Annotated in this window: 60 protein-coding genes, 1 tRNA gene and 1 pseudogene (1 of these 62 only partly in view); 18 read left to right on the forward strand and 44 right to left on the reverse strand. The window is 66.7% G+C overall.

The window, feature by feature from the left end:
- Positions 1-11 precede the first annotated feature (11 nt).
- Positions 12-3,185, reverse strand: a complete 3,174-nt coding sequence (locus tag NS334_RS18155; protein ID WP_153002644.1) for an NACHT domain-containing protein — start codon at positions 3,183-3,185, stop codon at positions 12-14.
- A gap of 126 nt (positions 3,186-3,311) precedes the next feature.
- A pseudogene (locus NS334_RS17665) lies at positions 3,312-3,434 on the reverse strand (S-adenosylmethionine:tRNA ribosyltransferase-isomerase); the annotation flags it as partial.
- Positions 3,435-3,850: 416 nt separating this feature from the next.
- Between NS334_RS17665 and NS334_RS08355 the strand changes: the two are divergent.
- Positions 3,851-4,606 (forward strand): helix-turn-helix domain-containing protein, encoded by a 756-nt coding sequence (locus NS334_RS08355; RefSeq protein WP_083500341.1) that lies wholly within the window; start codon positions 3,851-3,853, stop codon positions 4,604-4,606.
- A gap of 220 nt (positions 4,607-4,826) precedes the next feature.
- Here the strand turns inward: NS334_RS08355 and NS334_RS08360 are convergent, their stop codons facing one another.
- Positions 4,827-6,059 (reverse strand): tyrosine-type recombinase/integrase, encoded by a 1,233-nt coding sequence (locus tag NS334_RS08360; protein WP_058755517.1) that lies wholly within the window; start codon positions 6,057-6,059, stop codon positions 4,827-4,829.
- 100 nt (positions 6,060-6,159) lie between these two features.
- Between NS334_RS08360 and NS334_RS18160 the strand changes: the two genes are divergently transcribed.
- Complete coding sequence (locus NS334_RS18160; protein ID WP_153002645.1) at positions 6,160-7,110, forward strand: hypothetical protein; 951 nt, start codon at positions 6,160-6,162, stop codon at positions 7,108-7,110.
- Positions 7,111-7,267: 157 nt separating this feature from the next.
- On the opposite strand, the gene NS334_RS19420 is transcribed toward NS334_RS18160, so the two are convergent.
- From NS334_RS19420 to NS334_RS08375, 3 genes are all read right to left on the reverse strand, one after another.
- Complete coding sequence (locus NS334_RS19420; RefSeq protein ID WP_428835045.1) at positions 7,268-8,239, reverse strand: DNA cytosine methyltransferase; 972 nt, start codon at positions 8,237-8,239, stop codon at positions 7,268-7,270.
- A gap of 81 nt (positions 8,240-8,320) precedes the next feature.
- Positions 8,321-9,118 carry a DNA adenine methylase gene (locus NS334_RS08370; RefSeq protein WP_058755519.1) on the reverse strand — a complete coding sequence of 266 codons (798 nt, stop codon included), beginning with the start codon at positions 9,116-9,118 and terminating at the stop codon, positions 8,321-8,323.
- 125 nt (positions 9,119-9,243) lie between these two features.
- Positions 9,244-9,639, reverse strand: a complete 396-nt coding sequence (locus NS334_RS08375; RefSeq protein ID WP_058755520.1) for a hypothetical protein — start codon at positions 9,637-9,639, stop codon at positions 9,244-9,246.
- Between the two features lie 142 nt (positions 9,640-9,781).
- Here NS334_RS08375 and NS334_RS08380 point away from each other — a divergent pair, with 142 nt between their 5' ends.
- Both NS334_RS08380 and NS334_RS08385 read left to right on the forward strand, forming a co-directional pair.
- Positions 9,782-10,081: a type II toxin-antitoxin system RelE/ParE family toxin gene (locus NS334_RS08380; RefSeq protein ID WP_058755521.1), complete on the forward strand. Its 300-nt coding sequence runs from the start codon at positions 9,782-9,784 to the stop codon at positions 10,079-10,081.
- Between the two features lie 107 nt (positions 10,082-10,188).
- Positions 10,189-10,551, forward strand: a complete 363-nt coding sequence (locus tag NS334_RS08385) for a helix-turn-helix transcriptional regulator (RefSeq protein WP_058755522.1) — start codon at positions 10,189-10,191, stop codon at positions 10,549-10,551.
- Positions 10,552-10,752: 201 nt separating this feature from the next.
- Here NS334_RS08385 and NS334_RS08390 read toward each other — a convergent pair whose 3' ends face one another.
- From NS334_RS08390 to NS334_RS08525, 29 genes are all read right to left on the reverse strand, one after another.
- Positions 10,753-11,043, reverse strand: a complete 291-nt coding sequence (locus tag NS334_RS08390) for a hypothetical protein (RefSeq protein WP_058755523.1) — start codon at positions 11,041-11,043, stop codon at positions 10,753-10,755.
- A gap of 65 nt (positions 11,044-11,108) precedes the next feature.
- Positions 11,109-12,521 (reverse strand): SGNH/GDSL hydrolase family protein, encoded by a 1,413-nt coding sequence (locus tag NS334_RS08395; protein WP_083500344.1) that lies wholly within the window; start codon positions 12,519-12,521, stop codon positions 11,109-11,111.
- 133 nt (positions 12,522-12,654) lie between these two features.
- On the reverse strand, positions 12,655-13,119 hold the full coding sequence (locus NS334_RS08400; protein ID WP_058755525.1) for a hypothetical protein: 465 nt from the start codon (positions 13,117-13,119) through the stop codon (positions 12,655-12,657).
- Positions 13,116-13,883 carry a lysozyme gene (locus NS334_RS08405; RefSeq protein ID WP_058755526.1) on the reverse strand — a complete coding sequence of 256 codons (768 nt, stop codon included), beginning with the start codon at positions 13,881-13,883 and terminating at the stop codon, positions 13,116-13,118. Before NS334_RS08405 ends, NS334_RS08400 begins: the two co-directional genes overlap by 4 nt.
- 66 nt (positions 13,884-13,949) lie before the next feature.
- Positions 13,950-14,207 (reverse strand): hypothetical protein, encoded by a 258-nt coding sequence (locus NS334_RS08410; protein WP_058755527.1) that lies wholly within the window; start codon positions 14,205-14,207, stop codon positions 13,950-13,952.
- 25 nt (positions 14,208-14,232) lie between these two features.
- Positions 14,233-14,529 carry a hypothetical protein gene (locus tag NS334_RS08415; protein ID WP_058755528.1) on the reverse strand — a complete coding sequence of 99 codons (297 nt, stop codon included), beginning with the start codon at positions 14,527-14,529 and terminating at the stop codon, positions 14,233-14,235.
- A complete protein-coding gene (locus tag NS334_RS08420) occupies positions 14,513-15,070 on the reverse strand; it encodes a DUF4376 domain-containing protein (protein WP_058755529.1) in 558 nt (185 codons plus the stop codon). The genes NS334_RS08415 and NS334_RS08420 overlap by 17 nt, the downstream gene beginning before the upstream one ends.
- Before the next feature lies 1 nt (position 15,071).
- Complete coding sequence (locus NS334_RS08425; protein ID WP_058755530.1) at positions 15,072-18,611, reverse strand: phage tail protein; 3,540 nt, start codon at positions 18,609-18,611, stop codon at positions 15,072-15,074.
- Positions 18,611-19,021 carry a DUF6950 family protein gene (locus NS334_RS18605; protein WP_193753035.1) on the reverse strand — a complete coding sequence of 137 codons (411 nt, stop codon included), beginning with the start codon at positions 19,019-19,021 and terminating at the stop codon, positions 18,611-18,613. The genes NS334_RS08425 and NS334_RS18605 overlap by 1 nt, the downstream gene beginning before the upstream one ends.
- 11 nt (positions 19,022-19,032) lie before the next feature.
- On the reverse strand, positions 19,033-19,689 hold the full coding sequence (locus NS334_RS08435) for a hypothetical protein (protein WP_058755532.1): 657 nt from the start codon (positions 19,687-19,689) through the stop codon (positions 19,033-19,035).
- Positions 19,686-20,297: a hypothetical protein gene (locus NS334_RS08440; protein ID WP_058755533.1), complete on the reverse strand. Its 612-nt coding sequence runs from the start codon at positions 20,295-20,297 to the stop codon at positions 19,686-19,688. Before NS334_RS08440 ends, NS334_RS08435 begins: the two co-directional genes overlap by 4 nt.
- 10 nt (positions 20,298-20,307) lie before the next feature.
- Complete coding sequence (locus NS334_RS08445) at positions 20,308-23,709, reverse strand: phage tail length tape measure family protein (RefSeq protein ID WP_058755534.1); 3,402 nt, start codon at positions 23,707-23,709, stop codon at positions 20,308-20,310.
- 12 nt (positions 23,710-23,721) lie between these two features.
- The gene (locus NS334_RS17675) at positions 23,722-23,853 is read right to left on the reverse strand and encodes a phage tail assembly chaperone (protein ID WP_083500346.1); all 132 of its coding nucleotides are present in this window, start codon (positions 23,851-23,853) and stop codon (positions 23,722-23,724) included.
- Positions 23,853-24,278 (reverse strand): hypothetical protein, encoded by a 426-nt coding sequence (locus NS334_RS08450; RefSeq protein ID WP_058755535.1) that lies wholly within the window; start codon positions 24,276-24,278, stop codon positions 23,853-23,855. Before NS334_RS08450 ends, NS334_RS17675 begins: the two co-directional genes overlap by 1 nt.
- Positions 24,275-24,574, reverse strand: coding sequence for a hypothetical protein (locus NS334_RS08455; RefSeq protein WP_153002647.1), 300 nt, complete (start codon positions 24,572-24,574; stop codon positions 24,275-24,277). Before NS334_RS08455 ends, NS334_RS08450 begins: the two co-directional genes overlap by 4 nt.
- A gap of 13 nt (positions 24,575-24,587) precedes the next feature.
- On the reverse strand, positions 24,588-25,013 hold the full coding sequence (locus NS334_RS08460) for a hypothetical protein (protein WP_058755537.1): 426 nt from the start codon (positions 25,011-25,013) through the stop codon (positions 24,588-24,590).
- A gap of 63 nt (positions 25,014-25,076) precedes the next feature.
- Positions 25,077-25,466, reverse strand: coding sequence for a tail completion protein gp17 (gene gp17 / locus NS334_RS08465; RefSeq protein WP_058755538.1), 390 nt, complete (start codon positions 25,464-25,466; stop codon positions 25,077-25,079).
- Positions 25,456-26,031, reverse strand: coding sequence for a hypothetical protein (locus NS334_RS08470; RefSeq protein WP_058755539.1), 576 nt, complete (start codon positions 26,029-26,031; stop codon positions 25,456-25,458). Before NS334_RS08470 ends, gp17 begins: the two co-directional genes overlap by 11 nt.
- Positions 26,028-26,372, reverse strand: a complete 345-nt coding sequence (locus tag NS334_RS08475; protein WP_058755540.1) for a head-tail adaptor protein — start codon at positions 26,370-26,372, stop codon at positions 26,028-26,030. Before NS334_RS08475 ends, NS334_RS08470 begins: the two co-directional genes overlap by 4 nt.
- A complete protein-coding gene (locus NS334_RS08480; RefSeq protein WP_058755541.1) occupies positions 26,369-26,908 on the reverse strand; it encodes a head-tail connector protein in 540 nt (179 codons plus the stop codon). Before NS334_RS08480 ends, NS334_RS08475 begins: the two co-directional genes overlap by 4 nt.
- A gap of 1 nt (position 26,909) precedes the next feature.
- Positions 26,910-27,143 carry a hypothetical protein gene (locus NS334_RS08485; RefSeq protein ID WP_058755542.1) on the reverse strand — a complete coding sequence of 78 codons (234 nt, stop codon included), beginning with the start codon at positions 27,141-27,143 and terminating at the stop codon, positions 26,910-26,912.
- Between the two features lie 52 nt (positions 27,144-27,195).
- Positions 27,196-28,488: a phage major capsid protein gene (locus NS334_RS08490; protein ID WP_058755543.1), complete on the reverse strand. Its 1,293-nt coding sequence runs from the start codon at positions 28,486-28,488 to the stop codon at positions 27,196-27,198.
- A gap of 66 nt (positions 28,489-28,554) precedes the next feature.
- Entirely contained in the window at positions 28,555-29,163 is a 609-nt protein-coding gene (locus tag NS334_RS08495) for an HK97 family phage prohead protease (RefSeq protein ID WP_058755544.1), read from the reverse strand.
- Entirely contained in the window at positions 29,144-30,442 is a 1,299-nt protein-coding gene (locus NS334_RS08500) for a phage portal protein (protein ID WP_058755545.1), read from the reverse strand. Before NS334_RS08500 ends, NS334_RS08495 begins: the two co-directional genes overlap by 20 nt.
- Positions 30,439-32,217, reverse strand: coding sequence for a terminase large subunit (locus NS334_RS08505; RefSeq protein ID WP_058755546.1), 1,779 nt, complete (start codon positions 32,215-32,217; stop codon positions 30,439-30,441). Before NS334_RS08505 ends, NS334_RS08500 begins: the two co-directional genes overlap by 4 nt.
- A gap of 3 nt (positions 32,218-32,220) precedes the next feature.
- Positions 32,221-32,652, reverse strand: a complete 432-nt coding sequence (locus tag NS334_RS08510) for a P27 family phage terminase small subunit (RefSeq protein ID WP_241491868.1) — start codon at positions 32,650-32,652, stop codon at positions 32,221-32,223.
- 195 nt (positions 32,653-32,847) lie between these two features.
- Positions 32,848-33,168, reverse strand: a complete 321-nt coding sequence (locus tag NS334_RS08515; RefSeq protein ID WP_058755548.1) for an HNH endonuclease — start codon at positions 33,166-33,168, stop codon at positions 32,848-32,850.
- Positions 33,168-33,806, reverse strand: a complete 639-nt coding sequence (locus NS334_RS08520) for a DUF3164 family protein (protein WP_058755549.1) — start codon at positions 33,804-33,806, stop codon at positions 33,168-33,170. The genes NS334_RS08515 and NS334_RS08520 overlap by 1 nt, the downstream gene beginning before the upstream one ends.
- A complete protein-coding gene (locus NS334_RS08525; RefSeq protein WP_058755550.1) occupies positions 33,803-33,988 on the reverse strand; it encodes a hypothetical protein in 186 nt (61 codons plus the stop codon). The genes NS334_RS08520 and NS334_RS08525 overlap by 4 nt, the downstream gene beginning before the upstream one ends.
- A gap of 106 nt (positions 33,989-34,094) precedes the next feature.
- On the opposite strand from NS334_RS08525, the gene NS334_RS08530 reads away from it, so the two are divergent.
- The gene (locus tag NS334_RS08530) at positions 34,095-34,328 is read left to right on the forward strand and encodes a hypothetical protein (protein WP_153002650.1); all 234 of its coding nucleotides are present in this window, start codon (positions 34,095-34,097) and stop codon (positions 34,326-34,328) included.
- A 107-nt stretch (positions 34,329-34,435) separates the two neighbouring features.
- Here NS334_RS08530 and NS334_RS08535 read toward each other — a convergent pair whose 3' ends face one another.
- From NS334_RS08535 to NS334_RS08550, 5 genes are all read right to left on the reverse strand, one after another.
- The gene (locus tag NS334_RS08535) at positions 34,436-35,086 is read right to left on the reverse strand and encodes a hypothetical protein (RefSeq protein ID WP_058755552.1); all 651 of its coding nucleotides are present in this window, start codon (positions 35,084-35,086) and stop codon (positions 34,436-34,438) included.
- A gap of 12 nt (positions 35,087-35,098) precedes the next feature.
- Positions 35,099-35,476 carry a hypothetical protein gene (locus NS334_RS08540; protein WP_153002651.1) on the reverse strand — a complete coding sequence of 126 codons (378 nt, stop codon included), beginning with the start codon at positions 35,474-35,476 and terminating at the stop codon, positions 35,099-35,101.
- A gap of 89 nt (positions 35,477-35,565) precedes the next feature.
- Positions 35,566-36,627: a hypothetical protein gene (locus NS334_RS18170; protein WP_193753036.1), complete on the reverse strand. Its 1,062-nt coding sequence runs from the start codon at positions 36,625-36,627 to the stop codon at positions 35,566-35,568.
- Positions 36,628-36,918: 291 nt separating this feature from the next.
- Positions 36,919-37,221: a HigA family addiction module antitoxin gene (locus NS334_RS08545; RefSeq protein WP_058755554.1), complete on the reverse strand. Its 303-nt coding sequence runs from the start codon at positions 37,219-37,221 to the stop codon at positions 36,919-36,921.
- Positions 37,221-37,508 (reverse strand): type II toxin-antitoxin system RelE/ParE family toxin, encoded by a 288-nt coding sequence (locus NS334_RS08550; protein ID WP_058755555.1) that lies wholly within the window; start codon positions 37,506-37,508, stop codon positions 37,221-37,223. Before NS334_RS08550 ends, NS334_RS08545 begins: the two co-directional genes overlap by 1 nt.
- A 488-nt stretch (positions 37,509-37,996) precedes the next feature.
- On the opposite strand from NS334_RS08550, the gene NS334_RS08555 reads away from it, so the two are divergent.
- The 10 genes from NS334_RS08555 (at position 37,997) to NS334_RS08595 (ending at position 44,316) form a co-directional block, all read left to right on the forward strand.
- Positions 37,997-38,242 (forward strand): hypothetical protein, encoded by a 246-nt coding sequence (locus tag NS334_RS08555; RefSeq protein ID WP_058755556.1) that lies wholly within the window; start codon positions 37,997-37,999, stop codon positions 38,240-38,242.
- A 334-nt stretch (positions 38,243-38,576) separates the two neighbouring features.
- Positions 38,577-39,056 (forward strand): hypothetical protein, encoded by a 480-nt coding sequence (locus tag NS334_RS08560; RefSeq protein ID WP_153002653.1) that lies wholly within the window; start codon positions 38,577-38,579, stop codon positions 39,054-39,056.
- Between the two features lie 121 nt (positions 39,057-39,177).
- Positions 39,178-39,519 (forward strand): hypothetical protein, encoded by a 342-nt coding sequence (locus tag NS334_RS08565; protein ID WP_058755558.1) that lies wholly within the window; start codon positions 39,178-39,180, stop codon positions 39,517-39,519.
- Positions 39,516-39,692 (forward strand): hypothetical protein, encoded by a 177-nt coding sequence (locus NS334_RS18610; RefSeq protein WP_193753037.1) that lies wholly within the window; start codon positions 39,516-39,518, stop codon positions 39,690-39,692. The genes NS334_RS08565 and NS334_RS18610 overlap by 4 nt, the downstream gene beginning before the upstream one ends.
- Positions 39,692-39,919 (forward strand): hypothetical protein, encoded by a 228-nt coding sequence (locus NS334_RS08570; RefSeq protein WP_153002654.1) that lies wholly within the window; start codon positions 39,692-39,694, stop codon positions 39,917-39,919. Before NS334_RS18610 ends, NS334_RS08570 begins: the two co-directional genes overlap by 1 nt.
- Positions 39,919-40,173, forward strand: a complete 255-nt coding sequence (locus tag NS334_RS08575; RefSeq protein WP_058755560.1) for an NUMOD4 domain-containing protein — start codon at positions 39,919-39,921, stop codon at positions 40,171-40,173. Before NS334_RS08570 ends, NS334_RS08575 begins: the two co-directional genes overlap by 1 nt.
- Positions 40,173-40,670, forward strand: a complete 498-nt coding sequence (locus tag NS334_RS18175; protein ID WP_058755561.1) for a hypothetical protein — start codon at positions 40,173-40,175, stop codon at positions 40,668-40,670. The genes NS334_RS08575 and NS334_RS18175 overlap by 1 nt, the downstream gene beginning before the upstream one ends.
- Positions 40,663-42,504 (forward strand): ParB/RepB/Spo0J family partition protein, encoded by a 1,842-nt coding sequence (locus NS334_RS08585; RefSeq protein WP_058755562.1) that lies wholly within the window; start codon positions 40,663-40,665, stop codon positions 42,502-42,504. The genes NS334_RS18175 and NS334_RS08585 overlap by 8 nt, the downstream gene beginning before the upstream one ends.
- Positions 42,501-42,818: a hypothetical protein gene (locus tag NS334_RS08590; RefSeq protein ID WP_058755563.1), complete on the forward strand. Its 318-nt coding sequence runs from the start codon at positions 42,501-42,503 to the stop codon at positions 42,816-42,818. The genes NS334_RS08585 and NS334_RS08590 overlap by 4 nt, the downstream gene beginning before the upstream one ends.
- 160 nt (positions 42,819-42,978) lie before the next feature.
- The gene (locus NS334_RS08595) at positions 42,979-44,316 is read left to right on the forward strand and encodes a hypothetical protein (RefSeq protein WP_058755564.1); all 1,338 of its coding nucleotides are present in this window, start codon (positions 42,979-42,981) and stop codon (positions 44,314-44,316) included.
- Between the two features lie 13 nt (positions 44,317-44,329).
- On the opposite strand, the gene NS334_RS08600 is transcribed toward NS334_RS08595, so the two are convergent.
- Positions 44,330-44,405: transfer RNA gene (locus NS334_RS08600), tRNA-Thr, on the reverse strand.
- A gap of 158 nt (positions 44,406-44,563) precedes the next feature.
- Here NS334_RS08600 and NS334_RS08605 point away from each other — a divergent pair.
- The 3 genes from NS334_RS08605 (at position 44,564) to NS334_RS08615 (ending at position 51,736) form a co-directional block, all read left to right on the forward strand.
- Positions 44,564-45,802, forward strand: coding sequence for a hypothetical protein (locus NS334_RS08605; RefSeq protein WP_058755565.1), 1,239 nt, complete (start codon positions 44,564-44,566; stop codon positions 45,800-45,802).
- Positions 45,803-45,866: 64 nt separating this feature from the next.
- On the forward strand, positions 45,867-50,495 hold the full coding sequence (locus NS334_RS08610; protein WP_058755566.1) for an NAD-glutamate dehydrogenase: 4,629 nt from the start codon (positions 45,867-45,869) through the stop codon (positions 50,493-50,495).
- 386 nt (positions 50,496-50,881) lie between these two features.
- Entirely contained in the window at positions 50,882-51,736 is an 855-nt protein-coding gene (locus NS334_RS08615; protein WP_058755567.1) for a manganese catalase family protein, read from the forward strand.
- Positions 51,737-51,758: 22 nt separating this feature from the next.
- Here NS334_RS08615 and NS334_RS08620 read toward each other — a convergent pair whose 3' ends face one another.
- The 3 genes in view from NS334_RS08620 to NS334_RS08630 are tightly spaced (at most 58 nt apart) and all read right to left on the reverse strand, a layout consistent with a single transcriptional unit that may run on beyond the window.
- Entirely contained in the window at positions 51,759-52,442 is a 684-nt protein-coding gene (locus NS334_RS08620; RefSeq protein WP_058755568.1) for a Fe2+-dependent dioxygenase, read from the reverse strand.
- An 18-nt stretch (positions 52,443-52,460) separates the two neighbouring features.
- Positions 52,461-54,866, reverse strand: a complete 2,406-nt coding sequence (locus NS334_RS08625; RefSeq protein WP_058755569.1) for a TonB-dependent receptor — start codon at positions 54,864-54,866, stop codon at positions 52,461-52,463.
- A gap of 58 nt (positions 54,867-54,924) precedes the next feature.
- Positions 54,925-55,188, reverse strand: partial view of a ribbon-helix-helix domain-containing protein gene (locus NS334_RS08630; protein ID WP_058755570.1) — the 3' portion only. 12 nt of this gene lie beyond the right edge of the window; 264 of the gene's 276 nt are visible here — the last part of the coding sequence; the start codon falls outside the window, past its right edge; the stop codon is at positions 54,925-54,927.

Below are 55,188 nucleotides of genomic sequence, written 5' to 3' on the forward strand. Positions count from 1 at the left end.
AGAAACGGGGGTCACGTCACCCGCTCCACACCCTTCCGGAGCGATCGAATTACGCCGCCTGGTGCCCATGAGAGAAGCAAAGTTAAAACCCAGACTTTCTCATCAGTTGTACTCGACCTACTTAAAGCGTCTCGCCACCATGACACACTTGGACGAAGCCTAGCGTGCCGAGCCCGCTCAACTAACGGCTGATTTACGTCTAGAACGTCATCGAACCCAGCGGCTCGTACCTCTTTCGACTTGATGCCGGCTCCGACCGCGGCAATGCAGATCATACGTGGCCTATCGCCCCAGGTCCTTCGAAGACTCTCTACAAAGTCAGACCACGGTTCTAACGAACTACGCCACTGCGGAACCTCAAGCCGAGAACTGCGACTCGCTGCCGAAAGTATATCATGCAGGCCCGGCTCACTCGACTCTGAAAGATTGTCGTGATGCAGTCGGTTGATGGCAACGTTATAGCGACTGATCACCTCTTCAAAGGTGAATGCAGAGGACTTTTCGTAATTTAGATACCGATACATATTGGGATCGAGCATCGCATAGGCACGGTAGAGATCACCGTCCGTGATTGATGCCCTCCCGTCACGCGCAAGCCCTTCGACAGACAAACCCGTTCCAGCGTATGCCTTTAGCGCATGCACCCTATCCTGCTGAGATAGATCTTCCCATTGTCCCGAAGCGATAGCAACGATGCGGGCACGGTCGCCGTATAGGTCAAATAGCTGGGCAAGCTCAGCCGGTCCGCCATCGTGAAAAAGGCCAAGCGCGGACGCTTCGAAAAGACCGTCCATACCGGCCTGACGCGAATGCTCCCATATCGTCCAACGATCTCTGTAGGTCGCGTTACGACGAAGTACAAAGCCTAAGCGACTTTGATAGGCGCGATCATCTGTCTCTTCAAAGGCCCGCGTGACAGAGTTAGCAAACTCCCTACGACCAGCCTTTTCAGGAAACGTTAGCCTGTCTTCATCCCAAGAGCTCCTACTAGATACGACTAGCTTTAAATTTTCCCCTTCCGTTAAGAAGGATACAACGTCACGAACTGTCCGCGGCTCTTGAGAAAAAACCCAGTCGTTTACAAATAACGTTGCCAACTGCAGCACATGACTTTTTGTCGCCAAATCAGCGCCTTCAGCGAGGTACCTAAGGCCAGCAACCAGTGAGGATAGCTCACCTGAGTTATAGCAACCAGCGTAGAACCTTGTAACATTCAGCCAATACGGCCGCCTTGCTATGGCGTCGAATCGTTGCGGTCGCGTACCCCCTTTCTCCGCCCCAGGCGGGGAGTACGGCGCAGTTTCATAGAGGAACCGTCCGGTGAAATATTCACGTAGCGGCTGCACCTCAAATTCAAGCATTCCTTGAACGCGGGAGACGAGCGCACCTACTCGCTCCACTGCGCCAGTGAACAGCTTTAAAACATCACCCTCATGTTCTCTTTCGACAAGAAAATTCCGCACCAAAGCCTCTAAATCGCTCTGGCTAATTGAGCCAGAACCACCCGGCTTTTCGGCATCTAGCTGAAGAGTCCATGCGACATACTGGTGTATTTGCATGAGAACATCTCTATTCTCACGAACTGTCTCGTCCTTCTCTGCCTCTCGACCAAAAAAGAGATCCATATAGCTGTCATATAGCGCCGTTCGCTTGTCAGGGAGCGAACGACCTTTTGTGCTTATCAGGGACAGCAGAATGGCCAATTGCATTGGGTTCTGAGCAAGGCTTCGAATGTGCGAGCGAGACACACGGTCGGTCAAAAGCTCTTTGAATTCTCGCCCCTCGATTAAGGGAAAATTCCGCGCCTTAATCCACTTATCTGTGTACTCGGAAATTTGCGGCATCCTCATCGGGAGCAGCGAAAGATGCAACCACTCACGCTCTGGGAAACCCGGCGAAAGGATAAAGGCAGCAGGTCTGCTTGTGACTATGACTTGCATCGAAATGCAGTCATTCTCCAGCCTATCACTAGCATCCCTAATCTGCTCTATTAGGTTTTGCCTAGTCAGCTTATCGGCAACTTCGTCAAAACCATCTAGAAATAAGAGACAATGGCTATCCGTGAGCGTGGCAGTTAGATCATCAACTGTAAATTCACGGCCACCCGACAATCTAAATACTTGATGACTCAAAAAGGATTCCAGGGTGTCTATGCCACTCACCGGTCGAGCAACATCCTTCTCGGCGGCAAATGGATCCTTCCCGTTCAACCATGTTGCATAATCCCGAAGATCGACACGCAAGGGAATACGAACGACATTATCCAGATGCTTGGATAGAACCTTTTCTATATCTGACTGCCGCCGCAGAGCACGCATCCGATGAAGTTGCGCGATGTACTGAGTGACAGTTGATTTTCCTTGGCCCGGAGCGCCCTCTAAGACGATCCTTTGAACACCGGACATTGGTGCCGCCGCTAGCAGCCAGTTTGCAGCCAAACTTTCATCACCAGCCTCAATGCCGTACCGATAGTGCTGCATTGATGCGGAGAGTCTGCTTATTAATTTGTCACCAACATTACACACTTCCGGCGCGGGGATCTTTTCACGGGCAATTCCAAGAGGGGTGTCGGTAAATAAATCAAGCAGGCTATTTTGGATCTGTACCTGCTGAAACCGAACTTCGGAGTCCTTCGTATATTGGTGCGCCACACAGGCCCTGAACGTTGACGCCTTGGTTCGCGCGAGAGGTAAGGCCCGATTTCCGGCTAGCATCTCAAGAAAATCTGAGCCGCGAAATATTTCCGGATACCGCCAGATTAGTCCGTTTGCTCCTTCAATGCGACGCTCTATGTCATCCCTCCACCAGCAGTGACTGGGAATCCCGAAAGCTTCGGTAAGGCGTGCATTTATGATATCGACAGATCCGGCATCAAGGTGAGCCGTGCCGGAAACGTTTGTCAGCAGGTAAAAGGCTTTTGCTCCAAGACCAATCAGGCGATCGACTTTTGCCTTCTCAGATTTTATCACATCCTCAATAGCCAGCCTCTCGCTTTTCGACGACGGATCCCTCGAATACTTGACTTGAAATACTAAAAAGCCCTTCTTCTCCCTAAGGAATGCGTCCCGGCCGCCATCTGGCTGCCCGACAGGCAAACATTGCACGTTTGGAAAGCTGGACACGAGCAAGGACTGGCAAAGCTTCTGGAAGCGCTCGTCGCCTAACGTCTCGAGGTTATAGTCCACTGAGCCCTCCGGTTATGAGCCACGATGTTGGTGGCCCATTCACGGGGTGTCAACGACGCTCCCATCACCTACCCAAGCGAGGCACCCTAAATCGCGAGGCCCTGCTGCGCGACAACCGTCCTACGTTTACGGCAGAAGCAGGCTTGCACCTCCGTAGGAGTAGAAACGGTAGTCATTCTCGATGGCATAAGCGTAAGCCGCTTTCATCCGGTCGAGCCCCATCAAGGCCGATACAAGCATGAACAGCGTCAGTAGCTCGACGGTACTCGGCTCATCGCGATCAAGCCAAAGCTGTTCCCACAAGGAACCCACGACGCACCCACGCCAAAGCGCGTTCGCCTTGGCCGCCGCCGTCTAGCTTGTGAAAGGGGTGGTGCCGCTTACAGGACTCGAACCTGTGACCCCCGCATTACGAAGGATGTACTTAGCCCGGTTTTCTGCGGATTAGGCGCATCTCGGAGGCATCCCCTCCACCCGTAAAAGCCTCGGAAATCCGTCCCGCGCTCCGGCCAACACCGGAGATGCACCGGACCCGGGATTAGCGGCCCGAACCACCGACATCCGCGCCTTCACGGCGCGACCGTCCTCGAAAGCGCGCGGCCGAGCAGCACGTTTGGCCGGCGCTTTCCTGCACCCAATCGACTCCGCATCCGGGAGCCGACACGATGTCGCTTACCCTCGCCGCTGCTGCCGCCAGCGCGACCAATTCCATTGCCGGATCCTTTCGCCCCAGGCGGGCGCGCTCCGGATCAACGCACCGCACCGGCGCGCCCGTGCGCCGTAACAGCCTTGAGGAGGGCTCTTTCGAGGACGACTTCTTCCTGGTGCCAGCCAAGGGCGAGACCGATCGCCTATTGCGCCTGGCGCGGCATGCGCTTGATGCCGGCCGCCGGCTGAAGCGCGAGGCGCGCAAGGCCGGGCGCGGCCTGTCGGCCCGCGAACGCACGATTGCCGCGATCACCGCCGCGACGGTACGGGTCTACGAGGAACTGCTGACCTTGGCCCGGCTCAATCGCGGGCGCGTATATCCGTCCTACGACTGGCTGGCAGAGGCGACGGCGCTCGGCCGGGACACCATCTCGCGGGCGTTGAACGCGCTGGAGAAGGCAGGCTTCCTTGTCCGTCAGCGTCGCTTCCGACGACGACCTACAAAAGACGGCGGGCCGCGCTGGGAGCAGACGTCGAACGCCTACCGCCCGTTGGTGCCGGACGCGATCATGTCACTGCTGCCGCGTTGGTTGCGGCCGGCGCCGGTCCCGGTCGACGTCCTCCAGCAGCAGCAGGATCGCGCCGAAGACCAGCAGGTCATGCTGGCCAGCCTCAGCAGCAGCGAGCGCGTGCGCGCGATGGGCGACAGCCCGCTGCTGAAGGCACTGGCCCGCCTCGGCAAGGCCGTCGATCTCGCAGAGTGCGAGTCATAGAATGAGCCTGAACCGCTACCGGAGTCAGTCTGAATAGGTCGAGCGGAACGCCTTCGGCGTGCGCATGTTCGCCCCCCTTGTGGCCGAGAGGCTCCACCCCTTTCCATCGATCGCCAAGGCCCGGCGGTCGAGCGTGGCGGCTTGCGCCGCCCCGAGGCTGCCTGGGGGGCGAGAGCACGAACCGGGCCAACCGCCTCCGGCCGGATCGCTCGCGGCACGGTCAGGCGGTGAGGATCGCCGCCCACTCGTCGAGGATCGCCCGGCGCGCGTCGACCAGCTCCGATCGGTTGTACGCGCCTTCGACCTTGGCGACCTTGCCGTCCTCGTCCTTCAGCGCGTGACCGAGCGTCCGGTCGATGGTCTGGCGCGCCTCCGGGCGGCGCTCGTTCATCACCGTCGAGAAGGTGGCGCGCCAACCGTGCGGAACGTGACGATCGCCAAAGCCGGCGCGGTCGTACAGCGCCCCGATCGCGCCCTCCGCGATCGGCGATCGACGATCGCGGCCGGGGAAGATCAGCGCGTCGGGATCGTGCAAATCTGCATTGTCGCCGCCCAGCTCCGCCCGCGCAGCGCGCAACACCGCAACCGCGGCCGGGGCGAGCGGGACGAGATGGTCGTTCGCCGCATCGGCCTTCTTCGCGACCTTCAGCTTCATCCGCGCCGCCGGCACGCGCCAGAGCGGCGCGGCGCCATCGAGATCCTCGATCTCGCACCATCGCGCGCCGCGCACCGCCGCCAGGCGCACCGTGGTGAGCGCGAGAAAGCGCGACGCCAGCTTGGTCGCCGCGCCGCCGGTCGCGCGCTCGGCCGCGGCCAGCAGCGCGTGCGCGTCGTCGATCGTTCGCAGCGCGCGGTGGTGCCGCACCGCCGGCGCCGGCGCGAGCGCGCGCCCGACGATCGCGGCCGGGTCCGCCTTCGCCCACCCCTCGCTTACCGCCAGGGCGAAGACGTCGGAAATCCGTTGGCGCACGCGCTTCGCCGTGGCGATCGCGCCGGGCCTGTCGCTGGCGTCCGGCGCCTCGATTGCACGGATCACGCGCAGGACGGCCGGCGCGTCGATATCGTCCAGCTCGTCGGCGCCGATCGCGGGGAAGACGTGCCGCTCGAGGCTGGCCATCACGTCGGCCGCGTGCACCTCGGTCCATCCTGAGCGCCGCCCCGCATGCCACTGCCGGGCCGCGCGCTCGAAGGTCATGGTCATGGGCGCGGTGCGCGGATCGACCCCGCGCGCGATCATCGCACGCGCTGCCTCCGCGCGAAGTCGCGCGGCATCGAGCGACAGCTCCGGCCACTGGCCGAGCGTCAGCGACTGCTCGCGCCCCTCCCACCTGAACTTCAAGCGGAAGGATTTGCAGCCGACGCGGGTGATGACGAGGTGCAGGCCGCGCTCGTCATAGATCTTGTACAGGGACGCGCGCGTGCGCGCCGCCTTGACGGCAGCGTTACTAAGCATAACGAATTCCTGAAGCGGCCAGACGTGAGAACCCGGGATGAGAATAGGTAAGCAAGCATCGATATCGCTGGCGAGATCGCCCCTGCATCTTTGGGCGGGCGTGGTCATGTTTCATTGCATGACGTTCGGCTGCTCGCAGGCCAAAGCCGCCGTCTTCGTCGAACATTTCGACCAGAAGATTGCGCCGGTGAGACGGGATTTTCGGGACAGAGGTTGCTACCAAGATCGCAGTGCCGAGACTTCAGCACTGTGCGCTCAGTGGCGTTCGGCGGTAGCAGGTGAGAACGCGGTTACGGAGGCTCGCCGGGCCACGCAGGTAGCCCAGTGGGGCGCGCTGTTCAGTCTTCTGGGATTCGTCGGCCTAGTCGCCACGCTATGGCAGACTCGAAGGTCGCTCAAGATCGCAAAGACGGCAAATCGTCTTGCAATGAAAGAGAGCGCGCGCGCCACTCGGCAAGCCATCGCCGCTTCAGCAGAAACTAGTGAAGCGTTGCTAATCGCTAGACGTAATGCAGATGCCGCCGAAACAAGGATTAGGCAGGCAGGTGATGAAGCTTACCTGAGGCTAAGGCCATATCTCTTCGTGGGCGACACGAGCTGGTATCAAGTACCCGACGGCATGCCCAACGAGCGAGCCTATATCGGGAAGCTAAAATTCCACAATTACGGACAAACACCAGCTGAGAAGACCGGCGTCATGGTCTCCCATCGGGTTTTGCCGTCAACGTCATCACCGGACATTGCGGAAGCACTTCTATCTCTGAAATATTTACCGATTGATAGGGGGCGGTCGGTTGTTCATAATCGATCAGTCATCGGGACGGCAGGTCCGATCGGCTTAGCCGATATTCTCGATTATATCGCCGGGCGCAAGCAAATACTCATTGTGGCGAGAGCAAACTACCGTGACCCAATACGAGGTGAACTGCACGAGATGCGAGATTGTTTTTGGCTGCACCTTGTCCCCCAAGGTCCTTTAATCGCGGGTGAGCCGATGCCGCCACTTGCTCCGAATCTGATCCATATCCCCGAATTTTTTATCGGCAGTTGAGTCGTCCGTTCGTGTCTTCGGGCGGAAAAGGCATCGATTGAGGCGGAGGAATGCTCCGCCTCGCTCGTCACCGAAGACGCGCAAATCCGCGCGTTTGGATACGGCCCGGCGGGGGGCGCTACCCCGGCCGATGCCCCATCAAATCCGCCCCTCGTCGTCAGGCGTCCAGTCGGTGAGCAGTCTTGAGAACTGCCCACGCGCACGCCGCAGCCAGGCTGCATACGCCGTTACCGGCGCCCCGGGTGCGCTCCATCCGATCGGCCAACCCATCGCCAGCTCGTAAAATCGCGGGTTGGGTATCAGGGTGCTCATCAAGGAGCCTTTGCCAAGCGTGAAGCTCACCCGGGCCGGGGGCAAACAGGGGGACGTCGCCGCCACCGCTCTCCACCCCATCCCGCGCAGCGTCAGCCACAAGGCGGTCCAGGTCCTCGTCGCGTTGGACATCGAGAACTGCCCACCGCTCTCGCGCGCGACGTCGATCGGCTTCACCACCCGCGCCGTGCCGTTCTCGATGATCAGGTCCGGCATGTACCCCGCGTCCGACGCCGTCGGCGTGGGCCAGGAGGAAGAGCCGTCGCCGGCGATGACGAGCGCCGACTTCTCGCGCCGTGAACAGGCCCGCTTTTGTGCGATAGCCCAGTCGGCGAAGGTCGCCGGCGACGTCGGCACATCCCAGCGACAGGTGACCTTCGACGTTTTCGCACCAGACCCACTCGGGCCGGGCCTCGCCGACGATGCGGGCGACGTCGGGCCAGAGATGACGCGGATCCGCGTCGCCACCTCGCCGACCGGCGTAGCTGAAGGGCTGGCAGGGATAACCGGCAGAGACGATATGAATTCGGCCGCGGAACGGTCGCGCGTCGAAGGTTCGCAGGTCGTCCCAGACAGGAGCCTGACCCAGGGCCGCGTCCGCCATCCGGGCCACGAGAGTGGCCGCTGCGTGGCTGTCCCTTTCGACGAAAGCCACAGTCCGATAACTGGGTTCGGCGATGTGCAGGCCGAGGTCGAGGCCTCCATATCCGGCGCAGAGAGAGATGCCCCGGAAGTCGTCGGGTTCGGGGGAGTATTCGGTACGTAGGTCCACAAGGAAATCCGCTCCACAGGATCGCCAAGGGCGATCGCGGTGCACGTCGGCTACGCGCGCGGGGTGAGCACCCGTCAGGATCGACGGGCGGGCCGACGCGCGTAGGAGCGGATGGTTAAGCGGCGATTAGCGTGCCGGGCTGCGGACGATCAGCTCGGTCACCTTCATCGCGCGCGAGGTAGCGGCCGAGGACACGGTCCAGGTGGTCTGCACCTCGTCGATCCGGAAGCGCGCGAAGGTCGATCGGATGAACGGCGTGTCGTTGATCGACATGATGAACTGCCCGCCGATCGCCGCCAACTGCTCGGCCATCGCGGTGTAATGCGCCTCGCCGAAGTCGATCCCGTACCCCTCGGTCTGGTGGTAGGGCGGATCGAGGAAGAACAGCGAGCGAGGGCCGTCATAGCGGCGGATGACGTCGGCATAGTCGAGGTGCTCGATCGTGACCGACGCGAGGCGATCGCGCAGCGCCTTCAGATCGGCGCGCAGCCGCGCGAGGTGAAAGCGGCTGTCCTGGTCGCGCCGGACGCCGAACGTCCGACCCGCCACCTTGCCGCCGAAGGCGAGGCGCTGGAGGTACAGGAAGCGCACGGCACGCTCGATATCGGTCAGCAGGCGCGGGTCGAGCGCGCGCTGCCGCTCGAATTCCTCGCGCCCGGCGATCAGCCAGCGCAGCTCGTCGACGAACGGCTCATAGTGGCGGCGGATGACGCGAAACAGATTCGCGACGTCGCCCGAGAAGTCGTTGATCACCTCGACCGGCGCTGGCGTCGATCGGCGCAGGAAGACACCGCCCATGCCGATGAAGGGCTCGATGTAGGCGCGGTGCGGCGTCGCCTCGATCAGCGCGCAGAGGCGGCGCGCCAGGTTGCGCTTGCCGCCGAGATAGGGCGCGGGCGGCTTGGCGGTGATGGTCGCGGTCATGCGATGCTCGGTCCTTGCTGGAAGAGCGCTCGGCTACGCGCGCGGGGATGCCGATCGGCGCGATCGGCGCGGCCTGCCTGGGGGACAGGATCGGGAGGCGGGGCCGTGGCGGCCCCGCCGGAAGGTCAGGCGGCGATGGCCCGGGCGGCCATGACCATGTCGACGAAGCGGCAGCGGCCGATCATCACGCCCTTGCCGGTCGTCAGGTGGCGGCGCTGCCCCGGGGTGAAGACTTCCGCCATCTCCGCCTCGCCGTAGCGCATCACATATTCGATGCCGCCCGGCTCGGTGACCATCAGGTAGTGGACGCCGTTGATCCGCGAGGCGGCGTCGGTCAGCACCGGCGCCGGGCACTGCACCATTTCGATCAGGCGCGTCCCGTACCCTGCCTTCATCTTCAGCCTGCCCGTCGTCTCCAGCTCGGTCCGCTGCGCGGTGGTGAACCAGTTGACCATCTCGGCGGGGGTGAATTCCTCGGTGGTGGTGTTGCCGTCAGGGCTGGTGATCTTCAGCAGGATCATCGTTCGTCTCCGTTTCCGCTGCCCAATATGTAGAGCGCCACTCTACATCATGCAAGCGAGAAATGTAGAGCGATACTCTACATTTCTGTTGACGGCGCGGCCCGGAAGTGTAGAGTATCACTCATCAGCAACGGAGGACGCAATGAAGATCGTTTCGGTTCGGGACAAGCGGATCAAGGCTCTGGTCGAGGACCCCAATCGCACGTCGGTGAAGGGACTCGATGCGCTGGAAACCCGCAAGATCGCGGAGATGATTACCGCCATCACGGTCATGACCAACCCGCTCCAGCTGCTCGCGGTGCCCTCGTGGAAGGCCCACGAACTGAACCCCGGTCAGCCCGGCAAGTGGAGCCTTACGGTGACCCGCAACTATCGCCTGACCTTCATGGTCGATCTGGCGGCGCAGACCGTCTCGGTCCTCGACTACGAAGATTATCACTAAGGCGCGGCGGGGGGCGGAAGCCCCCCAAGCTGTAGAGACTCACTCTACGATTTCCGTTGCAAAGTGTAGAGTGTCGCTCTATATCTTCTAGTGAGGAGAAGCGACAGATGGCGAAGCGCGACGACGCCCAATACAAGATTGCGAAGGCATCCGAGATGATCGTGAGCGCGGTGCCGCCCGTCGACCGGCATCCGGGCACCTTCATCAAGGAGGTGCTGCTGCCGGAATACAGCCTCTCGGTCGCGGAGACGGCCCGCCGGATCGGCGTCGATCGTGCCGGGTTCAACGGCGTTCTGACCGGGAAATATGATGTGTCGCGCGATCTGGCGTACAAGCTGGGTGCGCTCACCCGTGACGAGGTGGCCGACCTGTTGATCGCCTATCAGCACGCGTTCGACCTTGCCAAGGAGCGCGACAAGCGGGAGGCATACAAGGCGACGATCGAGCGGCTGGCGGCCCCTCCGGTCTGAGGATTGCTACGCGGCCAACCGCCCGAACCGGGTGGTTAGCCGCGTAGAACCAGGGAACCACGCCCCGCGTATTCCCCCGAAGGGTCTTGTATTAGCGGGCCACCCGGCGAACCGGTGACCCTGATTTCCGCGCGCGCGGGCTGGACCTCACGGCTACGATCGGACCAGCGCTGCGGCTATGCCATCGCGGCACGCCGTTGCCTAGCCGCGCAGACGACGGACCAGCTCCTTCCACTCGCGATCGTCGCGCGGGCCAAAGTCGGTCGTCGGCTTCTGCGATGTGAGGCGGATTCGCGGCTGCCGCGCGCGGCACCTGGTGCAGCGCAGGTGATCGCCGGCCATGTGCAGGCGGGTGTCCCACGCGTGGGCGAGGAAGTACCGCCACAGCTTCTTCCCGTCGATGACCCCGGCGTGTCCGCATCGACAGACGACGGCGGCGTTACCTCGCCCTGAAAGGTCCATGAGCGTTTCGAGGCGGAAATTCGCGCTCATGGATGCGGTTCGGTCGTGGTCATGACCATGGTTGCAAATTGTTGGATCGGTTGCGCAATCCGAATTTACATCCGCCCGATCGCGAGGCGCAGCGCGGTGACCAGGCGCAGGGTGTAGATCATGTGGCCCAGGTCGCTGGGGTGCGAGCCATCGGCCGCGATCGCCACGTCCGAGTTGCCGCTCCCGTTGGTCGCGCCGACATAACCGGTGCCGAAGGTCCAGGGCGACACGTCGGAGGCGACGGGGACGAACACGCTGCGCGGATCCGCCCACTGCGCGAACGCCGACTGGACGGCCCCATCGATCGCCAGCGTCTGCGCGTCGGGCCCGCGCGCGCCGGCATGCGACCCCATCACGAAGATGATCGCGTTCGGACAGGCCGCCCGGATCGTCTGGAAGGTCAGCAGCGCCTCGGGCTGGACCAGCGCCGGCGTGGAGACATAGTCGTTGTAGCCGCCGGCGATGACGACGACGTCGACGTCGGCGCCGGTCAGGTCCGAGTTGACCGTGAACCAGCTCGCGACCTGCTGCCGGATCGTCGAGCGCGTCCCGCCCCCGGTCGACAGGTAGCCGGTTTGCCCGACCGCCACCTGACGGGTGTCGTACCAGCCCAGATATCGACCGGTGGCTTTCGGCCACGCGTACAGGCCCGGGTAGGTCGCGCCGGTCCCCTCGGCATAGCTGTCGCCGGTGACGAAGGCGGTGATCCGGTCCTGCGGCCCCGCCATCCGCCAGATCGAGGACGTCGGCGCGACCGCGACCGACACGATCTGGTCGTTCTGCATCCCCTCGATCCGGATCGAGCGCGGTTTGCGCGCGCCGAAGTCGATCGTCAGGTAATTGCCGCTGCTGTTCGCGGCGAAGGCGAGCGGGGTCTTGCTGACGTAGCGCCCGTCGACCAGCACGCGGACGGCGTGGCTGGTGAAACCGGCCATGCGGATCTGCACCCGCGTCGCCTCGGTCCCGAATTCGTTCTCCCAGCCCCATGCTTGATAGGACGGGGTGGCCGGCAGCAGCGACGCGACGTTGCCGTTCGTCGCGGGCGCGGCCGACGCGACGGGGAGGACGAAGCGATTCGTGGCGTCGAGCGTGACGCGTCCGCCGCTGAAGCGCGACACGCTGGTCAGCGTCATCGCCGTCAGCGCGTTGCCGCCCGCCACGCCCGAATAGATGCGGGTCAGCGACGCATCGGCGCTGGTCGCCATCGTCAGCGTGGCGTCGCTATTCTCGGGCGCGTCCTCGGGGTTGAGCGCGGCCGCGCGCGCCGCCGCGCGCTTCAGCCGCTGCTGCACCGTATTGGTGAGCTGCGCGACGGTCGCGGCCTTCTTCTGGCCGTTCTGCCGCACATCGACCAGCTCGCCGCCGGTCGGCGCCGACGCGGCCGACAGGCCGGTGATCGTGGGATCGATCTGCGCGGCCGCCGGCAGCGCGATCAGGGCGAGCGCGATCGCGCCCACCCAGCGGGTGAACCTCTTCATTCTGGTCTCCTCGTGCAGATGGGTGGCCGGTCAGCGCGGCCAGGCGTCGAGCAGCAGGCGACGCTTGTCGTCGCAGCGGCTCAGGTCGATCCGGCCGTCGCGGATCGTGGCGTCGTCGTCGGCCGCCGTCGCGCTACCGTCCGGCTGGCGGTGCTGCGGAGTCGGGGAGCACGGCGTCAGCGCCGCGCGGGGCGGCGGCGGTATCCTCACCGGCGAGGGCGGCATCGAGCGCATCGATGGCGCGCACGCGGTCAGCGCCGCGACACACGACGCGGCCAGCAGCAGTCTCAGCATATTCTCTCACCGTGTCGCGGGAGTGGACGATGATCGGCTCGCGCGCGGCCAGCCGGTCGGCGAAGGTCGACGTCGCGCCGGCGAGCTGCTGCGCGAAGCCGCGTTCCTGATCGGCGCGCTGGCGATCGGCGCGTTCGCGATCGGCCGAACGCCCCGCCTGCTCGGCCTTCAGCGCTTGGCTCGACACGTCCGCCCGTGCGCGGGCGACGTCGCGCTGGCTCAGCACGAAGAAGAAGCCGGCCGCGAACAGCGCGGCGATCGCCAGCTTCCACTCACGACCGAGCAGCGCCAGCACGCCGGTCACGCGGCGACCTTGCCGAAGGTCAGCGCCTTCAGCTCGACGAAATTGCCGAGGTACAGCGCCGCCTCGGCGCGCCGCCGGCGCATCAGCCCGCTCGACACCGCGCCCCTGACCTTGTTCCAGAGCAGGAATGCGGCCGACGCACCGACGGCATCGCCGGCGCGGTGACGACGCGCCACCGTCGACCAGGCGAACCTGAAGGTGCCGATATTGTACGCCAGCGCCACCATCGCGCCGAACTGCGCCGGCGTCGTCGCGGCCGCGCCGATCGCCTTGCGTACCGCCGGCACGAAGTCGCGCTCCAGGAGGATGACGAACATCGCGTCCGCCTCCGCCTGCGTGATGCGGTCGCCCGCCTTCACCTTCCGGCCGTCCGGATAGTAGGTCATCCCCCAGCCGATCGTCCATTTCCCGGCCGGGCAGCGGTACGCGACGAGCGCGCAGCGCTCGAAATGGTGCATCAGCGCGATCGCCAGCGGGCCGACCTCGATGCGCGCGGCAACCGCGCTCATCAGGCCCAGCCGGGGCGGGATCACCGCGCGCCGCACGGCGCCGAACAGCCAGACCGCGCTGAGCAGCGCCAGCGAGATCCACGATGCGATCTTCGCCGGGATCAGCGCGCGCAGCTCGCCGGGCATGGTCAGCCAGCCGGCCTGCAACGCGCCCGGGTCGATCGCCATCAGCGCGCCGGTGATCGCGGCCAGAGTGGCAGCCGCGTGGCTGTAGCGGGCGCGCACGAAGGCGCGCGCCCGGTCGAGGAGCGTCATCAGCTTTCCTTTCGGTATGGTCAGATCAGGAGGGCGGCGAACAGTCCGCCGGCGCTGGGGACGCGATCAGGGGTGGGCGGTGGTCCGCTCGATCAGCATGGTCAGCTTGCCGTCGACGCGTTCGACCTTGCCGTCGATACGCTCGGCCAGACGCACGAACTCGACCGCGCGCTCATCATTGCGATCTGCGCGTTCTTCGAGCTTCTCCACTTGGCGCGCCGTCTCCTGCTGCCGGCTGGTCGATTGGCCACTCGCGTAGACCACACCCAGCGCGGTGACCGCATGCGGGATCCAGTCGCGAAGTCGTGGGATGAGGTCGGTCATATCGGATCTCCGCGCTCGGCCAGCGCTACGGGGTCGGGGGAAGCGAGAGGAAGGCAGTTTCGACGTTGCGGCGACAGTGGCCCGGCGCTTCACCCAGGAGCACGAACAGCGCGTCGATGATCGCGGCAGCCGGGCGCGCCCAGCATGCGCCGCGCATTTGGCCGCGACCGACATAGCTGCTGATCGTCTCATCGGCGGAGGGGCAGACGCGGGTCAGCCCGACGACATATAGGACGCCGACCAGCACGACCTGCGCGAACTGGTCGATCGAGACGAGAAGCTGACGCGCCACCGCGCGCAGCCGTTCAAGCGGGCCAGCCATCGTCCACCTCCACAGCGGCGATCGCCGCCTCGTCCTGCGCTGCCTCGATCGCCGCGCGGCGCGTGAGTGCGACCTCATGACAGGCGGCGATATGCTGGCCGACAGCCAGCCCCATCGCGATCATCTGGACCGCGTCATGAATGACGTTGCCGTTGTCCTGCATCGTCCAGTCGATCGCGAACGGCTGTCCCGCCGCCTGGGCGACCATGGCCATCTGGACCGCTCCCGCAATCTTGAGCTGGCTCGCCGGATCCGTGTCCACGCGGCCGAGCGGCGAAGCGCATCCTGCCTCCTGCGCCTGCTCCCGCGCTGCCCGCACCGCCTTCCATCGCGCCGCGCGCAGCACCGCCAGATCGGCGACCCACGTTCCGGCCACGAACACGCTCCCTTCCGGCGGGCGGGCCGTCAGTCGCCACGCGCGCATGGTGGCCGCGTCCCACGGAAAGCCGCCCGCCTTGGGCGACACGCTTTCGTCGGCGGTGATGACGACGGGTGCGATGACCGCCGATCCGTCGAGACTGGTGATGGTCCACATCTGCATGTCAGACGCTCACGTTGATGATGCCGCCATAGATGCGGGTCACGGTGGTGCTGCCGGCGGTGACGCGACCGATGAAGCGGAACTCGTAATTGGCATCCTTCGTCAGGCCACCGATCTGACCTTCAATCACGATGTCACCAGGGTCCGGCCCGTCATTGGGATAATAGGAGGCCCGCGTCCCCGCGACCGGACCTGACGCGTCCGACCAGGACGACGAACCGCTGGAGCGGATCTGCACCTTCCCCTCGATATCGATGTAGCGATACTGATTGCCGCTCGTGGCCGCCGCATAGGAACCGCTGGCGGCAAATTTGATCGTGCCGCTGGCTGATGCGGTCAGGACCGCCGCCTCCGGACTGGCGTTGGCGTCCTCATACACCGTGCTGCCTACCCGCGCGCCGAAAGAGCGCGATACCCCCGTGATGTTGCTGGGCGGCGGCTGGTCGCTGTTCTTCATGATCGGGATGCGCTTGCTCGGCAACGCCACGCCTCCGATCGACATCGACATGAGCACGAAGCCGCCGTCGCCTCCGATCGCCTCCAGCTGGAAGCGTCCGCCGGCGGCGTCGATCGTGCCGACGGTGACACCCGACGAACTGGACTGAGTGCCGAACGACACCGACGACGTGACGTCGGTCGTTCCGCGCAGAACCTTGACCGTGAACGGGATCGGCAGTGCTCCGTCCTTTGGCTGGCCCAGATAGTCGCAGCTGACCGACAGCGAGGCGACCGACACCTCTACGGTGAAGCCGTCCGCGCCGTTCTCACCATCCTTCGCGGAGACGCGCTGGGGGGCGGACCAGTCCTTCTGCTGGACGCCGGCCTTGAAGGTCGACTTCGACATCCAGATGAAGTCGGTGCCGTTGCCGGGGCTGTCAGACCAGCCGGGGGGCGGATCACCGCCGTCCCGCGCCGGCGTCGCCGGTACGACCGCAGAACGCAGGAAGATGATCGATTCGGTGCTGCCATCGGCCCCGATCGTGCCGTTCTCGCCGACGCCGCGAACCGCCGGTCCCCACGTCGCTCGGTTGTCGTTCGATTGGCGGAAATATGCGTCGGCCCCGAAATAATTGTCGTGCCAGCCATCGACGCCGTTGATCGACCATTGCGTCAGGACCAGCGGTGCGCTCGCCCCCGGCGACCCAACGGCACCACCCCCGGAAAAGGTGATGCCCCGGATGCTGTTGCCCACCGGCGCGACTGCGAAAACGCCGTAGAGCTGCTCGTCGCGGGCATTTACCGGGTGCGAGCAGACCGTGCCGTAACCGTCGATGATGTACCGGACGACCTTGCCGTCGCTGACTACCTGGCCCCGTCGCGGCCCTGCGCCAGCAGCGCCCTCCCAAAACGGAATGCCGTTGCGATCCGCGTAATAGGAGCCGTTGCTCGAATAGTGCAGGCCATAGTCGATGGTGTCGTAAGACGCGTTGGCGGTTGGATCGGTGGTCAGCCCGATGAAGCAGCCGGGATCCATGGTCCCGGCAACGGAGGCGGCCCCGTTGTAGAACTCGCCGGTGCGCGCCTTTCCGGTCCAGTCATCGCCGCCCCCATTCTTGTAGACCTCGTTCGGCTTGGGGAAATTGGTCCAGGCGACGTCGACCAGCGTGAACGCCGACGCGCCGTCGGCCCCGCGTTCGCCCTTCCGCCCGGTAATCGCCGCCGCGAACGCCTCGATCTGCTGGCGCGTCGCGATCCAGCGCTGATTGAGCGCGGCGCCATCGACGTTCGTATCCAGCGTCGTATCATCCCACGCGGGGTTCATCCCGGCCAGCACCGCCGCAAGCGCCTGATAGCCGTCGTGCGCGTCAGTACGCGCGCCGTACAGGTCTGCCGGAGATCCCAGCACCTGGTAGCGCGCATCAAGCGCGAGGAACTGCGCCTCCAACCCGCGCCACTCCCGCGCGAAATCGCGCTTCTCGCGGCCGGAGGTGATCACATTGTCGTTGAAGACAAGGCCTAGCCGCGCATCTACGTCCGCGATCCCGGCGATGATCGGCCAGAGCATGGGATCGTAGGACGTCGGAGCCACGCCGGTAACCGGCGCGGCATCGCTGGCGTCCCAGGCGTAAATTGCTGCATTCTCCTCGCGCAGCATCATCGGCACTTTACCGTCGACCTGCGTTGCCATGTCGGCAATCCGGAAGAGCTTCTGATACCAACCCAGCGGCGCGAAGCTGAACCGCACCACATCGCCCTTCTGGAACTTCCAAGCGGTGCTCTGGAACGTGGCGGTGAACGTGCCGCCGTACAGCATCCGCTGCAGCCGCTGCTTCGACAGCCGCTGAGCCTGGCTGGCGGATTGCACGAGCGGATAATTGACGGTCTGCGACCGCTCGATCCCGTCGCGGCTGGCGATCGCCACCTCGGGATAGTCGGGTTGCTGGTACAGCGATGCCGGCGACGGATCGACGAAGCTGCCGCGGATCACGCTGACGCTGTCGTCGAGCGGAAGCGTCTGCTGCCAGGTGAAGGCCCCCAGGACATCGGCCGTGCCCAGCTCGCCGATCGGCGCGGCCAGATCGTTATGCAGCACGGTGACGCGAAGCCGGCCGTCGACGTCGTCGAGGACGGCGTTCATCGTCGACTTCAGATTGTCGAGCACCGCTTCGGTGGCATCACCCTCGCTCAGCACGCCGTCGCAGCGGTAGCGGGGCTCGGTGCCGCCGCTGGCCTTGGCCACCGGCTCATCGCAGAGGTTCGCTGCGTCGATAAAGCTGGTTAGATTGATGCGTGCGGGCGGCAGGCCCTTGCCGACCGCCAGCCGCCCGTTGATCCGCCATCCGAGCAGGTAGAACAGCATCGCCAGCGCGGGATTGCGCCCGGCGCTTTCATTCCATTCCCAGGTCGACTGGTCATTCGCCCGCTGCGGCCCCGACCCGCCGGGGACCGTGCTGTCGCGGCGGGGATCGTACACGGGCGCGCCGTCGCCGATGATCGTGACGCGGCTCGGGATCGACTGCGCGAAGGGGCTGTCGACCTTCTTCGCGTTCCGCCCGATCTGGTAACGCAGGTGGACGTAGGCGCAGCCGGTGTAGCGGCGGGATAATCCCATACGCGGACCGATGTTGATCGCGTTTGCCGGCGAACCTTCCAAGACCGTTGCAACCTGCAGCCACTTCGCCATGTCGCCCAGGACGCCGCCGGCTGCGGTCCACACCAGCTTGTCGTCAAACCAGATCTCGCGAATGGCCTGGACGCGGTGCGAGGCGGTGACGATGAAGCGATGCAGAAACTTCTGGTCTGACGACCATTCCTGATCGCGCAGGTCGGTCGCCATCGCGGTCGATCCCAGCACGATCTTGCGCGGCTCGCGGACATTGATCGATACGGTAAGACGGTCGCCTGACGACGCCAGCGTCGCCGGCGCCTTCGGTTTCGGCTCCAGCAGCGACGCGCCCGCCGCCACGACCTGCATCGCCGCGACCACGGGACCGCCGACCGCGACCGCCACGAAATTGAGGGTGCCGCGCAGCAGCCCCTTCGGGCCATCGATGATCAGGCCACCGATCGGGCCGTAGACATGGCGCAGTGCTTTCGCCATCAGCCGACGCTCCAGGCGTTGACCCAGCTCGCGCGCTCGACCGTCACCCAGCCGGGCGTACCGTCGACCTCTCCGACGAAGATTGCGCGCGGGCCAAGGCACACGCCGGCGATGCCGTCCGACATGACGACGTCCCCACGCCTCGCGAACGCCGGCGCGACCGCTGGCAGTGCCGCGGCGATCGTCGCCTCCAGCGTGCCTGCCCCGAGGCGCCGCAACGCACGGACGCTGCCGCGCGCCGTCGTGTAGCGGCCGCGATAGGCGGCGGCGAGATCGACGCCGGTCTGCGCCAGCACGGCGCCGGCGGCGAACAACGCGCAGTCCAGCTCGCCCCATCGAAAGGATGAGCCTTCCAGGGACGCGACATAGTCGTGCAGCCGCTGCTCCCAGTCGGGCAGACGCTCGATCATCGGCATCGCTTTCAGAAAAGAGAACGGATCGCGTGGGCGCTCATGGCGCGCGGGCTGTCGAAGCTGACCCTGGTGTTATCGATCAGGGGGCTGCCGCTGTTGCCGTTCGCGATAGCGATCGCCGCGCGCGCCGACAGGTCGCCCGGGTCGAACAACTCCTGGTCCTGGTAGGACCGGTTGGAGGCCTGGCTATAGGCGGCGAGATACGCCTCGATCGTCAGATTGATCGTCTGGCCGCCGACCGGATCGCCGGTGATCGACAATGCGGTCATCCAGCCGGTGTAGTAAGACTGGATCGCACCGCGCTGGACGCCGTCCTCGTCGCGGATCATGCGCCACAGGCGCGCGGTGCGCCCCTGCCACGTCGCGCCGTCCCCGATCAGCGCGAGCAGACCCGCGTCGAGCGTCAGGATGCCCGACAGCTTGGCCGTCACCGCCTCCGAGCCGCCGTCCTTGGCGCGGACGGGGCCGATATCGACCACGGTCGGATCGATCCCGTCGAAGGTGAAGCCGTCGAGCTCGGAGTCACCCGTGCCCTGCACGACGAGCGACCGTCCGGCGGTGCAGGCGCGCAGCGGGTCGCCCAGGATGTCGAGGTAAGCGAAGAAGACCGGGCGGATGACCTGAAGGTCGAGCGCGGCCGATGCCGCGGCGTCGGGGCGGCTCATCGCGCCTCCTCGATGGCGAGCGGGAAGGTGTACGTCTGACCGACGTCGACGTCCCAGCCCGGCGGCTCGCTCGTCTGCCGCACCAAGGCGAAGGGCTCGCCGATCTCGACCAGCGCATCCGCCGCCGGGGCCTCGCCCAGCTCGGGACCGAAAGCGGCGATCGCGGTACCCGCGCCGTCGCTGACGAGATCGCGGGTGAGGCAGACGAGCCGCTGATGCCCGCTCGGCAGCGGCACGGTCATGAGCTCACCGCACAGCAGCACCGCGGTCGACGCCGGCAGGCCCTTCAGCGGCAACGTGTCGCCACCCGTCGCCCCGCTGGCGACGCGCGGATTGGCGATCGTCGTCTGGCGCTGGCGCTCGATCGCGACCAGCGGGAAGACGTGGCGCTGACCGCGCAGCGCGGTGAAGAAACCGCGCCAGCGGAGCGCCGCCCGCTCCCCGATAATAGTCACAAAGGTGCCGGTCGCGCTCCACAGCCCCGCGCCGGGCAGGCCGACCAGCTTGCTGGTGTTGGTCCAGCCGGAGCGATTGACGGTCGCGGGCTCCGCGCACCGCCATTTGATGCCGCGCAGCGGGAGCCGCGCGGGTGGTTGGATAATGGCCATGCTGGATCTCTCAGATGCGCGGGCGGCCGTAGGCGGCGATGGTCTGCGCGGAGGCGGCGTCGATGATCTCGGGCGCGGTGGCCCGGACCACCTCCACCGCGACCCCGACCGCGCGCTTGTCGATCGTCGCGTGCAGGTCGTCGCTGAGCGCGACCCGCAACGTCATGTTGCGGCCCGGCTGAAGCCCGCCCCGCGCCGATAGCGGGAGCGTCGGTGCGCGCAGGTTCGCGATCGAACCGCCATTCGCGAAGCGCGGCAGGCGATTGTCGTTGATCGCGTGGAGCAGCGGCAGGTTCTCACGGGTCGCCCGCTCGTTGACGATGAATTCGCCGTTGCTGACGCGGATTGCCCCCTTTCCGTTACGCAGGATCGCCAGAATGCTGTCGGAACGACCGGTTCCCGGCCCGACGATCCGGCCACCCGGCGTGCCGCCGTCCGCGAAGCCCGGCAGCTCGCCGATCGCACCGCCATCCGCCATTCCCGGGGTCGCCCCGCCGATGGCGGCGACGATCGCCTTCTGGATCGCCAGCCGTGCCAGATCGGCGATGATACTCCCGACGACCTCCCCCGCGACGCCCTTGAGCTTGAGCAGATTGGTGACGGCGCTGGCGGTCGCGCGCGACCCGGCGTCCTCCAGCGACTGGAAGCCGCGCACCGCCGCCTCCTCGAACGCGCTGCGCGTATCGCCGGTGACCTTCTGCAACCGGTCCCGGTACTGATCGAGCGGTGACGCATTGTCGCGATCCGATCGCGCCCGCTCGGCCCGCTCGATACGCGACAGCCCGCCGAGCTGCTCGGCAGCGCGCTGCACTTCGACGGGATCCTGCGAGGTATCGCGAACCCTCTCCAGCGCCTTCCGGCGTAGCTGCTGCTCGGCCTCCAGAATGTCGCGCGCGATCTTGCGCCGCTCCGCCTGGGTAACAGCCAGATCCTCGCTGATCCGGAGCTGCGCCAGGCGCGATTGCAGATCGTCTTCCTCGGCGGTGTAGCGCCGCTCGATCGTGCGCGTCGCCGCCGCGACCTTGATGTTCTGCACGCGCTGGACGCGGGTCGCTTCGTTGATTGACTGCAGATGCGCCGCCTGGGCGAGCGTGATCTCACCCGCCTCGAACTCATTCGCGATCTTCTTCTCGGTCGCGGCGGCTTCCGCGTCGATGCTTTCGCGCAGCAGCTGGTCGCGTTGCTCCTCACTGCCGGCGGTGCGCCGCGTGGCATCGAGAAGCCGTTGCCGGGCAGCGCGCTCCTGATCCGTATATTCGCTGTCGTCGTGCAGGACCGCCTTGCGCGCCGTTTCGGCTCGCCGGTCGAGCGTGGCCTGTGACGGCCCGCGCGGCGCGGCCTTGCCGAAAGCGACATGGAACACCTTCTGGTCGCGCTCGACCAACAGCTGCCGGATCGCGACGCCTTCCTTGGCGAAGGCATCGCGGATCTTGCTGACGGTCAGACCGGGCGCAAAGCCGATGTCGATCGCCTGCCCGCGTTCATGATCGCTGGTGCCGGGCTTCGCGACGGGACCGTTATGCCGACCTGCCAGCTTGTCGGCGTAGAGCTGCTCCTGCCGTTCGCGCGTACGCAGGCCGCTGGTCACGCGGCCGCCGATACTGGCGGCGATGCGGGTCGCCTCCGCCACGTCGATCGTCCGGCCGATCTGGTTGTCGTTGCCGAGGCGGCTGGCGCTACGCTGCGCGCGCTGCGCGTTGCCGATCTCTGCCTGCTCCTGTTGCTTCAACAGGACAAGACGCCGCTTCAGCACGCCATTGATCGTTTCCTCGGCGGTCGCCTTCCGCTTGGCGACGTCAATCAGACCACCATCGCCCTCGTACCGATCCTTTATGGCCGCGATCGGATCGATGGCGAGGTCGGCACGCTCCGCCACGAGGTTCTTGCGGGTCTCGAGCAGGGTCGCATTCGCAGCCTTGATCGATCTGTCGACAGTCGCGAGGCGGCGCTCCAGATCGGTCACCTGCTGCTGCGCCGCCACCCGTCCGACCGCGATGCCGCCCTCCGGATCGGCTGGTGCTGCATTGGCGCGCTCTTCTTCGGCCCGTGCCTTCTCCAGCTCGGCCGCGAGATCCGCGCGGGTCTTCTGCAATCCGGCCAGGTCGTTCTTCGCGCGGATGTTCTGCCGTTCGGCATTGGTCTTCAGCGCGTCGTTCTGCTTCTGAAGCTCGTCGGTCAGCGCCCGCACGTCCTCGATCAGACCGCGCTCGGTCCTCGCGAACAGCTTCTTCGCCGCCTCGGCGGTCGCCGTCTTCTTGGCATTCTCGCCAAGTTTGTCGACCTCGTCGTCCAGCTCGCTGCCGAGCAGGTCGATATCCTTCGTCAGCGCGCCGACCACCAGCATCGCGCCGGTGATCGCCAGCCCCCATGGGCCGATCATGAAACGGGCGAAACTGCCGGCCTTGCCCTCGATCATCGAGAACTGCCCGGCCAGCTGGCCGCCCTGAATGGCGACCACCTGGAAGATGTTCGCACCCATCGACAGCTGCGTAAACGTGTCCTGGACCTGGTACGACGCGCCCTGCATGGCCGCACGAACCGCCCCCGTCGTCGCGACGAGCTGGTTCGACGGCCCGATCGCGCCGGTCACCGCTTCGGCATGTGCGCGAAGCCGCCCCCGCGAGACGTCGGTCGCCATGCCATATTCGCGCTGGGTGATGATCCCGGCCTTCAGCAGCGCGTCGGCCCGGTCCATCTCGGCGTTGAAGCGCTGCTGCGCGAGATACATCGGGTCGATCTCGGCCCGTAGCATATCCGCCGCTGCCGCCAATGCGCGCGTCTCGACCGCCGCCTGCCGTTCGTTGAGGGCAAGCTGCTCGGCCTGCGCGGCCGATTGTGCGATGCGCTGGTGCTTGGTGACGAACAGCTCGGTCGCCTCGCCGCTCTTCAGCAGCTCGATCTCGACGCGCTCCAGCGCGCCGGCCTCGGCCAGCAGCGCGGCGGCTTTCCGCTCGGCTTCCTGCTGCGATGCGCGGGTGGCCTGGATAAACAGGCGTGTCGCCTCGCTGGTGTCGCCGACCCGCGCGGCAGTGCGTTGCGCGGCTTCCCCGATAAGCTCGAACGCGCGCGCCTGATCCTGCGCCGCCGCGGCCCCGGCGCGGATGTCGTCCGCGCCAAGGTTGACCCGGCCGTCGATCGTCGGCCCCTTGATCGCCTGCGCGGCGATCCGCTGAACCTGCGAGAAGCTGGCCTCGAACGACTTCTCCGCGCGCGTGGCGGCATCGTCGGCGAGCGCGGCGAAGCTGCCAAAGCGCTTCCCCATCTCGCCGATCGACTGCTCGACGTTGCGCGCCATGCGATCGGCACGACGCTCGAAGCGATCGATCGGCTGCTCGCCTTCGGCGAGGTGACGGCGGAGCAGCTCGGTCGCGGCATCGACCTGCAGCAGCAGACGTTCGGTGGTCTCCGCCATGCGCGCCTCCTGTCAGCTGCCGTCGTCAGGCGGCGGGGGCGGTTGCATCCGCTCCCAGGCACTGACCGCATCCCAATATTCGACCGGGGTGGCGGTCCAGAACTCGCGCGGCCGCCACCCAAGGGCCGCGACCGCGAAGCCCATCAGCCGACGACGGGGGCTTCGTCCGTCGTCTTCGTCGTCGCCGTCGGCTTCAGATTTCCCGCGCTGTCATATCCGCCCGTCACGGCCAGCGAGAGCATGGCGGCGATGGTCTTCAGGCAGCCGTGGAAGCCCTGATCGCTGTCCAGGATCAGTCGGCCGATCCGCGGCGCGGTCGCACCGGCCGCATCCCGGCTGTCCGCGTCGCGGCCCCAGGCCCTGATCGCCTCGGTCGCGATCTGCGCGGTTTCACCCAGCGTCAGCGTGGCGTTCAGCGCCGATCGCGCGATGTCGACCAGCCCGCGGCCGAGTGCCTTCTCGGTTGCGTCGATCGCCTCGTAGGACGGGCGCAGGCCCATCTCCACACCGGCGAGCGTCAACGACAACTCGCCGCGATCCTCGACCGCCGATCGGGACACGTCGCTCACTTCGTCACCGCCTTGGTCGCAGCGACCTCGGGCACGGCGGGATCGGGCAGCTCGGCGTAGATGCGTCGGATGCCCGGCAGCGCCTCCGGATCACTGGCGATCGCGCGTGCCAGCTCGATCCCGGGCAGCTCGTTCCTGTCAAGGAATGGCCGAAGCGCGGCTGCCGCGCGATCGGCGCCCGCGGACAGGATCGTGTCGATCTCGCGCGCGGAACAGCCGGTCGCGGCGATCAGCTGCTGGTCGAGATTGGACGGGGGCGTGATCTTCACGTCCCGGCCAGCAAGGGTCAGGTTCATGGCCGGAGGCTCCTTACGAGAGGGTGTCGACGGTGGGGGCGGCGGCGAGCGTCAGCGTCACGCCGACGGTGACGCTGGAACCCTGCTCGAACGACTGGTTGTCGAGGCCGGTGTACATCAGCGCTTCGAACACCACGTCGCCGGTCGCGAACGGCTTCTTGCGGATCTGGTAGACCTCGGTCGCGTCGGATTTGTCGAGCGTCTCCATCCGGGTGTAGCCAGTGGGGTCGGGCAGGTCCGGGATCATCTGCTGCGACAGCGTCAACGACCGGAGACCGGGCTGCTGGGTGTCGTAACCCTCGGTATCCTTCGTCGCGTTCGACGAGAAATTCTTGCCGCCGTTGCGGGTCAGATTGCCCTGACCGGCGGGCTGCGAAAACGTGGTGCCATCGGCACCGCGCAGGAACAGGCGGTAATTGTTGCCGAGCTTCTTCGCCATGCGGTTTCTCCCATGCGAAAGGCCACGCTGGCGTAGCGCGGCGGGGGTGGTGGAGGAGGCGGGTCAGCCCTCGAGGGCGACGAAGCTGAAGATGCTGACGCCGGAATAGTCACCGTCGTCGCCGAGCACCGCGTCATCGTTCTCGAAGGCGCCGACGATCGTCCAGCCGGGCTGGTGCAGCGTTTCGCCATCGAGTGCCGCGTCGACCTGGGCGAGCAACGCCAGCAGCGGCGCGCGCTCGCTGGCCTCGACAAGGGTGATGATGTGAACCGTGACGATGCGGTCGCGACTTGGTTCCTTGCCGGGCAGCCGCGCGCTGCTCATGTCGCCGATGATGACCAGCGGATATGGCGCATCCTCGGGCACGTCCTGATAGACACGCGCGACGGTGACCGACGACGACAGCGCTTCGTAGATCGCGGCCTCAACGGCTTCCTTGGCGCTAGTCGCCATCGCGGCCTCCGATCGTTTGCAGTGCGCGAGCATAGATCCCGCGCAGGTTCGCGCTCAGCTCGGCACGGAGATCGCGGTAGCGTCCGGTCACGAAGCGCTTCCCCTCCATTGCGCGAACTCGCATCTGGTAGGGGCTGCCGATCGGCGTTCCCTTGTTCGGGCCACGCCGCCGCAACCGGTCATCGGAAATGTGGAATACTGTCCGCCGGATGCCGCCGTTCCGATTATTCCCAACAAGCGTGCGGGCTTTGATATGGCGGGTGACCCGCACGATCTGCTCCGTACGCCCCAAGTCCTGAATTCGACCGTAGAATAACTTTGCCCGACCGCGCGGCGAACCGATCAGCCCGACCTGCAGCCGCAACGTCGTCGTCAGTATCTTCTGCGTCAGCCCGGCGATCAGCCGCCCACTCTTGCGCGGCGCGCGCGCACGTACCGCCGCGAGGATCCGCCGGCCCGTAACGCTCAGCTCAACGATGATCTCGTGCCGCACGGCCTCGGGCAGGCGGCGAAGCAATTTGCGCACCCGCCCGGAACCGCGCACGACGTGTCGGCGGAAGGTCATGCGGTGCGCTCGCTGAGGCAGGTCATGACCAGGCCATCGCCTGCGGAATTCGGCGCTGCCGCTTTTACCTGCATGACGATCGTGCCCCACCGGACGCGATGAGACGGAGTCACGTCGTCACGAATTCGTATCTCGACACGCCATAGCTGGGCGGAGCGCTCCACGCTTTGCCGGACCGCTTCGTCCCCGCGCAGAGCGATCACCTCCGCCCAGGGTTTGGCATAGGCCTTCCAGCCGCCGGTTGCAGGGTTGGGCTTGCGCCCGCCGCGGCCATTGTCGATGTCGTCGGGAGCGAGCAGTGTCACCTGATGCTTCAGGCGCGTCGACGACAAAGCGGTCATGCGCCGATCCGCGTCCCGCTGATCAGCGGGAAGATGTCGACGGCCCTATCCTCGAATTTGCCGCGCGCGAGCGCCAGCATTGCCCAGCGCAACGATACTGGCATCGGACCAACAACGCCCCCATAGCCGACGACCAGGCGCGCGGTGATCACGCCGCGACCCGCCAGCGTCGGCGGCAGCACTACACCGCGCGCGGGGGCGATCCCACGCTCCAGCCCGGCCCCGACCAGGTCGTAACTTGCCGGCGACAGGGTCGCCCACGCGCCGCTCAGGTCTCGATAGCGGATCTCCGCGATGCTCTGCACCGGCCCGATCGGCAGGAAGTCAAGGTCGCCGAAGGTATCGGCCTGGATCTCGACGGTCTGTTCGACCAGTCGCAGCCCGGTAGCCTGTTCGACGTCGCTGCGCGCAGCGGCGATCAGCATGTCGACATCAAGGTCGAGGCTGTCGCCATCGATCCGGAGAAAGCGCTTCACGTCGGCGCGCGCGATCGGCTCGGCCACCGCGGCGGCGACGGTGACCGCCTCGCTCAGCATGTCAGGCCGCGCCCTGCACCGCTTTCACGGCCTTGGAGCGGGCAGGCTTCGCCGGGGCAGGCTGTACGGTCGCCGGGGCGGCGGGCGCGGCTTCGCTGACGTCGATCGCCAAGTCGCCGTCGACCAGGCGCTGCGCCTCGTCCGCGCCGACGTCGACGCCGACCGTCAGCGTCTGCCCCGGCAGACGGGACAGCCCCGGGCCTTCCTGCCCGACGAGCATCTTGATCTTGTCCATCGGGATCTCCGGGCAAGGGTGACGGGGCGAGCCGATGGCCCGCCCCGACAGGTCAGGCGTGCTGGAGGTGCTTGACGGCGTTGGCGTCGAGCAGATTGCCGTCGTAGCGGATGAGGCCGGCCATCCCGACCTTCGGCCAGAAGCGCTCGCGCACCGTCCCGATCAGCGGCGAACCGACCTTGCGGACGGTATAGGCGCTGTGATCGCCGAATAGCACCGAGCGCTTGCCCGCGCCGATCTCGGGCACGTCGTCGTTGACGCTATAGGCCTTGCCCAGGATGACGTCGGGCGCGTTGGCCTTGATGTCACCCATCTGCCAGAGGAAGTTGCCGTTGCCGTCCTTCAGCTTGCGGATCACCGCGAGCGTGGTGTCGGCGAACTGCCACCGGCAATAAGGCGACCGGCGGTACGCCTGGTTGACCGAGTGCTGGAGATCGATCAGCTCCTCCGCCGCGATAGCGGCCGCCGATGCGGCGAGCTTGCCCCGGGCGGACGCGACGACGATGCCCTTGGGCTCGTTGACACCTGTGCCGATCGTCAGCTTGCCGTTCGCGCCGCGGCCCATGCGTTCGCCGAGCTTGCGCGCCAGGAACTGCTCAACGTTGAACGCCGAGTCCTGGAGCAACTCGAAGCTGATCTTCACCCACGGCGTGGCGAACACATAGGCGCTCAGCGTCGCGTTCCCGAAGACCAGGTCGCCCGAGCCGTCGTCGACGACGTCCGCGCCCTCGGCGAGCGGTGCCGAGGTCTTGGTCGTGTCGTCGTTGGTCGGGATGTCGTAGGGGTTGCCGGAGCTGGTCACCATCTCGTCGGTGATGCCGGGGTCGTACATCGGTCCCCACACACGCATCACCTCGATGATGCGGTTGGCCAGCGTGCGCGGCACGGTGAAACCGCCGGCCGCCGGCGTACCGGCGGTCTGGGTGCGGTTCTCGACATAACCGCGCCGCAGCGCGGCACGCTGCTCGCGTTCCAGGCCCGACACGTCGCCACCTTCGGCCAGCATCGCGTAGAAGGCGTCGCGATACTCGAGTTGGGAACGCTCGCCCGTCTCGTCGCCACCGCCGCGGCCTTCGTCGCCGTCGTGGCTGCGGACCTCGCGATCGCCGCCATTCGGGCGCTGGCGCTCGCGGCGCTCGACCTCGACGCGCTCGGCCTCGGCGGTGCGGCGCTCGCGTTCGATGTTGCGGTCGAGCGTGTCCAGCTCGGCCATGATCGTGTCGTGACGCTGCTCCAGCTCGGCGGTACGCGCCGCGTCGGTGTTGCCGTCGATCTCATTCAGCGCGTCGCGGGCCTGCGTGACCAGGCGGCCGCGCTGCTCGTGCAGCTCGGTCAGGGATGCCATGTGCTTCTCCAGTGGGGATGACGTCGGGGGGAAGCGCCGACGCGCGCCTCGGGCCGGGCCCGGTGACTAGATGCCGCGTTCGGCCTGCGCCTGGCGCGCGCGACGCGCCGCCATCCGCGCGGCGGCGCCGGCGCGATCATGGTCGCGGCGTTCGTCGCGGATCTTCTCGAGGCTCCGCAGCGCCACCTCGGTGTCGCGGTACTGCGGATAGGCGGTATAGGTGATCTCGTAGAGCGCGGCCTCGAGGATGGTGCGCTCGGTCAGGTCCTTCGTCTCGTCCCATTCCGAGCGGATCGACACGAAGCCGAAGGACATGCCCGCGATGTCACCGCGCTCAAGCTGGACGATCAGGTCGCGACCATCCGACGTGTCGGGCAGCGGGTTTTCAAACGCCAGGCCGCGCGCATCTTCGCGCAGGATCAGCGTGCCGGCACCCTTGCGGCCGACGACCCGGCCGCTGTCATGGCTGTGCAGCGCCAGCACATCACGCTCCTGGAGCGACTTGGCAAACGCGCCCGGCGCGATCTTCTCGCGCCACATGCCGCCGATATCGGTCCAGGTGTCGAACAGCGCGGCATAGCCGGTCGCGGTGCGGCCGGCGCCCTCTGCCGAACGCAGCTCCAGAGGGGTGACGATCGCGCGCAGCTCGCGCCCATCAATCATCGGTGCGGGCATCGCTGTCGTCCTTCTTCTGGTCGTCGCCGGCGGGATCGTCGTCCAGCGCCGGCCCGCCGTTGTGGCCGATCGGCGCGGCCGTGGTGCCGAGCGGCACCGTCGCGCCCTGAATGTACGGCTTCGCCCCGACGCCGCCCGGATAGGCAGCGCGGTTGTCCAGCTCGCGCGCCTCGTCGGGCGTGATCTGGCTGGTCTGGATCGCGCGGGCGATCGCCTCGATCCGGCTCCGGAAGTCGGCGCGCTGCAAGCCGTCCAGATTGTGCTTGACCTCGCGCGCGCGCCGGCGCTGGCCGAACAGCTTCAGGTTCAGCTCCTGCTCGAAGATCACCGCCCAATGCAGGATGACATGCTTCACGAGCTGCAAATCCTGCTGCTCGGTATTGCTGAACGTACCCTTCGACAGGTCTTGCAGGAAAGCCGGCGGCAGGCCGTACAGGCGCGCGATCTCCTGGATCTGGAACAGCCGCGCCTCGGTCATCTGACCCTTGTCGGGATCGATGCCGACCGGCTTCAGCGCGTGCCCGGGGGGCAGGCCGAAGAACGCGCGCCCGGCCTTGCGCGCCAGCTCGATGGCACGCTGGATCTGCTCGGTCGCGCGGCGCATCGCGTCCGGCCCGTTCGGCAGCGGCCCCTCCAGCGCCATCGGCGGAATACCGCCGCCCGCGAAGAAACCCGCCGCGAATTCGTTCATCGCGATCGCCAGCGCGATCGCCTTGCGGCCCTTGTGGATCGGCCCGAAGGCGCCCAGCTGGTCGGGACGGATGCCGAAGGAGACGTCGATGACGTCGGCCGCCGGATATTCGTTCGCGCCGCAACGGTAATAACGCCGCCCGTTACGGCGGACCACCGTCGTCTCGTTCGGGTCCATCGGCCAGATCGCGACCGGACGGACGCCGGCGCGCTCGATCCAGCTCACACCGCGACCGCCGGTGAACACGCCGTGCCACATGTACCTGCGCCAATTGGCGGCGGTCCACTCCGGGTTCGGCGCTTCGTTGAGCAGGAGCGTGATGTCGCCCTTGTCGCGCGTCGACTTGCCGTCGACCTCGCGATAGCTGTGCAGCGGCAGCGTCGCCATCGTCCGTTCGAGGAAACTGACCGCGTCGAACACCGCCGGCACCTCCAGCGCCGATTCGACGGTGACGTGCGGCAGCTGCACCGCGCCATTGGCGATGCCGAGGACGGCGGACCAATCCTCCCAGCTCGATACCGAGGTGACGCTGTCCGGACGCTCCATCGATCGCTGCTCGCGACCGCCGCCGAAGGGCCACAACCTCATGCCTGACCCACCATGTCGTAATCCGGGTCATCGAACGGGGAGGTGGGCATGGGTTCGTCCTCCCGTTTCAGTGCGGCGGCGATCGCCGCGATCAGCGCGACCGGATTGTCGATCTTCGCCTCCATCCGCGGCTTGCGCGGATAGACGTTGTCCTTGGCGTCCTGCTGCGCGACGACGTTGGCGACCTGCCACTCCATGACCGGGCATCCGGCGTGCCGGATCAGCTCGGCCTTCATCAGCGCGTCGAGCTCTTTCATCGGGTCGGAGAAATTCACGACCGTCGGACGCACCTCGACGACGGGCACGCCCTCCTTGACCAGGCGATTGATGAGCATCGTCGCCTGGGCGGGATCGTAGGCGACGGTCTCGACCTCGAAGATCCCGCGCAGATCGGCGATCGCGATCTCGATCTCTTCGAAGTCGGTGATATTGCCTTCGTTGACGTCGAGCAGGCCCTGCGCGTCCCAGCCCTGGTACGCGTTCACGTCCTCGACCGCCTTCGTCGGCAGGAAGTACCGGCCCAGCCGGATATAGGGATCGGCCTTCGTCGGCCGGTCGCCGAGCGGCAGGATCAGGATCTCCAGCGCGGCGATATCGACCTTCGATGCCAGATCGAGGCTCAGCACCGCGCGCCGGCCGCGCAGCCATTCCAGCGCCACCGCCTCGGCAAACAGGACCGGGATGCGCGGGTCGGTGCAGCGCCGCCACGCCTCGATGTCGAAATAGGCTGCTTTCGCCGCGACCCACAGATTGAGGTGCTTGGTCTTGAAGATCGCCCGCTTGCGTGGCGTCGCGATGGCGTCGCGTTGCCGGGCGAGCAGATATTCCAGACCGACCGATACCCCAATGTTCGGGTTGGCCTTGCGGAGCGCCGCCTCCGTCCGCCAGTCGTCCTCCTCGTCGATCGTATATTCGGCGAAGAACGTATCGTCGTCGAGCGGCGGGCCGCCGTTGTGCCCGATCCCGGCTAGGCGCTCGCGCTGCTCCAGGATCATCGCGTAGCACGGACCCGCCAGATTTTCCCCGGCGGTGGTGATCAGCAACTGCAATGGCTGATCCCGGGCACCCATGCCGGTGATCATCGTGTCCACCTGCGCGTCGTCGACGTGCTCGTGATACTCGTCGTGGATCGAGCAGCTCGGCGATTGCCCGTCGCCGGGATCGCCGATGATCGTCTCCATCCGGCTGCCGTCGTCCGGGCGGTGAAGCTGCTTGGCGAGCAGCTCGATCCCGAATTTCGCCTTCAGCGCCGGCAGCTTCTGAACCATCAGGCGCGCGGGCCGGAAAACCTCCCACGCCTGCTTTTCGTTGGTCGCGCCCGAATAGACTTCCGCGCCATACTCGCCGTCGGCGCACAGCATGAACAACGCCAGGCCGGACGCGATCGCCGACTTTCCGTTCTTGCGCGGCACGACCAGCAGCCAGCGCCGAAACCGCCGCGTGCCCTCCTGCGTGCCGGCCTTGTGCAGCCAGCCGAAGACGACGCACAAATTCCAGATCTGCCACGGCTCGAGCGTCAGCCGCTTCTTCTGCTTCGCCCACGGCCCCTTGGTATGCGGCAGCCGCTCAATGAATTTGCACGGCCGCGCCGCCTTCGCCTCGTCGAAGCGATAGGGGAAGTCGTCACCGGCACTCCGCACCAGTTCGGTGATGAAGCGCTCGCATTGCAGCCGGATCTGCTTGCCGGCCGGAATCTTGCCCGAGACGACGTCGCCGGCATATTGCCGCGCGATCGCCACGTAATCACGATCGGGTAGCCCCGGGGCGGTGGCCACCGATCAGAAGTCGTCGAAGTCGCCCGGCGCGTCCTTCTTGCCGCTGGCGAGTTTCATGGCGGCGGACGGGCTGAGCATGAGCTCGCCCAGGAGCGATTGCGCCTGGCGCATGGCATCGGACAGCATCGCCACTTCCGGCCGCGCGCGGATCATCTCGGTCACCACCTGTTGGCCGTCGACTTTCCGCACGGTCGTGCTGGTGCAGGTGTCGCCGGTCATCTCCAGCACCGCCTGGAAGCGCTGGATCTGCTCGAGCCGCATTGCCAGCAGCGCGACGATCTGCACGAACTGGGCCTCGGCCCGACCCTGCACCGCGAGCAGGTCCGCGATCTGATTGAACATCAAGCGCCCAAGGTCGGACAGGTGGATGGGCGGCACCATCGCCTCACCCGCGCCGATCGCCGGCGGCACGCGCGCGCGCTCGGCAGCGGTCATCTTCAGCGCCGGGTCGTTACGCTTCCTCCCCGCCCCGGGGCGGGCACCACCGCTCGCCATAGGGTGCCTCCGACGGGATCATTTTGGTTTTGAATTCGCCCGCACGAAAATCCAGTTGGGCTGCGGTGTCCGGCCAGAGCGGCTGCGAGGGATCGACCCACCCCCTCCCGGTCGGGGCCGCCCGGGGCGGCGGGGTCAGATGTCGGGGTCGGCCGCGCGGCGCTGGGCGTCCTCGGCCCGCGTCTTGGCGCGGTGGCACGGTATGCAGAGGCCCTGCTTGTTGGCGCGATCGTCGCGGCCGCCCCGACTGAGAGGCTTGATGTGATCGACCTCCTCGGTCGGGCTCTCGTCACCGCGTGCCAGGCAGAGGCGGCATAGCGGCTCCTCGGCGAGCACCTGCGCCCGGTCACGTTGACCGGCACGACCACGCTTACGGCGGTCGGGCTGGCCGATCGGCGGCGCCCATTTCCTGCGCTTGGCAGGCACGCCGCCTAGCACGGGCGGCTGCCACGGCATCAGGCGACGGCGATGTCGAGCGGGATGCCCTGCCATGCCGCGTCGGGCGCGGCGCGATTGTAGAAGCGGACGTAGCTCCGCGACCCGATGACGCGGATGCTGTTGCGGATGGCTTCCATCGCCCGCTGCCAGCGCTCGTCGGGGCTCTCCACCCGCAGCAGCATGAACAGCGCCGCGCGGTTGATCTGGCCTTCCTTGTCGACCGAGAACACCTGGTTGACCAGGGCGCGCAACTCGGCGCCGCTGCCCGCCGCCCATTCCGACAAACAACCGTCGATCAGCGTCTTGGCCGTCTGAAGCTCGGGGCCAAGCTCGAGGAGGTCCGCGGCCTGCACCTGCACCTTCAGGCAGCCGTCGAAGCTGGTCAGCGTGACGTTGCCTTTCGGGCCGCCGATCGTCGTGCCATATTCCTGGGCGAGCAGCGCCTGGAAGCCACCAACGGCGGCGAATGCCTCCACCTTGAACGCGGCGATCGCGGCCGACACCTCGGTCGCCCGGGCGATGATGTCGCGCACCGTTTCGTCCATCAGCAGGTCGACGGCCTTGATCGCCTCCAGCGGCACCAGCGCGCCCTTGGCGTCGCGCAGGTAGGGTTTGCCGCCGACATCGATGGCGCCGGGGCGGACAGCCTCCGTCACGCCAGCATCCCCGCCGCGGTTGCGGCGACCGCCGTCTGGGCCACGGCAGCGAGTGCCTTCTGGGCTTGCTGACCCTGCTCCACCGCATCGTACAGTCGCTCGAGCTGTTCGCGATCGATGGCGACCCGGGCGCTCTGGCAGGCTTCCAGCGCCAGGCGCGCCCGCGGGATGTTGATCATCATCGGCTCACCATGCGGCTGAACGCCCGTCCGCGCTGACGTGGAGGGGCGGGTTGACGGGCCGTGCGCCGGCACCGCGAAAGGGGGCGAGGATGTCGCGCGCGACCGCATGCGCGCGCTCTTCAAGCTCGTGGAAATGACGCGCATCGCGCGCGCCACGCCGAAAGTCGCGCGCCAGGACCTCGGCGTCGCGAACCGCAAGATCCAGATGGTCGGCGGGGGTGCGCCGCTGCGCTCCCGAGGAAGCCGCAGCGGCGCGAGCGTGCGGACCGGCGTGTGTGCTACGGCGCGCATTGCTCATCGGCGCGATCTCCTGATACGCGGGAGGCGTGCCCGGCTCTGATGGCCGCCGGGGGCGCGTCGGGCGCAATTGTCGCGGGGTCGGATTTGGCCGTTACGTGACGATTTGAGGCGCTGCACCTTGGTGCAGTGTACCAATGTGCAGGGGGGTCACGACGCCACCACCTCGCCGCGGCCATAGCGCGCCCACCACGTCGTCAGCGCCTCGCACAGCAGCGTGCGCGTGCGCGGCACGCTGAGTGCGAACAGGCGCGCGGCGTTCGTCAGCGCCACGTCCTCCGCGACGATCGCCAGCATCGCGGCGGGTTGCGTGATCGATCGCAGCCACCATTCCAGCGCGTAACGCCCGTAAGCGATCTCGATCGTTGTCAGCTCCACGCCGTCGCCGCCCACGCCACCGCCGCCCGTCCGCGTCTCCCAACTCGCCGTCTTCAGCGGTGTGTCCGCCATCACCGCGCGATAGGTCGCCGCGATCTTGTCGGCCGCGGCGAGCTGATCGGCGTCGATCGCGCCCGACATATACAGCCGCGCGATGGCGCCGGCGCGGCGTTCGCGCGCGTCGAGGTGGGCGATCGTCTCCGGCGTTCCGTTCCTGCCCCCGAACTGCTCGACCAGGACGACGCGCTGCTCGATCCCGTCCGCCAGCTCGGCGCCGCGCGCGCGCATCGCCGCCTTCGCCGCCTTCCACTCGATCTTCGACATGCCCTCCGGCTTTTTGCCGATCACCGGCGCCGGGCGCGGCCGACCGAGGACGAGATGGTCGACGCGCTGCTTTTCGCGCTCGGTCGTGGCGAGTTTCATGGACGCTCCGGCTCAGTCTGGGCCGGGAAGATGCTCGAACGGAGGGATGACCGGCAGCTGCTCAATCGTGCAGGGGGCGGGAGCGATCAGCGGGCCAAGTGGCCGCGCATGAAACCACCCGCGCTCGCCCAGCTCGTTCTCAATCATCTCGCGGCAGCGATCGAGATCGCGGATGCGGCTGGCGCGCTGCGCGCCGGCCTCGCGATCGAGGACGCGGTCGAAGTAGACCAGCTTGTCGACGTGCTGCTTCACACGGGTTTTGCTGATCGGGGGCACCATCAAGCGCCCGATCTCCTCATAGCAGGGACTCACGCCCGATCGCGCGATCCGCTCGACGATGATGGCCAGCACCTGCACCCGGCGAGGAGCGGCCGGGCGGTTCCCCTGCATGACGGAGTTATAACGAACTTCTGATGTCGGGGATAGCGCCGTAAGACGGCGCTCGCAGAATGGCACGCATTCGATGGAAGGGCCGTTTCCTAGTACGAATTCCCGATCCACATAGCGCTTGGCTTCAAGCGATATGCCTCTTCATTTTGCTCATGGGGAGTGCCATCGGGCGAAATCTCCCAATTAGCGGGCAACTGGCTCTGCAACCAAACGTGCCACCCGCGCTGCGAGACATAAGTCTCCACCTCGGCCGGCAGATCGGCCAAATCTTCGCTTAATGCGTCAATTTCCTCATTTCCCCCGGAGTCGTTCGCCACGTAACCAAAATCAACTCTCTCCAGCGTCCGGTCTTCCTTAAAGAGGTAGCCCCGTGATCGCCGCCTGTATCTCTGTCGATAAGAATTACCGTAGACATCACCGTAGCTTAGCTCGCCCCACCAGTACAATTTCATCCAGCCCTCTCGATGTGCGTGCAAGTCATCAGCATCAATAGATACGGCACACCACCGAAGCTCACTTTTAGGCTGGATCGTGGACTCTGGGCGAGTGAACGTTTGCCAAAGTGATGGCAGCCGAGGATATGGAAACCATGGAGGGAAGGAAGGAGCGTGCCAGCTTAATCCATGAATGAACATGTCGACGCCGGTAGCAGGAGTTGCTCCGTAATTTTTCCAGATTACGAAAACGTCGTATGAATATACCTCTCCTGCCTCATTTACATTCCTAACCGTCTCAATACGGTCAATTCCAACATAAGCACGCATCTGCCTACGAGCAGTGTCGTTATTCAACCTGTTCGCCTCTGCCGCTATGTCAAGCGCGCGTCTCGAATGGCCTAACGAGCGTAAAAGAGCGAACAGCCCCAAGGCGCTTACGGGAAGTTGTGCTGCTGCAATGACAGCCGCCCAAAAGCTCCACGATGAGGCGGCGACCTGAGCGGTGACCTCTTCGCTGCGCAGCCTCGCTTCCCGCTGCTTTTCAAGCTGGTCTGCTTCGCAGGAGCGACGGGACGAAGATGCGACCTGTAGGCAACCCTTACGCCCCTCCGCTTCAGAAAAGCGTCTGAGACGTTCGTAGGCATCACGTTCGGTGGCCCTGCCGACGTCAAAGGCCAGATGGACGAAGCAGTACAAAACGAACAGCGCAGTCACAGCACATACTGCAACATGCAAATAACGACGATGGGTGCTCGATTTCGCAGGTTGCGGCGTCATTCAGCCACGTTTGCAAGAAAATTATCGATTGTCCACGAGCAGTTGCTCAGTGCCACGCGTACACCTTTCGGCTGACGGCGAGAGCGCAGCCCTCGGCAGGTTTTGATTCAAGTGGCCGAGTGAGGCGGAGACACCCTCCGCCTCACTCGCAGCAAGGGCGCGGAAATGCTGGCGATTGGGGGCATTGTTCAGGGCAATTACCCCGCCGATACCCCGATCATCCGGTCCTCACGCCGCTACCAGCGACCGCTCCACTACGATCTCGTCGGCGTGCTCGCGCATCTCGCGCACGTCCCAGGCGAGCTGCATGCGCAGCATCGTCTCCGCGTCGATGCCGAACACCTTCTCGAACCGCAGCGCCATCTCCGGCGACAGATCCGCGCGCCCGTTCAGCAGCGTGCTGAGCGCCTGGCGCGACACGCGCAGCAGCGCGGCGGTTTCCGTGACGTTCAGCTTGTGCGCCGCCACGATCTCGCTGGCCAGCCATTGGCCCGGATGGACGTGGAGGCTCGGGTGAAGGGTGATAGCCATCAGTGATAATCCTCCAGATCAAGGTCGACGATCGCCCCCTCGGCATCGATCGAGAAGGTCATCCGCCAGTTGCGCGTGACCGTCAGCGCCCACGTTCCGGCCCGATCACCCGTCAACTGGTGCGCGCCGAAATTCGGCGGTGCCAGCAACGCGTCGGTCGACGTCGCCGCGTCGAGGAACACCAGCATCATGCGAAGACGGGTCACCACCTCGGACGGCAGCCCCTTGGCATTGCCGGTTTCGGCGAAGCGGCGAAGGGCTTTGTGACGGATGCTCTCAATCAGCATGCCCCCTGTTTATAACATGCCAGGCGGAGCGTCAAGTGTCGCGCGACACATTGCATCCGTTGTCACCGAATCAGCGGTTAGGGCGATTCGCGCCCAAGCGCAGATTTTTGAGCAAGCTCCCGTCCAATCAAAGCAAGTGCGGCGAGGGACTCTGCGCTTGCGGATGGCCAAAGCATCGACAGCACGCGATCAACATCCTGTTCCTCGGCAACCGCGCTCCGGCGACCAGTGACTATGTATGCGACGTCCAACCCGCTTCCCTCAAGCGCTGACAAGTAACGGATATCTGGAGCGTTTTTTTCCTGCTCATACGCCCGCTGAGTGTTCCGGCTGGTGAACGCGTCCTGAGTGCACGAAGCGCGCTCACGCTCCTCGCGCAACCGAGCGCCCCATCCAGCCACAACAAACAGAATTTTGCGCACTCCCGTTGACGATGGTCACTTTTTTGTGCACGGTGGCACTGCTTTACACATCTTGGCACATTCCCGATGTCCACCCGAGTCACAACAACCGATGACAGTCTCCGGCAACGGGCCATCGCGCGTCGCGGTGAGCTCGTCGCAGAAGGCGTGAATATCTCGGAATGGGCGCGTGTTCATGGGTTTACCGTCAGCTTGGTACACAACGTTCTGAGCGGCGGTCGCAGCTGTCGGTTCGGCAAGTCGCACAAGATCGCCGTCGCGCTCGGCATCAAGGCCGAAGGCGCAACCGTGGACCTGGAGCCGCGCCGATGACCCCGCGTCCGGGCGACATTTCTCTCCCTGGCGGGCGACAGCCCGCTTCGGGCGCCGGACCGGGAGCGTGCACGAGCCGCTCCCCTGAAGGCCACTCCCTCCGCGCCCCGGCCCCCCGAGACGTGCGGGCCGGACGGGGACAGGCGAAGACCATGCGAGGCGTTGTAGCCGTGTCCGTATGCCTGTCCCCCGAAGGCCCGTCATCCATCACCCCCATCGCCCGCTGGCAGGCCGGTCGATCGCCGCGCATCCCGAGCGGTGAAGCAGCCTGCCACCCTGTGACCCTCGGTGCCGGACGCCTGTCCGGTCCGGCACCGACCCGGGCGACAGTCGCATGACCGCGCGTCGCGCATCTGCGGGATTGACCCCCCGTGTTTCCCGCGAAGACGCGCACCGCGCGATCGGCGCGTCGCTGCGCCGTCACTTGCGGCGCAAGGGCTGGACAGTGAAGCGGCTGGCGAACGCCAGCGGCGTCCCCGACAAGGCGATCGAGTGCGCGAAGTACGACGTTGCCTCGGAACACTGGCGTCCGATCCACAAGGCCGAATGGCTGCTGTCGATCGCCGCGGTCCTCGGCGCCGACTTCACCAGCCCGGTGCTGGCGGTTGCGCAACAGGGCGCATTCGACATCACGCCGGACATTGCACCGCGCCCCGGGGAGATCGTCGCGACCATGGCCGGCCATACGGCTGAGATGGCGGCGATCCTGGTCGACGGTATCGTCGACGACGAGGAGCGGCCTCGCGTCATCGCGATCGCCACCAGCAAGGCAACCCACGTCGCTGCGATCCTGCGCCTGGCGCAGCCGCCATGACGCCTCGCGCGCCGCCCGACAGCGGCTAGGCTCCCCGCCTCTATCACACCGACTGCTCCCGCCGGCCCCGATCGCACCACGTGCTTTCGAGGACGGTTTTCTGCTGCCCGAAAGCCTGCCCGTGACGCTCGATGAGATTCGCACCGCCATCCTTGCCATTCACGGTGCGCTGACCCCCTTCAATGTCGCCGGCGACTTCGCCGAACCGCTGGTCCACCTGATGACCGCTGCCCATGTGCTGGGCGAGCCTGAAACGTCGACGACGCCCTACGATCTGCAGGGCGCACGGATGGTGCCGGAGATCCTGCAGCATTTGGTCCTGCAGGAAATGTGGCTCCGCGATCGGATCATCACGGTCCCCGCGACGTCGGTGAAGGCGATGGTGGCGCTGCCGCTGCTCAGTCAGGCTATCAACACCGGCATCAACGGCTATGCCCGCCGATCTCGTGGTGGCCGCGCATGATCCCGCGCCAGCGCCCGCACCTCGTGCTCCCGCTGATCGTCGCGGCCCTCCTTGCCGGTTCCGCCGCGCTCGCGCTGTTCCTCGGCCACCCGCGCATCGCGCTGACCGTCGTCATCCTCGCCCTCGTCATCACGCTCGCGATCCTGAGCGAGCTGATCTCCGGAGACCGCTGATGCATCGTGCACCGCCCCGCCACCGCCGCCACGCGGTGACGACGATCGCGCTTCCTCGCCCGACGATCAGCGCGCAGCGCCTCCGCCGCGCGCGTCGCTTCCACCATCTCCACCGCATCTCGATGTGGAGCGTCGCCGGGTTCTTCCTCCCACTCCCGTTCATCCAGATCGGACATTGGCTCTTCGGCTGGGACAGCGTGAACGTGATTGTCGGCGGTCTCGGCTGATGAGCGGCGAGCGCTGGAAGCCGGTGGTCGGCTACGAAGGTCTGTACGAGGTGTCCGACCAGGGCCGCGTTAAACGGCTGCGTCGGGAACAACGCGTCGAGACGACGGCCTTCGACCGGCCTTACCAGCGCCAGCTCCAGAACCTCATTCTGAAGGCCCAGCCGAACAAGAACTCGCCGATCGTCACGCTCTACCGCGACGGCACGCGAAAGCAGATCAGCGTTCCGCGCCTGGTCCGGGAGGCGTTCGGCTGATGGCAGGCTGCGTCGTTCCCGGATGCGATCAGCAGCGCGGCGCAAACTCGCGCATGTGCCCGCGGCACTGGTCGTCGCTCAGCGCAAAAGTGCGCGCCTGTCTGGCGTTGGAGGTCGGGCAATCGCCGATCCGCGATCAGATGTGGGCGGATGCGGCCAGCATGATCGCCAATGGTGAGGCGGTTGCTGTCGATCTCGAGGTCAATCCCCCGAAGGTCGCGCGACGAGCCTTGACCGCGATCCGCGCCGACAACGGGCGGCGGGTTCCCTGTCCGCATTGCCAATTGATGTGCCTGCCCGAAACGCTGGCGCGCCACGTCAGCTTCTGCCGCGACGACGGGGAAGCGGTGCGCCGGTCCACCTCGCGCGTGCCATCGAATCAACCCCCGGCCGGTTCGGGGAGCCGACCGGATGCGACTCCCGTCCCCGTACCCAGCAAGCCGGCGGGTGCAACCGCCGGGGCGCTTTCACGCCTGCCGGAGACCCACCGTGAGTAGCACGATCCTGACGATCGACCAGATCTGCCTGTCGCCCTTCAACGTCCGCAAGCGCATCCCCTCGGCGGAGGATACCGCGACGCTGGAGGCATCGATCCTGGTCGAGGGGCTGCGCGTCCCGATCGACCTCCACCGGATGCGCGGGTCGAAGACGAAATTCGGCGCGTTCGCCGGCCGTCGCCGCTACTTTGCGATCAAGCGGCTGGTCGAACGCGGCGCGCTGCCGGCGAACTGGCCGATCGCACACAAGATCCACGACGTGAGCGAGGCCGAGCTGATCGAGATGTCGATCACCGAGAACCTGCTACGCACCGACATGGAGGCTCACGAGCTGTATGCCGGCGTAGCGATGGCGGCCGCGAGGGGGCACACCGCCGCGCAGATTGCTGCCGCGCTGGGGCAGAACGACGTCCGTCTGGTCGAACGATGGCTGCGCCTCGGCCAGCTCGCCCCGCCGGTGTTCGCCGCCTTCGTCGACGGGCTGATCAGCAAGGAGCAGGCGGTCGCCTACGGCGCGACCGCCAATCGCGAGTTGCAGGAACAGATCTTCGCGCGCCTCAGCCGCCACGCCTCGCCCCGCACGATCCGCGAGGCAATGAAGATCGGCGACGCGCTCGAGCGCCGCCAGCTCGCGTTCGTCGGCGAGCTGACTTACCGCGCCGCCGGCGGGCGCTACGAACTCGACCTGTTCGCCGACATGACCGAGGATCGCGGCCGCATTGAAGACGCCGGCCTGCTGCTCAAGCTGGTCGAGGAGAAAATGGCGACGGTGCGCGAACAGATCCGCGCAACCACCGGAGATCCGACGCTACGCTTCGTGCCCGCGCCGCCGCAAACCGACGGGCGCACCGATCATCAACTTGCGATCACGCCGAGGCGGGACGGTGATCGCCTGAAGCTCCCCGCCGGCGACGTCGTCGCGCACGTCGAGATCGACGCGACCGGCGAAGCGCTGGTCAGCTATTGGTGGGCCAGCCGCTCGGCCAAGCATGGTGGTCGCAAGGATGAGCAGCCCGGTGCCAGCTTCGCCCCGGTCACCGCGCCCGTCGATGCGACACCCGCCCGGCCGGGCGCCGCGATCCCGCGCGAGGAGCGGCTGAGCGCCGACGCGATGTTCGCGCTCGGCGCGGTGCGCAAGGCGATCCTCCGCGCGGCGCTGGTCGACGATGCCGACGGGGGCGGCGAAACGGGTCTGGACTATCTCGTCTTCGTCCAGGCGCGCGCGCTGCTCGACGATCGCCGCCCGGCCGGGCTGGGAATGCGGACGATCCAGAGTGACGGCATGGAGAGGGTCTCGACCGAGGGTTTCGCGCTCGCGCAACGTCACGTCGCAAACGCGCCGGCGTCGCGCATCACCGGCGATGCGCTGCGCCGCCTGCGCGGCGAGCGCTTCTTCACCGAGCCGGATCTGGCGCAGGCGTTCGGCGCATTCATCGCCGCCGACCTTGTCACGAAGCGCCTGGCCGCCGCGCTGGTCGCAGGGATGGCGCTGGAGCGCAGCCTCGCCGCCGATGGCTATGCCATCGCGCTTCACGACGAGGTGGCGCGCGCGATCGGCGTCGATCGCGACGACGAGGTCCGCCGCGCCTATTGGACGCCGACCGGCGACCTGCTCGACCTGTTCCCGAAATCGCCGCGCCGCGCGCTGGCGGAGGGTCTGGTCGATCGCGCGACATACGCGAGCTGGGGGAAGCTCGCCTCCGGGCCGCTGACCACCGCCGTCCTGACCGCCGTCACCCGCGCCGGCGGCAAGGGCGAGACGTGGGTGCCACCCCTGCTCCGCTTCTCCGGTCCGGTCGTTTCACCCGCCAGCACGAGGGAGGCAGTCGAATGAGCGGCGTGCAGAAAGACCTCAGCATGAAGTTGCAACGTGATCTTGCGGAGGTGTTGCAACGGAACCTCCAGCTATTTCAGATCGCGTTAGATCCGGCTGACATGGGGGCGATGCTGCTGGAGGCCAGCTTGATGATCGTCGCCAGCTCGGCGGCCACCATGGCGAACCTGGTGGCGCAGCGATCGACCGAGGCGGACGCCATCCGGATCTTCAACCACATGTACGACGGCACGTTGTCCCAACTCAGCGACGCGAAAGCAGTAGCGCTCGCCCGGACGCTCGCCGAACTACGCGCGAGGGAGCGAGGCGGATGAATGTTCCTTCCATCGCCGCGCTGTCCCGGCGTTTCACCAAGGCGGTTGAGGCGGGCAAGGGCATGCGTCTGGAGGCCGCTGACGTCGATCTGCTGGTGACGCATGGGGTGATGCCCGTCATCCACAATGCCAGTGCCAAATATCTAGTGGAGCAGTCGAAGTGTCGGGACATGCGACGCCGATCTATCGGCGTGGGAAATACTGGCTTGATTGGGATCGAAAGCGCGACGGAACGCTGCGATCCCCCTGCCTCACCATCTTCTGGTACGACCCCGACTCGCGACGCATCCGCAGCGCGTCAACGCGCTCGGCAATAGAGGCCGAGGCCATCAAAGCGCTCGACCGTCGCTATCTCGCCGATGCCGGCGAGGCTGCTGCATTCTGCGAGACGTGCGGCCAGCCGATCGCGCAGGCCAGCGCGTACCTGTTGACCGACGCGATCGCAGACTATCGCCTTGAATGGGGCGATAAGCGCGCCTCGGCCGACACGATCAAGACGCGCTTGCTACACGTCGTCGACTTCCTCGACGCGCAGGAGGCGGCTGGAGGTGCGTTCGGAATCACGACGAATTGCGCGACAGCATCGTCGTCAGCCTTCGTCACGGCCTTCCGCGCCTGGTCCCGGCTGGAGCCGGTGCGCTGGCGCAACGGCAAGAACGTCGTGACGATCGAGAGGCCGCGCTCGCCCGCATCGACCGAGGCGTCCGTCGCCCAGTTGATAGCCGCGCTCAACCACGCGGCGAATGCGGAGCCACCCCGCTCGGACAAGCGTCCGGCATATCGCCCCCTCCCGGCGGGGCAGGTCCAACGCACTCGCCGAACCCGCGTCGGCGTCGAGGAACTGGCGAAGATGCTTCGCTATGCGGCCGAACCCGGAAAGCGCCGTGGGTCGCTGCACCGCTTCCTCATCGGGTCGATCAGTACGATCGCGCGGCCGGGGGCGGTCTGCGACATCTCGGTCGCGCCCGATCGCCAGCAATGGGCGCCGGGTTCGGAAACGATCGATCTGAACCCTCACGGGCGGACGCAGAACAAGAAGCGGCGCCCGGTCCTCCCCGTGCTGCCGATCCTCGCCGAGTGGCTTCAGGCTGAACTGGACGAGTACCTGATGCTGCCGCCGGAGAGGCGCGCGGGACGCGGATACCTCGTCAACTATTACGGGCGCGCGGTGAAGGACGTCGATTCGGCGTGGGCGGCGATGCTGACCGAGCTGAAGATGCCGACCGGCCGCGAATGGCGACCGTATCTCCTGCGACACAGCCTCGCGACGCTGGCCCGCAATCGCGGCGCGACGCGCTGGGATCTGGAAGGCTTCATGGGGCACCGCGCCCCAAGCCAGACCGAAACCTACGCGATCGGCGAATTTCCTACGGTGGTGGCGGCTTTGACCGGCATCATCGCCGAGCTTCATCGACTGGCTCCGGGCACCCTGCACCGGACTGACACCGGAGCCAGTCGATCGCTCCCGCATGTGAGGGAGGTCCAAATGCCCGGATAAAATAGCTATTCGGTGGTGCCGCTTACAGGACTCGAACCTGTGACCCCCGCATTACGAATGCGATGCTCTACCAGCTGAGCTAAAGCGGCCAACGTCGCGTCCATCGGACGCGTCGTGGAGGCGGCGCTTAGCAGGGGTTCGGATGGATGACAAGCGCCTTGCGGTTTTACCGGGCGTTTACCATCCACCGTGCACAAGAGGTCCGCGACTCCGGCCGAATGACAGGCCGCTCGCCGGGACGATGAGCATGGACAGCGCGCACGGCTACGACGATCTTCGTGAGGACCGCGATCCGACCGCTGGCGGCGTGGGCGAATGCCAGACGCCGATCGACCAGGACGAGCGCCGGATGCACGTCCGCGCCTACAACCATTGGGTGTCGCTGCTGCGCGGCCGCGCCTATCCCGCGATCGAGGATCTCGAGCCCGAGAGTATCGCCGATTTCGGGCCGCACAGCGTGCTGCTGGACTTCTCGGCCGGGGTCGAGGATCCCGCGATCCAGTTCATCGGCCGCGCGCTGCGCGACGAATGCGGGATGGACCAGTCGGTCGTGCGCATCGCCGACGTGCCGTCGCGCTCGCTGCTGTCGCGGCTGACCGATCATTATCACCAGATCATCGCCGGGCGCTCGCCGATCGGGTTCGAGGCGGAGTTCGTCGGCACGCGCGGTCACGCGACGCTGTACCGCGGCATCCTGATGCCGTTCTCCTCCGATTCGCAGACGATCGACTTCATCTACGGCGTCATCAACTGGAAGGAGCTCGCGGCGGTCGACCACCAGGCGGCACTGGACGCGGAATTGTCCGCCGCCCTGCGCGGGCCGCGCCACGATCCGGTCCCCGGCGCGGTCTGGGCCGACGGGCCCGGTGCGGCGGCGCGCGAAGCGGACGATGAGGACGGCCCGGCGCCGACCACGCTCGACGATCGCCTCGCCGCCGCGCGGGACAGCGCCGCCGCCGCGCGCGCGGCGCATCTCCGCAGCCACGCCGCGCTGTACCGCGCCCTGGGACGCGCGCATGACGTGGCGCTCGCCGCGATCCGCGATCCGGACCGGTTGGCGACGCTGCTGGCCGAAGCCGGGATCGTCGCCCAGGCGCGCGCACCGATGACCGCGATCGCCAAGCTGGTCTTCGGCACCGACCACGACAAGACTCGCCTGACCGAGGTGGCGACGGTGCTCGCCTGGGCGCAGCGCCACGGGATCGGCGACGGCGCGCTGTCGCACGCGCTGGAGCGGGTCGAAGGCGGTATCAAGGGCCTGGTCGCGGAGGAACGCGCCCTGCGGCGCCCCGATCCCGTACCGGAAGCCGGCCCGCGTCCGCTGGCGGAGCGCGCGCCGCTGGCGGAGATCGCGCTGGACAGCGGCCTTGATGAAGGCGCTCCCGTCGTGCTGCTCGGCCGCGCCACCGCCAGCGGTATCGTCGTGGTCGGCACGATCGGCGACGATGCGAAGCTGACGCAGCAGGTGCTCAGGCGCCTGTCGTGACCCGATCCATGATGCAGTGCGGCAAGCCTTGAGCTGGGCGGCAGAGGGGCGCATAGCGGCAGACATGCCGAAAAAGTCTCTCCAGATACTGTCTGCGGCGCTGGCGGCGCGGCTCACCTATCGTGCCCTTCCGGGCGAGCTTGCCGGGTTCGGCGAGGAGAAGCAGGCGGAGGCCGCGGCCTTCCTCGCGCAGACGGCGGCGACCCGCGCCGCGGGGACGCCGATCCTCGCGCTGGAACAGCTGCCCGGCGACGGCGCGCGGCGGCGGATGCGGCTGGCGATCGTCAACGACGACATGCCGTTCCTGGTCGATTCGGTCGCGGCCGCGATCGGCGACCGCGACATCGCGGTCGATCGCGTCATCCACCCCGTCATCCGCGTCTCGCGCGATGCCGACGGCGAACTCACCGATATCGAGGCCGAGGACGGCCGCCCCGAATCGATGATCTATATTGAGCTGGAGCGCGTCGACGCGCGCGACCGCCGGGCGCTGACCGACGAGATCGAGCGGCTGCTCGCCGACGTGCGTGTCGCGGTGCGCGACTGGCGCGCGATGCAGGGCACGCTCGCGGCGGACGCGGGCGTCATCGACGACGTGGGCGGCGATCCGGAGGGCGCGGCGCTGCTGCGCTGGTTCCTCGACCGCCACTTCACGCTCCTGGGGCATGAGCGCTGGCACGCCGACGGGCACAAGGATGCCGCCGCGCCGCTCGGCATCGTCGCCAACGACCATGAGGTGCCGATCCTCGCCGACCGTTCGCGGCGGCTGGCGATGGACTATTTCACCGCCGGCAATTCCGCGCCGCTGCTGCTCAAGTCCAGCCTGATCTCACCGGTCCACCGCCGTGTGCCGCTCGACCTGCTGGTCGTGCCGATCCACACCGGCGGGCGCGTCACCGGCCTGTCGATCCACGCCGGGCTCTGGACCTCCGCCGCGCTCAACGCCCCCCCGCGCAGCGTGCCGGTCCTGCGGCAGCGGCTGGCGGCCAGCGAGGCGAAGTTCGGCTTCGACCCCGCCGGCCACACCGGCAAGGCGCTGACCCACGCCATCGCCACGCTGCCGCACGACCTGATGATCGCGGTCAGCGCGGCGTCGATGGAGGAACTGGCGCTCACCGCGATGAGCCTGGCGGACCGTCCGCGACCGAAGCTGGTGCTGACCCCCTCCCCGCTCGGCCGGCACCTGTACGCCTTCGTCTGGCTCCCGCGTGACGAGATGACGACCGCGCGCCGCGTCGCGATCGGCGAGATGCTGGCGGAGGCCGCCAACGGTCAGGTGCTCAACTGGTCGACCAGTGTCGAGGACGGGCGTGTCGCGCTGCTCCGCTACACGATCGACCTGCGCGGCGCGGGCGTGCTGCCCGATGCGATGATGCTCGACGCGCAGCTCGAAAAGATGGTGCGCGGCTGGGCGCCGTCGATCGAGGCCGCGCTGGCGGATGAGGTCGGCCCGGCGCGCGCCGCGCGCCTCGCGCTGCGCCACGCCTCGGCCTTCCCGGCGCGCTACCGCACCGGCGCGACCGCCGAGGAGGCCGCGCGCGACATCGTGTCGATCGCCAATCTGATCGACGATGCCGATCGCGAGGTCCGCTTCACGGCCGGCGGCGACGGGATGCTCCACCTGAAGGTCTATCGTCAGGGCGGGCCGCTGGCGCTGTCCGACGCGGTCCCGGCGCTGGAGCATTTCGGCTTCCGCGTGATCGAGGAGATGCCGACCGCGCTGACCGACGAGGAACGCAGCTCGATCCACGATTTCACGCTGGAGACGAAGGCCGACATCCCCGCCGTCCTCGCCAGCGCCGAGACGCTGCAGGAAGCACTGGCGCAGGTGCTGGAGGGCGGCGCCGAGGATGACGGCTTCAACCGGCTGATGCTGGAGGCCGGGCTGTCGCCCTCCGACGTCGTGCTGTTCCGCGCCTGGTATCGTTACTTGCGACAGGCGGGGATGAGCTATGGCCCCGCCAACGTCGTCGACACGCTGACCCGCGTCCGGCCAGTGACCAAGGCGCTGGTCGACCGCTTCACCGCCGTGCACGATCCGAAGGCGACGATCGACGCCGCTGAAGCGCAGCAGGTGATCGACGCCGGGCTCGACGCCGTGACCGGCATCGACGACGACCGCATCCTGCGCGCCTTCCGCGCGGTGATCGACGCGACGCTGCGCACCAACGCCTTCACCGAGGCGGCGAAGGAAGCGCTCGCCTTCAAGCTCGACAGCGCGAAGATCCCCGGCCTCCCCGCCCCGCTGCCGTGGCGCGAGGTCTGGGTCTATTCCCCCCGCGTCGAGGGCATCCATCTGCGCGCCGGTCCGGTGGCGCGTGGCGGCCTGCGCTGGTCCGACCGCCGCGACGATTTCCGCACCGAGATCCTCGGGCTGATGAAGGCGCAGCGCGTCAAGAACGCGGTCATCGTACCCACCGGCGCGAAGGGCGGCTTCTACGCCAAGCAACTCCCCGCCCCCTCCAACCGCGACGCGTGGCTGGCGGAGGGGACCGAGGCCTATCGCATCTTCATCCGCACGCTCCTGTCGATCACCGACAATATCGAGGGCGGCAAGGTCGTCCATCCGGCGGGCGTGACGATCCTCGACGGCGAGGACCCCTATTTCGTCGTCGCCGCCGACAAGGGCACCGCAACCTTCAGCGACGTCGCCAACAGGATCGCGCTCGACCGCGATTTCTGGCTGGGCGACGCCTTCGCCAGCGGCGGGTCGCAAGGGTACGACCACAAGGCGATGGGCATCACCGCCAAGGGCGCGTGGGTCTCGGTCCAGCGCCACTTCGCCGAGCGTGGGCTCGACGTGCAGAGCGAGCCGATCCGCGTCGTCGGCTGCGGCGACATGTCGGGCGACGTGTTCGGCAACGGGATGCTGCTATCGAAGGCGATCAAGCTGGTCGCCGCCTTCGACCACCGCCACATCTTCCTCGATCCCGATCCCGATCCGGCGAAAAGCTGGGACGAGCGCGCGCGCATGTTCGCGCTGCCGCGCTCCAGCTGGGCCGATTACGACACCGCGCTGATCTCGGCGGGTGGCGGCGTGTTCGCGCGCGACATGAAATCGATTCCGCTCAGCCCGCAGGTGCAGGCCGCGCTCGGCATCGCCGCCGACCGGATGGAGCCGACCGCGCTGATCTCGGCGATCCTGAAGAGCCCCGCCGACCTGATCTGGTTCGGCGGTATCGGCACCTATGTGAAGGCGGCGGCGGAAAACAACGCCACCGTCGGCGATCCCGCCAACGACCGCCTGCGCGTCGATGCCGAGGAATTGCGCGCGATCGCGATCGGCGAAGGCGCGAACCTGGGCGTCACGCAGGCGGCGCGCATCGCCTTCGCCGCGCGCGGTGGCCGCATCAACACCGACTTCATCGACAATTCGGCGGGCGTCGACTGCTCGGACAACGAGGTCAATATCAAGATCGCGCTCAACCGCGAGATGATCGAGGGCCGCCTGTCGTTCGAGGATCGCAACACGCTGCTCGGCAGTATGACCGACGACGTCGCGCAGCTGGTGCTGGAGGACAACCGCCTCCAGACGCTCGGCCTGTCGATCGCCGAGGGCGGCGGTGCGCAGGCGCTGCCCAGCTATGTCCGGCTGATCGAGGTGTTCGAGGAAGCGGGACGGCTCGACCGGCAGGTCGAGGGGCTGGCGAACAACACCGACCTGCTGCGGCGCGGCGGCGAAGGGCGCGGGCTGACCCGGCCCGAACTCGCGGTGCTGCTGGCGACCGCGAAGCTGTCGTTGCAGGACGCGATCGAACAGTCGCCGCTCGGCGACGACGACGCGATGCTTCCCGACCTCCACGCCGCCTTCCCGACGGCGATGCGGGAGCGGTTCGCCGCCGCGATCGACGCGCACCGGCTGCGGGGCGAGATCATCGCCACCAAGCTCGCCAACCGCATCATCAACCGCATCGGCATCCTCCATCCCTTCGAGCTGGCCGAGGAGGAAGGCGCCACGCTGGCCGACATCGCCGCGATGTTCGTCGTGGCGGAGCGGCAGTTCGACCTCGCGACCCTGTGGCGCGATATCGAGACGACCGCGATGCCCGAAAGCGGTCGTCTGGCGCTGTTCGACGAGGTCGCGGTCGCGGTCCGCTCGCAGATCGCCGACCTGCTGCGCGCCACTGCGCCCGGCACGATGCCGTCGGCGGTCCTCGCGCGGCTGTCGGGCGGGATCGGTCGCTTGAGCGATGCCACCGCCGAACTGCTGCTCGACGAGGCGCGCGCGCATTCGTCGCGCATTGCCGACACGCTGGAGGCGGCCGGCGCGCCGCACGACCTGGCGATCCGCGTCGTGCGGCTGTTCGAGATGGACGGCGCGGTCGGTCTCGCCGATCTCGGCGAGCGCTCGGGCGTGGACGAGACGCAGCTGGCGCGCGCCTTCACCCGACTGGGCGAAGGGCTCGGCCTCGACTGGGCGCAGGGGACCGCGACGCGCATCAACCCCAGCGATCCGTGGGAACGCCTGCTGATCGCAGGGCTGGCGCGCGACTTCCAGCAGTTGCGGCTCGACTTCCTCGGGCGCGGTGGCGCGGGCGATCCGGTTGCGCTGGTCGACGACTGGCTGGCCCGCAATGCCGCGCGCGTCGGCCAGTTCCGCGCCGTGATCGACCGCGCCCGCAACGCCCAGACGCCCAACGCGGCGATGCTGGCGCAGATCGCGGGTCAGGCGCGCGTACTGCTCGGTCGATAAGGCTGTCCTACACGCGCCCAATCCGTCATTGCTGTCCTTCGATCGTCACCCCGGACTTGTTCCGGGGTCCACCGCACCGCAAGAACAACGACTTAGGCGCTTGCGGTACGGTGGATGCCGGAACAGGTCCGGCATGACGGACCGACGTTCGCAAGGGTTTCGCCTACTCCGGGGGCGCATGACGCCGCTCTTTGACACCGCCGCCTGCCGCTCTCATCCGCCCGCCTCAACATTCGCGCGAAAACCCGCCAGCGTCTCAACATTCGCAACATTCGCGATAGCGTCGCTGATCTAAATCATTGAAAAACTGCCGTTTTTGTATCGGCGGCTCAACGACTTATCACACGCTCGTGCATTGCCTCCCCGTCCCCCAACGGAGAAGCACGATGTATTATCACGACAGGCGTCTTCAGTATCCCGTGACCGTCGAGAAGCCCGATCCGGCCTTCGCACGGATGCTCCAGCAGGCGATCGGCGGGGTCGAGGGCGAGATCCGCGTCTGCATGCAATATTTCTTCCAGGCCTGGGGAAATCGCGCGCCGACGCCCAAGTACCGCGACATGCTGCTCCACACCGCGACCGAGGAGATCGGCCATATCGAGATGCTGGCGACGGCGGTCGCGCTGAACCTCGAAACCGCCCCGGCGTCGTTGCAGGAGGAGGGCGCCGGCGACGGCATCGTCGGCGCGGTGATGGGCGGCGGCAACGCCCGGCACGAGATCGAGGGGCTGATCCACAAGAACCTGCTGTCCGGCGGGCTGGCGGCGATGCCGATGGATTCGGACGGCGTGCCGTTCAACATGAGCCACATCTATGCCAGCGGGAACGTCGCCGCCGACATGTATTGCAACGTCGCGGCCGAAAGCACCGGCCGCGTGCTGGCGGTACGCCTCTTCAACGCCGCGCATGACGAGGGGATGAGGAAGATGCTCCACTATATGATCGCGCGCGACACGATGCACCAGCAGCAATGGCTGGCGGTGCTGGAGGAACTGGGTGGACCGTCGGCGAACCTGCCGATCCCCAATTCCTTCCCGCAGGAAATGGAGGATCAGGCGAACAACTATAATTTCTACGCCACCTCGGTCGACGGCACCTTCCCGGAAGGCCGCTGGACCGACGGGCCGACCGTCGACGGCCACGGCGAGTTCACCGTCTTCCAGAACAAGCCGCTCGGCGAGGAACCGATCCTCGGCCCGGCGCGACCCGACAGCGGCGCGCAGGACCAGCAGATCGGCTGACGTTACGCCCGGGCGGGGGTGGCTACACCTCCGCCCAGCGGCGCAGCAGGTTGTGGTACACGCCGGTGAGTTTCACCGTCGCGGCGGCCCCCTGCCCCTGCACCGCCGCGACCGCCTGCACCCCTTGGTCCAGCTCGAACAGGATGCGCCGCGCGCCGTCGTCGCGGACCATCGACTGGATCCAGAAGAAGCTCGCCAGCCGCACCCCGCGCGTGACGGGCGTGACACGGTGCAGGCTGGAGGCGGGGTACAGGACCATGTGCCCGGCCGGCAGCTTGACGGTCTGCGTCCCGAACTGATCCTCGATCAGCAATTCGCCGCCATCATAGGCGGCCGGATCTTCGAGGAACAACGTCGCCGACAGATCGCTGCGCAGCCGAAAGTCGCTGCCGCGCTTCATGCGAACCGCATTGTCGACGTGCAGCCCGAAATCCTGCCCGCCCTCATAACGGTTGAAGAGCGGCGGAAAGACCTTCGCGGGCAGCGCCGCCGCCACGAACAGCGGCGTGCGCCCCAGCGCGTCGAGGATCACGCCCCCCGCCGCCCGCGCCGCCGCGCCATCCTCCGGCAACTGCCGGTTACGCTTGGCGAGCGCCGCTTGGCGGCCGGAGGTCTCGTTGCCGTCAATCCACTCGGCGGCATCGAGGACGCGGCGAACCTCCGCCAGCGCGGCGGCATCGAGGACGTCGGGGATCGCGATCAGCATGACCCGGTCCTACCCCCGTCAGAAGCTGTAGAACAGGCTCAGCACCGCCTGCCGCCGCTCGCCGGGCATCGCCCACCCGCCGGTGACGACGCCGGTCGTGGCGTTCACGTTGTTGCGGACGTTGGTCAGATACTTCGCGTCCGTGACGTTCTGCACGTTGAGCTGCAGCGTCAGCCCCTCGCGGAAACTGTATGCCAGATACGCGCGGTGGATCAGGTAATCGTCGGTCTTCAGCAGCGCGGCATTGGCCAGCGTCGGGACATAGGTGGTGAACGCGCCCTGATAGGTCAGGCCATAGCCGACCTCCAGCCCGAACGGCAGCTTGTAGGTGGTGAACAGGCTGCCCGAATGCGCCGGGGTCTGCACCAGCGGGCTGCCGCGTTGCGGATCGGGATTGGCGACACTGTTCCCGCACCCGGTGGTGCCGGGCCGCTTGAGGCAGAAGTCGGACACCGATTGCAGCACCTCGCTATCGAGATAGGTGTAATTGGCGAAGATCGACCAGTTGCGGGTGATGTTGCCCGATGCGCCCAGCGCGATGCCGTCCACGCGGCTGCGCCCGTCGACGACCTGCACCATCGGCAGCGCGGGGTCGTTGGACGGCACGCGATAGCTGCTGCGTTCGTTGCGGAACGCCGCGGCGGTCAGTTCCAGGCGCCGCCCGAACAGCCCGGCCTTCACGCCCACCTCGTAATTCTTCGCGGTTTCCGGCGCGACGGCGCAGCTGTTGGCGACGACAGAATTGGACACGCTGACGCATCCCAGCCGCACCGTCGCCGACGACGGCGTCTTCGCATTGCCGTAGCTGGCATAGAGGCTGACGTCCTGCACCGGATGATAGACCACGCCGGCGCGATAGGAGAACAGCCGCTCGCGGTTCGGCTGGCGCAGCTGTTCGGGCAGCGGTTGTGTCACCCCGGGCGCGACCGGCACCGGCAGCTGGTCGAACTCCGCATGCTGCTGTTCCCAGCGGATGCCGCCGTTCAGCTCGACATGCCGCCCCAGCTCCAGCGTGTCGAAGGCATAGACCGCGATGTTGCGGGTGGACGATCGGGACCGCCCGGTGGTGACATCGTTGATCGACCCGCGATACACGGTGTCGGGGGCGCCGATCGACAGCGCCGGAAGCGGCGTGGTGACGGAGCCATCGGCGTTCCGCAACAGCGATCCGGCGCGGATCGCATAATCCTCCAACATCCACGACACGCCGATGTTCGCGACGTTGCGGATGCCGCCCTTCTGCCCGTGCTCGAGCCGGATATCGGTCTGGTTCGCGAACAGCTGGTTCACCTGATCGCGCACCAGCCCGCGCGGACCGGACGGCAGCCACTGGCCCGGGCGCAGCGTCGAGGGGCAGGCCGCACCGGCCGTACCGCCCGCCACCTGCACCGGCTGCGTGCCGCTCGACAGGCAGAAGGTACCCTGCGGCGCGCTCGTGACGCTATACTGGCCGACGCGCTGCCAGCGGGTCAGGTTGCGGACCGACAGGTGATCGTTCACCGCGTGACGGAAGGTCGCGGTCAGCCGGTCGACATCCACATCCTGCCGGTCGAGGTTGCTGTAGCCGTAATAATCGCTGCGGTCCGATCCCGGAATCAGCCCGCCGACGAGGTCGTTGTTGAAATAGGGGATGCCGTACAGCGGCGTGTTGCGGTCCTGCTGGTGGACATAGGCGAGCGTCAGGCTGGTCGGTCCGTCCATCCCGATCGTCACCGCCGGCGCGACGCCCCAGCGCTCGTACTTCTCGACGTCGCGGCCCGGCACGTCATTGTGGTGATAGACCGCGTTCAGCCGGACCCCGATCAGGTCGGAGAGGCGCTCGTTCGCGTCGATCGCGGCGCGATAATAGGCGTCGGTGCCGATCGCCGCCTGCGCGATCGTCAGGTCTTCGGAACGCGGCTCCTTGCTGACCAGGTTGATGGTGCCGCCGACCGAGCCAGAGCCGTTGAAGACCGAATTGGCGCCGTTGTACACCTCGATCTGTTGCAGGTTGAACGGATCAGTGCGGCTGTATTGCGCGCTGTCGCGGATGCCGTCGATCGTGATGTCGTTGTTTGCGGAATAGCCGCGCAGGTTGATGCTGTCGCCATATCCACCGCCGCCCTCGCCCGCCCCGAAGGTGATGCCCGGCAGCGTCTGGAGCGCGTCGCGCAGCGTCAGCAGGTTCTGCTTGCGCAGCGTCTGGTCGGAAATGACCGTCACCGTCTGCGGCAGGTCGAGCAGCATCGAGGTCGCCTTCGGGCTTTCGAGCTGATCGGGGGCCCGCTCCCGCGCGCCGGTCACGATCACCTCGTCGCGGTCGATCCGCGCGCGACCGTCCTGCACCGCCGCCGCATCGCGCGCGGGCGCTTCGGCCATCGCCGGCGCCGTGGCGATGAACCCGATGCACGACAGCGCCAGAAACGAGGCGGTGGACGACGACATGACTGCTTCCCCTTTTTGTTGAGGCAGCAGCTATTGCGAGTTACTTTCAGAGTCAACGCTAATGCGAGGGGCTCGCATCAATGTCGCGGAACATGTCCGGGTTGGTCGTCAGCCACGACCGGATCGCGCTGGCCAGGTTGGGCGGATCATCCTGCGCGATCCGCAGCGCATCGATCTGCGCGACCAGCGCCGACAGCGGCAGGAGGTGAACCGCGGCGGCGCGTTCCAGCGCGGTCCAGAATACCGGTTCGAGACTGACCGAGGTGGCGTGGCCGGCAATCGTGACCGATCGCTTGACCGGGCCGATGAAGCCGCCGGGCGG

The organism is Sphingomonas endophytica (assembly GCF_001476895.1).
Lineage (GTDB): Bacteria > Pseudomonadota > Alphaproteobacteria > Sphingomonadales > Sphingomonadaceae > Sphingomonas > Sphingomonas endophytica_A.

Coding starts and splice junctions, on each gene's coding strand:
- NS334_RS08355 (WP_083500341.1), top strand. CDS start 3,851: ATGTCGCTTACCCTCGCCGCTGCTGCCGCCAGCGCGACCAATTCCATT.
- NS334_RS08360 (WP_058755517.1), bottom strand. CDS start 6,059: ATGCTTAGTAACGCTGCCGTCAAGGCGGCGCGCACGCGCGCGTCCCTG.
- NS334_RS08370 (WP_058755519.1), bottom strand. CDS start 9,118: ATGACCGCGACCATCACCGCCAAGCCGCCCGCGCCCTATCTCGGCGGC.
- NS334_RS08375 (WP_058755520.1), bottom strand. CDS start 9,639: ATGATCCTGCTGAAGATCACCAGCCCTGACGGCAACACCACCACCGAG.
- NS334_RS08380 (WP_058755521.1), top strand. CDS start 9,782: ATGAAGATCGTTTCGGTTCGGGACAAGCGGATCAAGGCTCTGGTCGAG.
- NS334_RS08385 (WP_058755522.1), top strand. CDS start 10,189: ATGGCGAAGCGCGACGACGCCCAATACAAGATTGCGAAGGCATCCGAG.
- NS334_RS08390 (WP_058755523.1), bottom strand. CDS start 11,043: ATGAGCGCGAATTTCCGCCTCGAAACGCTCATGGACCTTTCAGGGCGA.
- NS334_RS08395 (WP_083500344.1), bottom strand. CDS start 12,521: ATGAAGAGGTTCACCCGCTGGGTGGGCGCGATCGCGCTCGCCCTGATC.
- NS334_RS08405 (WP_058755526.1), bottom strand. CDS start 13,883: ATGACGCTCCTCGACCGGGCGCGCGCCTTCGTGCGCGCCCGCTACAGC.
- NS334_RS08410 (WP_058755527.1), bottom strand. CDS start 14,207: ATGACCGACCTCATCCCACGACTTCGCGACTGGATCCCGCATGCGGTC.
- NS334_RS08415 (WP_058755528.1), bottom strand. CDS start 14,529: ATGGCTGGCCCGCTTGAACGGCTGCGCGCGGTGGCGCGTCAGCTTCTC.
- NS334_RS08420 (WP_058755529.1), bottom strand. CDS start 15,070: ATGCAGATGTGGACCATCACCAGTCTCGACGGATCGGCGGTCATCGCA.
- NS334_RS08425 (WP_058755530.1), bottom strand. CDS start 18,611: ATGGCGAAAGCACTGCGCCATGTCTACGGCCCGATCGGTGGCCTGATC.
- NS334_RS18605 (WP_193753035.1), bottom strand. CDS start 19,021: ATGATCGAGCGTCTGCCCGACTGGGAGCAGCGGCTGCACGACTATGTC.
- NS334_RS08435 (WP_058755532.1), bottom strand. CDS start 19,689: ATGAGCCGCCCCGACGCCGCGGCATCGGCCGCGCTCGACCTTCAGGTC.
- NS334_RS08440 (WP_058755533.1), bottom strand. CDS start 20,297: ATGGCCATTATCCAACCACCCGCGCGGCTCCCGCTGCGCGGCATCAAA.
- NS334_RS08445 (WP_058755534.1), bottom strand. CDS start 23,709: ATGGCGGAGACCACCGAACGTCTGCTGCTGCAGGTCGATGCCGCGACC.
- NS334_RS17675 (WP_083500346.1), bottom strand. CDS start 23,853: ATGGGCTTCGCGGTCGCGGCCCTTGGGTGGCGGCCGCGCGAGTTCTGG.
- NS334_RS08455 (WP_153002647.1), bottom strand. CDS start 24,574: ATGAACCTGACCCTTGCTGGCCGGGACGTGAAGATCACGCCCCCGTCC.
- NS334_RS08460 (WP_058755537.1), bottom strand. CDS start 25,013: ATGGCGAAGAAGCTCGGCAACAATTACCGCCTGTTCCTGCGCGGTGCC.
- gp17 (WP_058755538.1), bottom strand. CDS start 25,466: ATGGCGACTAGCGCCAAGGAAGCCGTTGAGGCCGCGATCTACGAAGCG.
- NS334_RS08470 (WP_058755539.1), bottom strand. CDS start 26,031: ATGACCTTCCGCCGACACGTCGTGCGCGGTTCCGGGCGGGTGCGCAAA.
- NS334_RS08475 (WP_058755540.1), bottom strand. CDS start 26,372: ATGACCGCTTTGTCGTCGACGCGCCTGAAGCATCAGGTGACACTGCTC.
- NS334_RS08480 (WP_058755541.1), bottom strand. CDS start 26,908: ATGCTGAGCGAGGCGGTCACCGTCGCCGCCGCGGTGGCCGAGCCGATC.
- NS334_RS08485 (WP_058755542.1), bottom strand. CDS start 27,143: ATGGACAAGATCAAGATGCTCGTCGGGCAGGAAGGCCCGGGGCTGTCC.
- NS334_RS08490 (WP_058755543.1), bottom strand. CDS start 28,488: ATGGCATCCCTGACCGAGCTGCACGAGCAGCGCGGCCGCCTGGTCACG.
- NS334_RS08495 (WP_058755544.1), bottom strand. CDS start 29,163: ATGCCCGCACCGATGATTGATGGGCGCGAGCTGCGCGCGATCGTCACC.
- NS334_RS08500 (WP_058755545.1), bottom strand. CDS start 30,442: ATGAGGTTGTGGCCCTTCGGCGGCGGTCGCGAGCAGCGATCGATGGAG.
- NS334_RS08510 (WP_241491868.1), bottom strand. CDS start 32,652: ATGACCGCTGCCGAGCGCGCGCGCGTGCCGCCGGCGATCGGCGCGGGT.
- NS334_RS08515 (WP_058755548.1), bottom strand. CDS start 33,168: ATGCCGTGGCAGCCGCCCGTGCTAGGCGGCGTGCCTGCCAAGCGCAGG.
- NS334_RS08525 (WP_058755550.1), bottom strand. CDS start 33,988: ATGATGATCAACATCCCGCGGGCGCGCCTGGCGCTGGAAGCCTGCCAG.
- NS334_RS08530 (WP_153002650.1), top strand. CDS start 34,095: ATGCGCGCGCTCTTCAAGCTCGTGGAAATGACGCGCATCGCGCGCGCC.
- NS334_RS08535 (WP_058755552.1), bottom strand. CDS start 35,086: ATGAAACTCGCCACGACCGAGCGCGAAAAGCAGCGCGTCGACCATCTC.
- NS334_RS08540 (WP_153002651.1), bottom strand. CDS start 35,476: ATGCAGGGGAACCGCCCGGCCGCTCCTCGCCGGGTGCAGGTGCTGGCC.
- NS334_RS08545 (WP_058755554.1), bottom strand. CDS start 37,221: ATGGCTATCACCCTTCACCCGAGCCTCCACGTCCATCCGGGCCAATGG.
- NS334_RS08550 (WP_058755555.1), bottom strand. CDS start 37,508: ATGCTGATTGAGAGCATCCGTCACAAAGCCCTTCGCCGCTTCGCCGAA.
- NS334_RS08555 (WP_058755556.1), top strand. CDS start 37,997: ATGTCCACCCGAGTCACAACAACCGATGACAGTCTCCGGCAACGGGCC.
- NS334_RS08560 (WP_153002653.1), top strand. CDS start 38,577: ATGACCGCGCGTCGCGCATCTGCGGGATTGACCCCCCGTGTTTCCCGC.
- NS334_RS18610 (WP_193753037.1), top strand. CDS start 39,516: ATGATCCCGCGCCAGCGCCCGCACCTCGTGCTCCCGCTGATCGTCGCG.
- NS334_RS08570 (WP_153002654.1), top strand. CDS start 39,692: ATGCATCGTGCACCGCCCCGCCACCGCCGCCACGCGGTGACGACGATC.
- NS334_RS08575 (WP_058755560.1), top strand. CDS start 39,919: ATGAGCGGCGAGCGCTGGAAGCCGGTGGTCGGCTACGAAGGTCTGTAC.
- NS334_RS18175 (WP_058755561.1), top strand. CDS start 40,173: ATGGCAGGCTGCGTCGTTCCCGGATGCGATCAGCAGCGCGGCGCAAAC.
- NS334_RS08590 (WP_058755563.1), top strand. CDS start 42,501: ATGAGCGGCGTGCAGAAAGACCTCAGCATGAAGTTGCAACGTGATCTT.
- NS334_RS08605 (WP_058755565.1), top strand. CDS start 44,564: ATGGACAGCGCGCACGGCTACGACGATCTTCGTGAGGACCGCGATCCG.
- NS334_RS08610 (WP_058755566.1), top strand. CDS start 45,867: ATGCCGAAAAAGTCTCTCCAGATACTGTCTGCGGCGCTGGCGGCGCGG.
- NS334_RS08615 (WP_058755567.1), top strand. CDS start 50,882: ATGTATTATCACGACAGGCGTCTTCAGTATCCCGTGACCGTCGAGAAG.
- NS334_RS08620 (WP_058755568.1), bottom strand. CDS start 52,442: ATGCTGATCGCGATCCCCGACGTCCTCGATGCCGCCGCGCTGGCGGAG.
- NS334_RS08625 (WP_058755569.1), bottom strand. CDS start 54,866: ATGTCGTCGTCCACCGCCTCGTTTCTGGCGCTGTCGTGCATCGGGTTC.